General features: G+C 44.1%; 56 protein-coding genes, 1 pseudogene, 1 riboswitch and 1 other annotated feature (2 of these 59 cut by a window edge). Of the genes and pseudogenes, 16 read left to right on the top strand and 41 right to left on the bottom strand.

What is annotated here, in order from left to right:
• The 4 genes in view from NYE22_RS06085 to rmgP are tightly spaced (at most 11 nt apart) and all read right to left on the bottom strand, a layout consistent with a single transcriptional unit that may run on beyond the window.
• On the bottom strand, window positions 1–1,056 hold the 5' portion of the coding sequence (locus tag NYE22_RS06085) for a Gfo/Idh/MocA family oxidoreductase (RefSeq protein WP_161621741.1). The gene continues 231 nt to the left of window position 1, outside the view; the window shows 1,056 of its 1,287 coding nt (coding positions 1–1,056); it begins with the start codon at window positions 1,054–1,056; the stop codon falls past the left edge of the window.
• Between the two features lie 11 nt (window positions 1,057–1,067).
• A complete protein-coding gene (gene rmgS / locus NYE22_RS06080) occupies window positions 1,068–1,571 on the bottom strand; it encodes a rhamnogalaturonan transport/degradation protein RmgS (protein WP_161621742.1) in 504 nt (167 codons plus the stop codon).
• The gene (rmgQ, locus tag NYE22_RS06075) at window positions 1,568–2,689 is read right to left on the bottom strand and encodes an unsaturated rhamnogalacturonyl hydrolase (RefSeq protein ID WP_120028495.1); all 1,122 of its coding nucleotides are present in this window, start codon (window positions 2,687–2,689) and stop codon (window positions 1,568–1,570) included. Before rmgQ ends, rmgS begins: the two co-directional genes overlap by 4 nt.
• A gap of 7 nt (window positions 2,690–2,696) precedes the next feature.
• Window positions 2,697–3,662 carry a polygalacturonan/rhamnogalacturonan ABC transporter permease gene (rmgP, locus tag NYE22_RS06070; protein WP_014665041.1) on the bottom strand — a complete coding sequence of 322 codons (966 nt, stop codon included), beginning with the start codon at window positions 3,660–3,662 and terminating at the stop codon, window positions 2,697–2,699.
• 214 nt (window positions 3,663–3,876) lie between these two features.
• Between rmgP and NYE22_RS06065 the strand changes: the two genes are divergently transcribed.
• Window positions 3,877–6,195 carry a helix-turn-helix domain-containing protein gene (locus NYE22_RS06065; protein WP_342412384.1) on the top strand — a complete coding sequence of 773 codons (2,319 nt, stop codon included), beginning with the start codon at window positions 3,877–3,879 and terminating at the stop codon, window positions 6,193–6,195.
• A gap of 40 nt (window positions 6,196–6,235) precedes the next feature.
• On the opposite strand, the gene NYE22_RS06060 is transcribed toward NYE22_RS06065, so the two are convergent.
• From NYE22_RS06060 to NYE22_RS06015, 10 genes are all read right to left on the bottom strand, one after another.
• Window positions 6,236–7,732 carry an extracellular solute-binding protein gene (locus NYE22_RS06060; RefSeq protein WP_049141007.1) on the bottom strand — a complete coding sequence of 499 codons (1,497 nt, stop codon included), beginning with the start codon at window positions 7,730–7,732 and terminating at the stop codon, window positions 6,236–6,238.
• A 24-nt stretch (window positions 7,733–7,756) separates the two neighbouring features.
• The gene (locus tag NYE22_RS06055) at window positions 7,757–8,617 is read right to left on the bottom strand and encodes a carbohydrate ABC transporter permease (RefSeq protein ID WP_010886597.1); all 861 of its coding nucleotides are present in this window, start codon (window positions 8,615–8,617) and stop codon (window positions 7,757–7,759) included.
• Between the two features lie 205 nt (window positions 8,618–8,822).
• Window positions 8,823–9,584, bottom strand: coding sequence for an NAD(P)-dependent oxidoreductase (locus NYE22_RS06050; RefSeq protein ID WP_003245974.1), 762 nt, complete (start codon window positions 9,582–9,584; stop codon window positions 8,823–8,825).
• A gap of 76 nt (window positions 9,585–9,660) precedes the next feature.
• Window positions 9,661–10,848, bottom strand: coding sequence for a biotin biosynthesis cytochrome P450 (gene bioI / locus NYE22_RS06045; RefSeq protein WP_161986270.1), 1,188 nt, complete (start codon window positions 10,846–10,848; stop codon window positions 9,661–9,663).
• Window positions 10,849–10,916: 68 nt separating this feature from the next.
• A complete protein-coding gene (gene bioB, locus NYE22_RS06040; protein ID WP_086344214.1) occupies window positions 10,917–11,924 on the bottom strand; it encodes a biotin synthase BioB in 1,008 nt (335 codons plus the stop codon).
• A 2-nt stretch (window positions 11,925–11,926) separates the two neighbouring features.
• On the bottom strand, window positions 11,927–12,622 hold the full coding sequence (gene bioD, locus NYE22_RS06035) for a dethiobiotin synthase (RefSeq protein ID WP_024572242.1): 696 nt from the start codon (window positions 12,620–12,622) through the stop codon (window positions 11,927–11,929).
• On the bottom strand, window positions 12,619–13,788 hold the full coding sequence (gene bioF / locus NYE22_RS06030; RefSeq protein WP_161986271.1) for an 8-amino-7-oxononanoate synthase: 1,170 nt from the start codon (window positions 13,786–13,788) through the stop codon (window positions 12,619–12,621). The genes bioD and bioF overlap by 4 nt, the downstream gene beginning before the upstream one ends.
• Entirely contained in the window at window positions 13,778–15,124 is a 1,347-nt protein-coding gene (gene bioA, locus NYE22_RS06025) for an adenosylmethionine--8-amino-7-oxononanoate transaminase (RefSeq protein ID WP_137200942.1), read from the bottom strand. The genes bioF and bioA overlap by 11 nt, the downstream gene beginning before the upstream one ends.
• Window positions 15,114–15,890, bottom strand: a complete 777-nt coding sequence (gene bioW, locus NYE22_RS06020) for a 6-carboxyhexanoate--CoA ligase (protein ID WP_134981907.1) — start codon at window positions 15,888–15,890, stop codon at window positions 15,114–15,116. Before bioW ends, bioA begins: the two co-directional genes overlap by 11 nt.
• Before the next feature lie 209 nt (window positions 15,891–16,099).
• A complete protein-coding gene (locus tag NYE22_RS06015) occupies window positions 16,100–16,999 on the bottom strand; it encodes an alpha/beta hydrolase (RefSeq protein WP_161986272.1) in 900 nt (299 codons plus the stop codon).
• A gap of 217 nt (window positions 17,000–17,216) precedes the next feature.
• On the opposite strand from NYE22_RS06015, the gene NYE22_RS06010 reads away from it, so the two are divergent.
• The 5 genes from NYE22_RS06010 to melA are packed head-to-tail and all read left to right on the top strand — an operon-like array spanning window position 17,217 to window position 22,614.
• Window positions 17,217–18,251: a LacI family DNA-binding transcriptional regulator gene (locus NYE22_RS06010; RefSeq protein ID WP_342412383.1), complete on the top strand. Its 1,035-nt coding sequence runs from the start codon at window positions 17,217–17,219 to the stop codon at window positions 18,249–18,251.
• 33 nt (window positions 18,252–18,284) lie between these two features.
• Complete coding sequence (locus NYE22_RS06005) at window positions 18,285–19,565, top strand: ABC transporter substrate-binding protein (RefSeq protein WP_072173633.1); 1,281 nt, start codon at window positions 18,285–18,287, stop codon at window positions 19,563–19,565.
• Window positions 19,558–20,469 carry a sugar ABC transporter permease gene (locus tag NYE22_RS06000; protein ID WP_015251409.1) on the top strand — a complete coding sequence of 304 codons (912 nt, stop codon included), beginning with the start codon at window positions 19,558–19,560 and terminating at the stop codon, window positions 20,467–20,469. Before NYE22_RS06005 ends, NYE22_RS06000 begins: the two co-directional genes overlap by 8 nt.
• The gene (locus NYE22_RS05995) at window positions 20,466–21,296 is read left to right on the top strand and encodes a carbohydrate ABC transporter permease (protein ID WP_014480612.1); all 831 of its coding nucleotides are present in this window, start codon (window positions 20,466–20,468) and stop codon (window positions 21,294–21,296) included. Before NYE22_RS06000 ends, NYE22_RS05995 begins: the two co-directional genes overlap by 4 nt.
• A gap of 19 nt (window positions 21,297–21,315) precedes the next feature.
• A complete protein-coding gene (gene melA, locus NYE22_RS05990; protein ID WP_161986274.1) occupies window positions 21,316–22,614 on the top strand; it encodes an alpha-galactosidase MelA in 1,299 nt (432 codons plus the stop codon).
• A gap of 21 nt (window positions 22,615–22,635) precedes the next feature.
• On the opposite strand, the gene NYE22_RS05985 is transcribed toward melA, so the two are convergent.
• The 3 genes from NYE22_RS05985 to NYE22_RS05975 form a co-directional block, all read right to left on the bottom strand.
• Complete coding sequence (locus NYE22_RS05985) at window positions 22,636–22,947, bottom strand: rhodanese-like domain-containing protein (RefSeq protein ID WP_004398993.1); 312 nt, start codon at window positions 22,945–22,947, stop codon at window positions 22,636–22,638.
• 115 nt (window positions 22,948–23,062) lie between these two features.
• Window positions 23,063–25,477 carry a leucine--tRNA ligase gene (gene leuS / locus NYE22_RS05980; protein ID WP_342412382.1) on the bottom strand — a complete coding sequence of 805 codons (2,415 nt, stop codon included), beginning with the start codon at window positions 25,475–25,477 and terminating at the stop codon, window positions 23,063–23,065.
• A gap of 109 nt (window positions 25,478–25,586) precedes the next feature.
• Window positions 25,587–25,801 (bottom strand) — a binding site (T-box leader).
• 102 nt (window positions 25,802–25,903) lie between these two features.
• Complete coding sequence (locus NYE22_RS05975; RefSeq protein WP_003246114.1) at window positions 25,904–26,239, bottom strand: DUF4257 domain-containing protein; 336 nt, start codon at window positions 26,237–26,239, stop codon at window positions 25,904–25,906.
• Window positions 26,240–26,643: 404 nt separating this feature from the next.
• Between NYE22_RS05975 and NYE22_RS05970 the strand changes: the two genes are divergently transcribed.
• Window positions 26,644–27,429 (top strand): blue-light photoreceptor, encoded by a 786-nt coding sequence (locus NYE22_RS05970; RefSeq protein WP_014477717.1) that lies wholly within the window; start codon window positions 26,644–26,646, stop codon window positions 27,427–27,429.
• A 236-nt stretch (window positions 27,430–27,665) separates the two neighbouring features.
• Here NYE22_RS05970 and NYE22_RS05965 read toward each other — a convergent pair.
• Window positions 27,666–28,855 (bottom strand): annotated as a pseudogene (locus tag NYE22_RS05965) (MFS transporter).
• 188 nt (window positions 28,856–29,043) lie between these two features.
• Here NYE22_RS05965 and NYE22_RS05960 point away from each other — a divergent pair.
• Window positions 29,044–29,790 (top strand): LMBR1 domain-containing protein, encoded by a 747-nt coding sequence (locus tag NYE22_RS05960; RefSeq protein ID WP_259013371.1) that lies wholly within the window; start codon window positions 29,044–29,046, stop codon window positions 29,788–29,790.
• A 36-nt stretch (window positions 29,791–29,826) separates the two neighbouring features.
• Here NYE22_RS05960 and bceB read toward each other — a convergent pair whose 3' ends face one another.
• From bceB to NYE22_RS05900, 12 genes are all read right to left on the bottom strand, one after another.
• Window positions 29,827–31,767 (bottom strand): bacitracin ABC transporter permease BceB, encoded by a 1,941-nt coding sequence (gene bceB, locus NYE22_RS05955; RefSeq protein ID WP_106611039.1) that lies wholly within the window; start codon window positions 31,765–31,767, stop codon window positions 29,827–29,829.
• Window positions 31,757–32,518 (bottom strand): bacitracin ABC transporter ATP-binding protein BceA, encoded by a 762-nt coding sequence (gene bceA, locus NYE22_RS05950; RefSeq protein WP_014477722.1) that lies wholly within the window; start codon window positions 32,516–32,518, stop codon window positions 31,757–31,759. Before bceA ends, bceB begins: the two co-directional genes overlap by 11 nt.
• Window positions 32,519–32,619: 101 nt before the next feature.
• Window positions 32,620–33,624, bottom strand: a complete 1,005-nt coding sequence (gene bceS, locus NYE22_RS05945; protein WP_072175869.1) for a two-component sensor histidine kinase BceS — start codon at window positions 33,622–33,624, stop codon at window positions 32,620–32,622.
• The gene (gene bceR / locus NYE22_RS05940) at window positions 33,617–34,312 is read right to left on the bottom strand and encodes a two-component response regulator BceR (protein WP_031315258.1); all 696 of its coding nucleotides are present in this window, start codon (window positions 34,310–34,312) and stop codon (window positions 33,617–33,619) included. Before bceR ends, bceS begins: the two co-directional genes overlap by 8 nt.
• Before the next feature lie 96 nt (window positions 34,313–34,408).
• Window positions 34,409–35,719, bottom strand: coding sequence for an ABC transporter permease YtrF (gene ytrF, locus NYE22_RS05935; protein ID WP_021480351.1), 1,311 nt, complete (start codon window positions 35,717–35,719; stop codon window positions 34,409–34,411).
• Window positions 35,709–36,404, bottom strand: coding sequence for an ABC transporter ATP-binding protein YtrE (gene ytrE, locus NYE22_RS05930; protein ID WP_014477726.1), 696 nt, complete (start codon window positions 36,402–36,404; stop codon window positions 35,709–35,711). Before ytrE ends, ytrF begins: the two co-directional genes overlap by 11 nt.
• Before the next feature lie 14 nt (window positions 36,405–36,418).
• Complete coding sequence (locus NYE22_RS05925; protein ID WP_342412381.1) at window positions 36,419–37,396, bottom strand: ABC transporter permease; 978 nt, start codon at window positions 37,394–37,396, stop codon at window positions 36,419–36,421.
• Between the two features lie 29 nt (window positions 37,397–37,425).
• Window positions 37,426–38,412 carry an ABC transporter permease YtrC gene (ytrC, locus tag NYE22_RS05920; RefSeq protein ID WP_021480353.1) on the bottom strand — a complete coding sequence of 329 codons (987 nt, stop codon included), beginning with the start codon at window positions 38,410–38,412 and terminating at the stop codon, window positions 37,426–37,428.
• Window positions 38,406–39,284 (bottom strand): ABC transporter ATP-binding protein YtrB, encoded by an 879-nt coding sequence (gene ytrB / locus NYE22_RS05915; protein WP_003229123.1) that lies wholly within the window; start codon window positions 39,282–39,284, stop codon window positions 38,406–38,408. The genes ytrC and ytrB overlap by 7 nt, the downstream gene beginning before the upstream one ends.
• A complete protein-coding gene (gene ytrA, locus NYE22_RS05910) occupies window positions 39,277–39,669 on the bottom strand; it encodes a GntR family transcriptional regulator YtrA (RefSeq protein WP_003229121.1) in 393 nt (130 codons plus the stop codon). The genes ytrB and ytrA overlap by 8 nt, the downstream gene beginning before the upstream one ends.
• Window positions 39,670–39,702: 33 nt before the next feature.
• Entirely contained in the window at window positions 39,703–39,840 is a 138-nt protein-coding gene (locus NYE22_RS05905) for a hypothetical protein (protein WP_003229119.1), read from the bottom strand.
• A 154-nt stretch (window positions 39,841–39,994) separates the two neighbouring features.
• Window positions 39,995–40,267 (bottom strand): YtzC family protein, encoded by a 273-nt coding sequence (locus NYE22_RS05900; RefSeq protein ID WP_003229117.1) that lies wholly within the window; start codon window positions 40,265–40,267, stop codon window positions 39,995–39,997.
• Window positions 40,268–40,428: 161 nt separating this feature from the next.
• Between NYE22_RS05900 and NYE22_RS05895 the strand changes: the two genes are divergently transcribed.
• Window positions 40,429–41,397: a TIGR01212 family radical SAM protein gene (locus tag NYE22_RS05895; RefSeq protein ID WP_064670861.1), complete on the top strand. Its 969-nt coding sequence runs from the start codon at window positions 40,429–40,431 to the stop codon at window positions 41,395–41,397.
• Complete coding sequence (locus tag NYE22_RS05890; protein WP_064670860.1) at window positions 41,394–41,978, top strand: class I SAM-dependent methyltransferase; 585 nt, start codon at window positions 41,394–41,396, stop codon at window positions 41,976–41,978. Before NYE22_RS05895 ends, NYE22_RS05890 begins: the two co-directional genes overlap by 4 nt.
• On the opposite strand, the gene tbcS is transcribed toward NYE22_RS05890, so the two are convergent.
• Together tbcS and ytpA are read right to left on the bottom strand one after the other, a co-directional pair.
• Window positions 41,968–43,071: a tetraprenyl-beta-curcumene synthase gene (tbcS, locus tag NYE22_RS05885; RefSeq protein ID WP_004399076.1), complete on the bottom strand. Its 1,104-nt coding sequence runs from the start codon at window positions 43,069–43,071 to the stop codon at window positions 41,968–41,970. The genes NYE22_RS05890 and tbcS overlap by 11 nt on opposite strands.
• 20 nt (window positions 43,072–43,091) lie before the next feature.
• Window positions 43,092–43,871, bottom strand: coding sequence for a phospholipase YtpA (ytpA, locus tag NYE22_RS05880; protein WP_032726460.1), 780 nt, complete (start codon window positions 43,869–43,871; stop codon window positions 43,092–43,094).
• Between the two features lie 48 nt (window positions 43,872–43,919).
• On the opposite strand from ytpA, the gene NYE22_RS05875 reads away from it, so the two are divergent.
• Window positions 43,920–44,435 (top strand): gamma carbonic anhydrase family protein, encoded by a 516-nt coding sequence (locus NYE22_RS05875; protein WP_213419801.1) that lies wholly within the window; start codon window positions 43,920–43,922, stop codon window positions 44,433–44,435.
• A gap of 245 nt (window positions 44,436–44,680) precedes the next feature.
• On the opposite strand, the gene alaP is transcribed toward NYE22_RS05875, so the two are convergent.
• The 3 genes from alaP to metK all read right to left on the bottom strand — a co-directional run bounded on the left by alaP (window position 44,681) and on the right by metK (window position 49,458).
• Window positions 44,681–46,072, bottom strand: a complete 1,392-nt coding sequence (gene alaP / locus NYE22_RS05870; RefSeq protein WP_208476074.1) for an alanine permease AlaP — start codon at window positions 46,070–46,072, stop codon at window positions 44,681–44,683.
• A 135-nt stretch (window positions 46,073–46,207) separates the two neighbouring features.
• The gene (asnB, locus tag NYE22_RS05865) at window positions 46,208–48,106 is read right to left on the bottom strand and encodes an asparagine synthase (glutamine-hydrolyzing) (protein ID WP_004398625.1); all 1,899 of its coding nucleotides are present in this window, start codon (window positions 48,104–48,106) and stop codon (window positions 46,208–46,210) included.
• Between the two features lie 149 nt (window positions 48,107–48,255).
• Window positions 48,256–49,458, bottom strand: a complete 1,203-nt coding sequence (gene metK, locus NYE22_RS05860; RefSeq protein WP_003229102.1) for a methionine adenosyltransferase — start codon at window positions 49,456–49,458, stop codon at window positions 48,256–48,258.
• 167 nt (window positions 49,459–49,625) lie between these two features.
• A riboswitch (SAM riboswitch) is annotated at window positions 49,626–49,764 on the bottom strand.
• A gap of 196 nt (window positions 49,765–49,960) precedes the next feature.
• Here metK and pckA point away from each other — a divergent pair.
• Window positions 49,961–51,544 carry a phosphoenolpyruvate carboxykinase (ATP) gene (gene pckA / locus NYE22_RS05855; protein WP_014480627.1) on the top strand — a complete coding sequence of 528 codons (1,584 nt, stop codon included), beginning with the start codon at window positions 49,961–49,963 and terminating at the stop codon, window positions 51,542–51,544.
• 38 nt (window positions 51,545–51,582) lie between these two features.
• On the opposite strand, the gene NYE22_RS05850 is transcribed toward pckA, so the two are convergent.
• Window positions 51,583–51,825, bottom strand: coding sequence for a DUF2584 domain-containing protein (locus NYE22_RS05850; protein WP_004398611.1), 243 nt, complete (start codon window positions 51,823–51,825; stop codon window positions 51,583–51,585).
• Window positions 51,826–51,876: 51 nt separating this feature from the next.
• On the bottom strand, window positions 51,877–52,650 hold the full coding sequence (locus NYE22_RS05845) for a prolyl oligopeptidase family serine peptidase (protein WP_029318292.1): 774 nt from the start codon (window positions 52,648–52,650) through the stop codon (window positions 51,877–51,879).
• Window positions 52,651–52,801: 151 nt separating this feature from the next.
• On the opposite strand from NYE22_RS05845, the gene NYE22_RS05840 reads away from it, so the two are divergent.
• The 3 genes from NYE22_RS05840 to NYE22_RS05830 are packed head-to-tail and all read left to right on the top strand — an operon-like array spanning window position 52,802 to window position 55,388.
• Window positions 52,802–53,806 (top strand): ABC transporter substrate-binding protein, encoded by a 1,005-nt coding sequence (locus NYE22_RS05840; protein ID WP_021480357.1) that lies wholly within the window; start codon window positions 52,802–52,804, stop codon window positions 53,804–53,806.
• Window positions 53,807–53,818: 12 nt separating this feature from the next.
• A complete protein-coding gene (locus tag NYE22_RS05835; protein WP_003229092.1) occupies window positions 53,819–54,601 on the top strand; it encodes an ABC transporter ATP-binding protein in 783 nt (260 codons plus the stop codon).
• Window positions 54,576–55,388 carry an ABC transporter permease gene (locus tag NYE22_RS05830; protein ID WP_003229090.1) on the top strand — a complete coding sequence of 271 codons (813 nt, stop codon included), beginning with the start codon at window positions 54,576–54,578 and terminating at the stop codon, window positions 55,386–55,388. The genes NYE22_RS05835 and NYE22_RS05830 overlap by 26 nt, the downstream gene beginning before the upstream one ends.
• A gap of 26 nt (window positions 55,389–55,414) precedes the next feature.
• Here NYE22_RS05830 and ytkD read toward each other — a convergent pair whose 3' ends face one another.
• The 3 genes from ytkD to NYE22_RS05815 all read right to left on the bottom strand — a co-directional run bounded on the left by ytkD (window position 55,415) and on the right by NYE22_RS05815 (window position 57,107).
• On the bottom strand, window positions 55,415–55,891 hold the full coding sequence (gene ytkD / locus NYE22_RS05825) for an RNA deprotection pyrophosphohydrolase (protein WP_003229087.1): 477 nt from the start codon (window positions 55,889–55,891) through the stop codon (window positions 55,415–55,417).
• Window positions 55,892–56,099: 208 nt separating this feature from the next.
• The gene (locus NYE22_RS05820) at window positions 56,100–56,504 is read right to left on the bottom strand and encodes a holin family protein (RefSeq protein WP_015714569.1); all 405 of its coding nucleotides are present in this window, start codon (window positions 56,502–56,504) and stop codon (window positions 56,100–56,102) included.
• 165 nt (window positions 56,505–56,669) lie between these two features.
• Window positions 56,670–57,107: a Dps family protein gene (locus NYE22_RS05815; RefSeq protein ID WP_003229083.1), complete on the bottom strand. Its 438-nt coding sequence runs from the start codon at window positions 57,105–57,107 to the stop codon at window positions 56,670–56,672.
• Window positions 57,108–57,235: 128 nt separating this feature from the next.
• Here NYE22_RS05815 and ytzI point away from each other — a divergent pair, with 128 nt between their 5' ends.
• Window positions 57,236–57,376: a YtzI protein gene (ytzI, locus tag NYE22_RS05810; RefSeq protein ID WP_003229081.1), complete on the top strand. Its 141-nt coding sequence runs from the start codon at window positions 57,236–57,238 to the stop codon at window positions 57,374–57,376.
• On the opposite strand, the gene NYE22_RS05805 is transcribed toward ytzI, so the two are convergent.
• Window positions 57,370–57,671, bottom strand: the 3' portion of a protein-coding gene (locus NYE22_RS05805; RefSeq protein ID WP_014480629.1) for a FixH family protein. 136 nt of this gene lie beyond the right edge of the window; 302 of the gene's 438 nt are visible here — the last part of the coding sequence; its start codon lies off the right edge, out of view; its stop codon occupies window positions 57,370–57,372. The genes ytzI and NYE22_RS05805 overlap by 7 nt on opposite strands.

Genomic DNA, 57,671 nt, shown 5'->3' with positions numbered 1-57,671 from the left:
AAAAAGCGGATAGTATTCGATTGTCTGCTCAGGAAAAGCAAACGGAATTCTGGAAGGTTCGTGAAATTCATTTGATTCAATACGCCCTTTTGTGCCGTTGATCGTCAGCCGGTAGCCTTCATACGGGGCCGAAAAAACAATCGAGTAGCTTAACAGTGCGCCGCCATCATATTTGACTGCCGCCACGTACGTATCCTCGATGTCAATTTCCTCGTCAAAAATACACGCGTCAGGCCTGTATGCAGTATATAAGCTAGACTGGTCTCCTGCTTCGAGATGATCATCTTTTATAGAAGCTTTAGAGGAACGGGGATGCCACCTTGAATAGTAGTGGCATTTTTCTTTGACCCGGCACGTCCCGCAAAAACGCCCGTCTTCTTCCGGCAAGGGGTTCCACTCACTGTCCGGCCCATAGTAATTCAAGGCGCCATAAGCAAATACCTCTTCCGGATTTTGCCCGAGCCACCAATTGACGAGATCGAAGTGATGTGTTGATTTATGGACAGAAAGACCGCCGGAAAACTGTCTCGACCTGTTCCAGCGTTTAAAATAGCTGGCTCCATGATACGTATCAATATACCAATTTAAATCAACGGAGGTGACCCTGCCTATTTTTCCGTCCAGAATCATTTCTTTTATTTTCCGATGAAACGGGCTGTAGCGATAGTTAAACGCGACGATGACTTTTCCTTCGCTTTTGGCCTCCGCTTCAAGCACCCGATTCGCATCCTGCACTGTTGTCACCATTGGTTTTTCAGTAATTACATCTGTATCCCACTGAAGGCTTTTCACAATATATGTGACATGCGTATCGTCCCTGCCTGCCACAATGACGATATCAGGCTTTGACACGCGCATCATCTCGTCAAAAGCATCTTCGCTAAACTCGGGCACGTGGGCCAGCTCGGGAAATTTCTTTTTGCAAACGGCAAAACGTTTCGGATCGGCATCCAGCAATCCCGTAATCTCATAATGAGTTGAAAACCGCTCCAACAGCGGTTTGATAAACATACTGAATGCTCTGCTGCTCAATCCGCAAAAGACGATGTTCTTCAATATCCTCACCTCTATCGGGCTTCAGTTAGTTGAGAAATCAGCTGCAGCGCTTCCTCTGTTTTTTTAGCATACACAGGGATAAACGCCGCCATATCGCGATTCAATTGAAAAGAATAGCCGTTCAGCTGTTTTTTCCCTTTTTCGATCTGAACGGCATAGATCGTTTTTTCTCCTGTTTTTTTATTAACAGTTGTATAAGGAGATGTTTTTTCAGGAGGCAATCCGTTTAACGGCTGAAAATTTTCCGGATCATCGTAAGCTTGAAACATGTCTTCAGGCACGATAAAAACATCCCCCTCATGGGCGGTAATTTCAGTCAGCAGTTTTTCCTGAAAAGCTGGAAAGATATCGACCTTCCCGGCATTCTGCTCGGCGGCCTTTTTTATTTTTTCCTGTACGCCAGCCTGCATATCAGAAAAGAGAATGACATGCATTCTGTCCGGCCTGCTTGAGCATGATGCCAAAAAAAGCACTGAGACGATCACACACAAAGCCGTACGTATCTTTTTTGTCATTTCCCCGCTGACCTAAAAAGAGGCTCCAGCTCTGTCATAGCTAAAATAAACGCGCCGGCTCCGTGCAGGTCGTTTGTGCTTCTTTCGCGGCTGACATAATAGTCATAGAAACCGGCTGACGTTCCGACACATATGTCTTTGACGAGAAACGCTCCGTCTTCTGATGTTTCGGTTTTATGCTGAATCAAGCCTTGATACGCTTTTAGCAGTGTTGTTTCGTAAGCTCTGTCTAAATAGCCTTTATTGATTCCCTTCGCAAATGCGTACATGTACAGGCAGGATCCTGAGCTTTCCAGCCAGTTATCAGACCTGTCTCCCTTATCAACGATCTGATACCATAACCCGGTCTCCTTGTCTTGATAGCGGCAGATGCTTTCCATCATGTCCTGCAGCGTGTTTTTCCACACATGACGGTTTGGATGCTTCTTCGGCAGCTCTTCAATCATGTCAGCAAGAGACATGACGTACCAGCCGATGGAACGTGCCCAAAATTCCGGTGAACAGCCTGTCTCTTCATTGGCCCAAGGCATTTTTTTCGCTTCATCCCAGGCGTGATAAAAGAGTCCGGTTTTTGCATCCTTCGTATGCTTTCTCATTAATGACTCCTGCAGCACGACCTGATCAAACAGTTCCGGCTCCTGCTTCAGATTGGCATATTTCAGTGCGAACGGCCCCCCCATGTATAAGCCGTCAAGCCACATTTGGTATGGATAACCGTCTTTGTGCCAAAAACCGCCCTCAGACGTCCGGTTCAGTGTTCCATATAAGCCGCGCAGCCTTTTTGCCGCTTTGACATACCGTTCATCCTTCGTCTGCTCGTATAATGGAAAAAGAATGAGACCCGCTTGAATGGCGTCCAGTTCATCTCTTCTAAATAATAGATTGCCATAATCATCGATTAAGAGATCTGCATAGGCCTTCGCATACTCAAAATACCGCTTTTCCCCGGTTGCTTCCCACAGCCGCAATACACCGCATAAGAAAACACCCTGGTGGTAGTGCCAGCGGTTTGCAGGAGGCAGCTCCTCGACTGCGTACGTATTCATAATGGTTTTTGCCAATGCCTCCGCGTACGTAAGAGGCGATTTTACAGCGATTGATTGATCCATTGAACCCATCCCTTTCTTAATAAATTCCTTCCTCGCCAAATTTCTTCGCCAAACGATTCGCAAGCATGACCAAAATCAGCCCGACCGCCGCTTTAAATACGCCGACTGCTGTACTGTAGCTGAATTGGCCCTGTTTCAGCCCTGCAGTATAAACGTACGTATCAAAAATTTCCGCCACTTCCCTGTTTGTCGCATTTAACAGCAAATACACATGCTCGAAGCCAAGCTCCAGCGTGTCTCCGATTTTCAAAATCAGCAAAACGACGATAACGCTTTTAATGGCGGGCAGCGTAATATGCCACATTTGCCGCAGCCGTCCCGCTCCGTCCATTTTCGCCGCTTCATACAGCTGGGGGTCAACCGCTGTAATGGCCGCCAGATAAATGATCGTCGACCAGCCCGCTTCCCTCCAGATAACCTGCAGAATATACAAGGGCCGGAACCATTCTTCGTTCAGCAGAAAATTGATTTTTTCACCACCAAAAAACACAATCAGTTCATTAATCAAGCCTCCGTCTACCGTTAAAAGCACAAACGAAAGCGATACAACAATGACCCAAGACATAAAATGCGGGATATAAATCAGCGTCTGAACAAATTTTTTAAAGAGAGCAATCCGCACTTCGTTCAATAGAAGCGCCAGCAGTATCGGCACCGGGAAAAATATGGCCAGGTTCAAAGCAAATAACACGAGCGTGTTTTTTAACAAGAGAAAAAATGTAGGCTCAGTAAACAGCCTGATAAAATGCTTCAGCCCCACCCACTCACTGCCCAAAATGCCGAGGAACGGCTGATAATCCTGAAACGCAATCACAATTCCCCACATCGGGACATACTTAAAAAGCAAAAAATAAATACACCCTGGCAAAATCATCAAGTACAAATATTTTTGCTGAATCAGCTTACTTAGTAAGCGCTTTCTTTTTTCTTTTTTAAAAATGACTGCATCAACAGCCGGCGCTTGCGCTTCTGCTGTTTTCATTTTTTCCTAGCCTCCTTTCACGGGTTCTTGCATTCACTGTAGCGCAGAGGCAAAAGTCCGTCTACAATCATATGATCACATCCTGTTTTATCCCTTTATAATCAAGGGTTCAGCAGGTCCACCTGAAAAAAAGACACCGATATTAGAAAATGATTATTGACAATATCTATCAATATTTGGATTAATTGTATTAAGGTGAAGTGGATGTTATGAAATGGGGGGTTTTATGAAAAGAAGCCAATACAAGTTTTACTACAAACTGATCACGTTTTTCTGCCTGCTCAGCACCATTCCGGTTATTTTGGTCGGATTGTTTTCGTACGAGCACTCTCAGAAAACGGCTATTTCCAACGTTTCGGAGGAAAAATTCGACACACTCCAGCAGACCCAGCAAAGCATCGAGCATATATTGAAAACCGTCGATCACTCTTTAACCCACTATGTGAGTTCGCCGCCTCTCCTTCGCACATTGTCCGAGCCTTTGCACTCAGACCAATTTCAAATCTATAACCAAGTGAACCAAGAGCTCAATTATCTGCAAAGCTTTGATACCGATCTGTCCAACATGACGTTAGTCAGTTATACGAAAAAATGGTACATGAACAATTCCGGTTTGTACCGTTTGAATACAGACACTCTTCATGAAGCAGCCTCAGCGTACACGAAACACAAAGCGAGCCGCTCCTATTGGACGCTTGAGGAAAACAATCATTTGATTTCAACCAAAGAAAGCACAGCAGAAAACTGCCGCTACAATATCAATTTAATTAAGCAGCTTCCTTTGAACAGCACAAATACAAAAGGATTGGCCGCCGCAAGCATTCCGAGCTGTTCGCTTGTCAAAAATATGCCTGGCTATTCAAACGCCAACAACCTGTTTATCATCGATGAAAAAGGCCGCATTATCCTTCATAACAACATGTCTGATGTCGGTGAATCTCTTCATAACGACGGCTTTGTCCAAAAAGTGCTGGCGCAAACCGCCAATAGCGGACAGTTTGAAACAGTGATTGACCGGATTCATTATAAAGTCACCTATCAAAAATCTGACTATAATACATGGACTTATTTTTCTCTCGTTTCCCTGCCCGAGCTAAAAAAAGAAGCCAAGTCAATTGGCTGGATCACTTTTGCAGTATGCCTTATTTTGTTAACGCTTTCATTATTGTTCTCTTGGCTGGGCTCCCGCCATTTTTACAAGCCGATCAGGATGCTTTACGAATCATTCGCAAGACATGGAGCCATACAAGAGAAACAGCAGCCTCCTCAAAATGAATTTGAGTTAATTGAACAGAGCTTTAAGCAGCTGAAGGACAGAAATGACGACCTTGAGGAAACGATGAAGCAGCAGGCCACTCATCTGCAGCAATATTTTATGGTCAGGCTTATGCTTGGAAAACTGACGGATGAGGAGGTTGATAACCGTTTTGAAAGCCTCGGCTTAAAGCAAAATTGGCGGCACCTTGCCCTGCTTGTGCTCCAAATTGACACACTGAATCATACGCCTTATGAGAAAAAAGATATGGATCTGCTTTTGTTTGCCGTCAACAGCCTGATTGAGCGCAGCATCCCGACTGACAAACATCTTGCCCCCGCCGTAGTTGACAAACAGCAGGCGACGATTTTGATCAACCAAAGCGGGACAAAAGAAGAATTCATAGCTGAGCTGAATGAGACTGCAAGGATGATTCAGGAAAAAGCGGAAGCTGAGCTGCAGCTGTCTGTCAGCATCGGCATCAGCCAGCCGTTTGATGTGCTGACAAAAGCGAAAACAGCCTATGCGGAAGGCTCAGAAGCGTTGAAATACCGGCTTAAAGCGGAAAACAAGTCGATCATTTTTTACGAAGACCTTGACCAGAAAAAAACCTTCAAAACTCATTTTCCAAAGCAGCTTCAGCATGAGCTGTTCGATGCTGTCAAAGCAGGAGACAAGGAGAAAGCGGATAAATGCCTGCACGCGATTTTGCAAGCCATCTTCACCCAGAACACCAACCCGTATCAATTTCAAATCGCCATCGCCCGTTTTTTGAACCATGTGATTGAGCTGATGCATGTGCTTGGGATCGAATTGTTTGAGCTTGAAGAAAACAAAATGCTGTATGACCAAATTTTTGAGCTGAAAACGTTCGAGGATACCGAAAACTGGCTAAAGAATGAGTTTATTGATCCGATGACAGACAAAGTGAACGCCCGCGCGGATGCCCAGTACAAAAATATTTCCGACAACATCATTCATATCATCCATCATGAGTTTGAATCCGAATTGACACTGGACGAAATCGCGCGCAGGCTGCATTACAACCCAAATTATTTAAGCAGCATTTTCAAAAAAGAAATGGGTATTTCATTCAGCGAGTATGTCTCAAGCTACCGACACCATATGGCGAAAAGCTGGCTTGCCGAAACAGACATGGCGGTCAAGGACATTGCCGAAAAGCTGAAATATAAAAACTCGCAAAATTTTATCAGGTCTTTTAAAAAGCTGGAGGGGATTACACCGGGAAACTACCGCCAGCAAAAAAGAAGCATGTAAAAAACCCAAAACCGCTTGCGCGTTTTGGGTTTTTCCAACATTATTTTGTTTGTTTAAATGCTTCTTCGTATTCCTGAATAATTTGTTTTCCTCCGCTTGACTCCCATTTTTCCACTTCTTTATCGAACTGGCTTTCTGTGATGTCTCCAATCATATATTTATAAGTCGCATCATCAATGATTTTCTTCAGTTCATCACCCCGTTCCGACTCCGATGCGGAATACAGGCTTTCAGCCGGGTTTGAGACGATAATCTTTTCATTGTCCTCGGTCAGCTCCTCGTACGCCGTCCGAAGCGGATCTCCAGTGTTTTTTAAGTAGGCTTTATCAATGGCAATTAAGGCGGACAGCGGCTGAATATCAGTCTGCCAGTCTTTTACCTGGCTTTCTTTGCGTGTGAACGTTTTGTCCTCACCTTTGTTGTAATGAACGCCGTCAATGCCATAAGTCATCAGGCTATAGACATCTTCTTCGGCAATTCGGTCAAAAAAAGCCAAGATCCGTTTAAGCTCAGCTTCCGTTTTCACACTCGTTTTCGGGAAAGCAAACACGCCGTTATGGCCTCCTGATGCCCATACCCGCTCTTTCCCATCTGGGCCTTTTATGCGGTTGACGATCTCGAGCTTCATCGATTTATCAGAGGCATGGTCGCGCAGATTGACCGCATCTACCATATTGCCAATATAAATTCCGGCTTTTCCTTGCGAAAACAGCTCCTGCTGCTGGGTTTTGCTTGTGACGGGAAAATCCTTATTCATATACCCGTTATCACGCAGCTTTTTCATATAGTTCATCGTGTCTTTGTATTCCTGTGTCATGAAATCAGGCGTGAATTTGCCGCCTGATTCCTTCCAATCTGTAGGCATGCCTTCATACGAGCCAATCGTTTTAAACGCGCCGTAAATCAAGTCATTACGGTCTGCCAGCCCGATCGTATTATCTTCCCCATCCTTGTCCGGGTCGTCCTCCGTAAATGCTTTGGCCACTTCATAAAGCTCATCCAACGTTTTCGGGGTTTTCAAATTTAAATTGTCCAGCCAGTCCTTCCGAATGACGATCCCCTGTCTGGAAAGCGGGCGCTCTCTGTATATCCCGTAGAGCTTGCCGTCAATTGTCACATTTTTATTAATGAGTTTGTTCATTTTGTTTAAGTTGGGATAATCCTTGATATAATCACCGATTTCCCAGAACATTCCTGACCGGAAGGCATTCATGACTGACGAATTTTTAATATCCTGGATCGTCACGATTTGCGGAAGATTGCCCGCTGCAAGCGCCGCATTCAGCCTGTCTTCTTTCACCGCGTCTGGAACCCAGGTGATGTCGAGTTCTGTATTTGTCAGCTTTTCAATTTCTTTAATCGCCCTGTCTTTCGGCGGCTGCTGGTGATACAAAATCGCCATCCAAGACAGCTTTACCTTTGAATCCGAGTCAGCTTTGCCTTCAGCCGAAGACTGATCAGCCCCTTTACAGCCCGCCAGCACTCCGCCGAGTGCCAGTACAAGCACAATCAAAAGCACCCTCCATTTGTTTCCCATCGTACCCCTCCGTTTCATATTTCTTTATCCTTTGACAGATCCCAGCAAAGCTCCTTTTGCAAAATGCTTTTGTATAAACGGATAGACAAGCAGAACCGGGATGGTCGCCACCACTATGACCGCCATTTTAATGGTTTGCTCAGGCGGCGGGCTGCCCGACCCCATTTCAGACATATCCCCCTGCATACCGCTTGATACAATGACGATTTGGCGCAGAAGCACCTGAATCGGCCATTTTGCTGAATCATTTAAGTACAAGATCGCTGTCATATACGTGTTCCAATACGTGACCGCATAAAATAGTGAAATCGTTGCGATCGCAGGAAGAGACAGCGGCAGCACAATTTTAAAGAATATGCCCAGATCATTGCACCCGTCAATTTTCGCGGACTCTTCCAGGCTTGACGGGATATTTTGAAAGAAGTTTTTCAGAATGATCAGGTTAAAGGCATTAATGGCTGTCGGCAAAATAAGCGCCCAGTAAGAATCGAGCAAACCAAGCGATTTGACCACAAGGAAAGTCGGAATCATGCCGCCGCTAAACAGCATCGTAAATACGACGAGAAACATGAGCGGCTGCCGGCCGATTAAATCACGGCGGGATAACCCGTAAGCCATCAGTGAAGAAAGAAACATGCTGACCGCAGTGCCTATCACTGTCACAAACACAGAAACAAGCAAACTCTTATAAATAATATCTGTTGAAAAAATGTAGCGATAAGCATCTAGCGAAAAAGTGGTCGGTATTAAAATAAATTTTTTCGACACGACTTCTTCTACTGTGGCAAAGGATGCTGCGATGACATGAATGAACGGAAGTACGCATATTAAAGCGAACATCAGCAAGAAACCATAAATCAACATATCAAACAGACGGTTTTTCAGTGAATGTGCGATAGCTCCCACCTCTCTTTGTAAGCGTTATCATATTTTGAAAACCGAGCTCAGCATGTGACGATATCGTGTCTAAAATGTAGCAAATCTGTGATTGCCATGTCTATAATCATTTGAACAGAGTCCCTGGCCGGGCGGGGGCTTCCGCGAATTGAGACCGATAACAAAAGAAAAAGAGCATAATCTTAGAAAATGATTATGCTCCGTTCTCCTCCTCGTTCAGAAGTTCGGCCGTATTGATTTGTGGCGAAAACCCAAGTTCATTCACGGCAGATTCAATGGACCATGGCCGGCCCGGATTATCAGAGACGGCGTAATAAGTGCCGTACCGGATATTGGTCTCAATAGCGGCTTTAAAAATCGACAGCAGATCGGGGTGAGAAAGCAGTGTCTTTTTCGTCCGTTCTTTTTCATGCAGCGTATCCATTTCATCTGTCACGACTGTTCCGATTCGAAGGTTGATTACTGATAGCTTATTTTCCAAATAAAACAAATGGCCAATCTGTTCAGAGGTCAGCTTTAATACACCGTACAAGTTTTTTGACAGCGGATAATCGCTTGTTGTGATTTCCCGTCCTAAGAGCGAGCGCCCGTCTTTTTCGTATACATCTGTGACATGATTGCTGCTGGCGAACACGAGCTTTTGAATGCCGAGCTCCGCTGCCGCACGGCACAGATAATAGCTTGCCCTATAGAAAACATCCGTCATTTTTTCAAACTCAGCGATGTCCATAATATCGTATTTGATTTTAACAGCGAGTAAATTCAAGATGGCATCGGTATCTTTTGGAATCTTCTTCAACAGCTCCTCATAATTTGCCGCGTCAGCCTGAATGGAAGAGGCTTTGCCATCGAAATGATCTTTATCAAGCACTGTCACTTCATAGTCTGAAATAAGCCCTTCAGCAAGCAGTCTCCCAATCACACCATTTCCGCCGGCGATCAGCACTTTTTTCACGATGTTCACTCCCCTTTTTTATAGATTGCCCATTTTCGGCGGGGCTGACACTTTTTTGGCACTCATATTCTTAGGCTTATTCAAAAGTCACCGGCAGCTCCTCAAGCGCCCGAAATCCAAAAAGCGGCCGATACCGCCATTCAAAATCCGCGAGCTTAAGGCTGGGCATCCGCTGCAGAAGAGTGTTAATCGCAATTTGCGCTTCTAATCGTGCCAGCGAGGACCCTAAACAAACATGATGGCCATGACCGAATGAAAGATGCTGATTAGGACTTCTCGTAATATCGAAGACATCCGGGTTCGTGAAAATGCTTGGGTCTCGATTAGCCGCTCCTAACAAAAGATAGACTTGCTCTCCTTGACGGATCGTCACCCCGCTGATGTCAATATCCTCTGACGGAACTCTGGCTGTCATTTGCGTGGGGCTTTCATAGCGTAAACATTCCTCGACTGCGGTACCAATAAGATCTGGATTTTCTCTTAGTTTCAAAAGCTGTTCTGGATGCTCAAGCAGACAAAGGACTGAATTGCTGATGAGATTGACCGTTGTCTCATGTCCGGCGATCGCCAGCAATATGCACGTAGATGCCGCTTCCTCTTCCGTCAGCTTATCCTTTTCTTTCCCCTTCAAGAGCATGCTGATCATATCCTGTTGAGGGTGGCGTTTTCGCTTTTGAATCAGCTCTCTGAAATATGCCATAGCCTGCACAGCCATATGATTGCCCTCTGTTAATGCCTTTCTTGACCGGGTAAAATCAATCGTTTGAATGAGACTCGCAGCCCACTCCTTTAATTGCTCCCTATCTTCCTCCGGTACACCTATAATGTTAGCTATGACAAAGCTTGCTAAAGGAAAAGCAAAGTCCGAAATGACCTCCATCTTTTTTTCACCTTGCACTTGATCAAGCAAATGATGGACAGTTTCAATGATATACGGCTGATAACTCTCTGTCGCTCTCGGCGTAAACACTCCACTGGCAAGCGTCCGCAATCGTCTATGATCAGGCTGGTTCTGAAACAGCATCATTTGATTTTGCACATGTGAAAGGTCCTGATATTTGGTTGAGCTCTCAGGCAGCGGGGTGCGGACTTTGAATCTCGCATCTTTCAAAATAGCAGCCGTTTCTTCATATCCTGTGACATACCAGCCCGGGTATTTTAAGAAACTCCCTTTATAGATAGGATGAACAGCTCGCAATGTGTCGTAAAAAGAATATGGGTTTTTCAAAAACTCAGAAGATGCAGTTGACGATGCAATTGTCACGTGATTTTCTCCTTTCTGTTCAAAAATAAAAGCAATCGACATCATACCGATTGCTTTTATTGATTCTTTCAGCTTTTCGCACTTAAACTGGCCTTCATTTCTTCGACTGATTCAACTTCAAAGCCTAAATCACTCAGCATTTTATGATCCTCCGTCTCCTCTTGCCCGGCAGTTGTTAAGTAATCTCCGACAAAAATGGAGTTTGCGGCGTAAAGCCCTAATGGCTGCAACGAGCGGAGATTGACCTCTCTTCCCCCGGAAATGCGAATTTCTTTTGATGGATTGATAAAACGGAACAGCGCCAGCACTTTTAAACAATACAGCGGGTTTAATTCGTTGACGCCTTCTAACGGCGTGCCATCAATTGCATGCAAAAAATTCACAGGAATGGAATCCGCGTCAAGAGCCTTCAAGCTTTTGGCGATGTCAATGACATCCTGTTTCGTCTCCTTCATCCCGATAATGGCGCCTGAACACGGAGACAGCCCCGATTCTTTTGCGATTTCAACCGTACTGACTCTGTCATCGTATGTATGTGAGGTCGTGATGTTTGAATGGTTTCTCTGTGACGTATTCAAATTATGATTATAGCGGTCTACTCCGGCATCTTTGAGCCGCTTCGCCTGCTCTGGCTTCAACAGTCCAAGACATGCACAAATCTTCAGTCCATACGTCTCTTTAATTTCCTGAACCGCATCTACGACCTGATCCACTTCTCTGTTAGACGGCCCTCTGCCGCTTGCCACGATACAATATGTGCCGATATTCAGATCGTGCGCCCGCTTCGCGCCTTCAAGCAGCGTTTCCTTATTCACCATCCGGTAAGACTCAATCGGCGCTTTCGAAATCGCAGACTGTGAACAATAGCCGCAGTTTTCCGGGCAGAGCCCGGATTTCGCATTCATAATCATATTGAGCTTTACTTTTTTTCCATAAAAGTGTTTTCTGATGTGAAAAGCTCCATGCATTAATAGCAAAATATCTTCATCAGGACAATTTAATATTGAAAGCGCCTCTTCGTCAGTCACTTCTGCTCCAGCCAGCACCCGGTCTGCGAGTTCCATCCATTGATTCATTCTCATACCCCCACTTGATTCATCAGTAATGATAGATTGATATGGTCTTTTACCATATGTAGAACCGTTTCTTTCGTAACGTTGGCAAGCTTTGGCGTAACCCCTAAAATCGGAACACCGCATAAGCGCTCAATCATCTCAGGATTGGTTTTTTCATCTTCATCAGGAGAGTCACTGATTCCATTGATGATAATTCCGGCAATTGGAAGCCCCATGCTTTCTGCATATTTGACAGTTAAAAAGGTATGATTAATGGTTCCAAGGTGAGGACGTGCCACAATAATCATGGGAAGCTGCAACGCTTTTATGACATGACTGACCAAATAGTCCTCTCCCAATGGCACAGAAATACCGCCTGCACCTTCTACGATGAAGCATTCATGTTTTTCTCTAATCCGCCCCCAATGGCTTAAAACCTCTTCCATGGTGACAGTCTTTCCTTCAAGTTTCCCTGCAACGTATGGTGCAAGCGGCGCTTTGAAGGCAAAAGGCGTAATGTCTTCATGAGAAAGACTGGTCTGCGACATGTCTTTCAGCAGACTTGTATCACTATCTGGATGATGACGCGATATCCCGCTTAAAAATGGTTTATACACACCGACATCTCTATTATGTTCTTTCAATAAGGCAGCAAGACCGCTGGATATAACCGTTTTCCCCACTTCTGTATCAGTTCCCGTCACAAAAAAACCCCTCAAATGATATGCAGCTCCTTTCCGATTGAATGAAATGTTTTCAGCAAATCATCAATATCACCCATACTGTGGTCAGACGTGATTGTAATTCGAATACGGCTTTCACCCGGCGCAACGGTCGGCGGCCGAATGGCAGGAGCATAAATTCCCTTGCCCTGCAGTTTTTCAGCAAATAGGACCGTTTTATGGGCATCGCCAATGACTACAGGAATAATCGGTGTGTGATCTCCTTTCACCACATACCCCATATTCATCAGACTGGTTCTGATCGTACTGATATAAGAAAATAAAAGCTGCCGTTTTTCCCTGCTGGCTTCAATGATGTTGAAAGCCTCATGAGCAGCCGCACAGCTGGCTGGCGGAATAGCGGTTTGAAAGATAAATGTTCTGGCATGGTTCAGCAAAAAGTCGATGAAGACCGCTGATCCTGCCGCAAAACCTCCTTCCGCGCCAACAGCTTTGCTTAAGGTGCCGATCACAATGTCGGGACAAACACCAAAGTATTCACTCGTTCCTCCTCCCGAATCGCCCAAAACTCCTGTTGCGTGGGCATCATCAACGACCACGAAGGCATGATAGCGTTTCGCAAGTGAGATGATCTGATCAAGAGGGGCGATTGTGCCATCCATGCTGAATACCCCGTCTGTTACGATAAAACGGCGCTGATAACGCTGTGTTTCATTCAGCTTGTTTTCAAGATCATTCATATCAATATGCCGATAAACAACTGTATCAGCCTTAGAAAGTCGGCAGCCGTCGATAATACTTGCATGATTGAGCTCGTCACTTAAAATGACATCTTCCTTTTCTGGCAAGGATGAAAGGACACCGACATTGGCCAAGTAACCGCTCGAAAACAGCAGGGCCGCTTCTGTCCGTTTAAAGCTGGCAATCTTCTTTTCTAACTTTTCATGCCAGACCGAATTGCCTGTCGTTAAACGTGAACCGCTGCTTCCTGTCCCAAATTGCTGCAATGCTGTTTGGGCTGCATCGATCAAACGTCTATCGCTTGCGAGCCCTAAATAATTGTTTGAGGACCAGACCGTTTGATTTTTTCCATCAATGTTCCTCTCTGGAACCGGCGCTCCATCCATTGACCGCAGGTTACGGTGTACGCCGGCTTCCTTTACTATGTCTAACCGCTCGTTTAACCAGGAATCAATCTTCAAGGCTCGTAACCTCGTGGATCGCTTGTTTCATAATGGCAACCATTTCCGTGAGCTCCTCAGCTGTGCTGGCAAGAGGAGGAAGAAATGCAATCACGTCCCCAAGCGGCCTTGTCAGCATTCCTAACTCTCTCATTTTTAAGGAAACTTTGTATCCAATCCGCCGATCAGCCGGGTAAGGTTCTTTGGTTTCCGTTGACCGGACAAGCTCTGCACCGCACATAAAGCCAAGCTGCCGAATATCCCCAACATGAGGAAGAGCGTGCAGATCTTGAAGAAGAAAATGGAGCTTTTTACTTTTTTCCGCTACTTGTTCCACAATGTTTTCAGATTCAAATAATGCCAGATTTTCAAGCGCAACCGCACAGCCAAGCTGATTGCCTGTATAGGAATGGCCATGGAAAAAGGTTTTTAGGTTTTCATAATCATCATAGAATGCCTTATAGATGTCTTCAGTGGCAAACGTAACGGCAATTGGCAAATAGCCTCCTGTAATGCCTTTACCGGCAGCCATCAGATCAGGCTGGACATTCTCGTGCTCGCACGCAAACATTTTTCCTGTACGGCCAAAGCCTGTAGCGACTTCATCAACGATCATTAAGACATCGTATGTTGTACATAGCTCGCGCACGCCTGCCAAATATCCTTCCGGCATCACGATCATACCGGACGCGCCTTGTACTATTGATTCAATGGAAAGCGCGGCAATTTCCTCGTGATGTTCCTTAAGCAGCTGTTCAAGCTCTCGGAGGCACTGATCACGGCACTCATCAGGATCACCGCTTTCAGAGCGATACACATAAGGAATCGGAGCCTTGTAACTCTCGAACATCAACGGGCCGTATACGTGGTGAAAAAGCTCAATTGAACCGACACTGACGGCGCCAATCGTATCACCGTGATACCCGTTTTTCATTGCGATGAATTTTTGTTTCTCGGGCTTCCCGATGTTCTTCCAATACTGAAACGCCATTTTTAGGGCTATTTCCATCGCTTCTGCGCCGCTGTCTGAATAAAAGACCCGCGTGAGCTTTTTTGGGCTGATATCGATTAATGTCTCGGCAAGCTGGGTTGCTGGAACATTGGTCATGCCCAATAACGTGGAGTGCGCAATTTTTCCGAGCTGTTTTTTTATGGCGTTATCTAGTTCTTTTTTGCGGTGTCCGTGGACATTAAGCCAAACTGATGAAAAACCGTCATAGTATTCCTTGCCATTTATGTCTTTGACTTTGATTCCAGTCCCGCTTTCGATGATTAAGGGGTTTTCATCATAATCTTTCATTTGGGTAAATGGCAGCCAGAGGTGCTTTTTACTTTTTTCTATCAAATCATGAGTCATAATCTTCCTCCCACTCTATTAAAATGGGCTGCTTCTCCAGATCATGTATGTACGTGTTTACATCATTGGATCCATCAATAAAAAAGACTCGGCAGCCTTCTTCAGTCCCGTATTCTTTCATTGCTGTAATACGCTGATAGCCCATTTTCTTACCCGCAACATAGCCTGTTATGTAATCCGGATCGTCCGACCAGCATAATTCTGCAATGGCTGCCGGGTGCCGGCTTACCTTTGAAGCGAGCGCAAGGGCCTCTTTTATTCTTGAATGAGCCGGCACGTGACTGTGAAGCGCCCATTTTTCAAAATTAGCGTCCGGCCAGTCCATTCTGGAGACCCGCACCCCTTTTTCTTTTGTTTGATCCATTCGCTTGCCTGTATGAATATCAAACAACACCGCACCCCTGACATCTGACCATTCTGGGATTTGTTCATACGCTTTTTCAATCACGTCTCGTGAAACGCCTTCTTTTTCCAATAACAATCGGGCAAGCTTTTGTCCTTCTTCCGGGCAGCTCACTTCATTCGTATACACAGGCAATGGCTGAATGGTTTTTATCGATTCATGTACCTCTTCAAATTGAATTTGCATAAAATCAGGTTTTCCTCTTGAATGGGATAACCCTTTTTCTAATAAAGCATTGACTGTATGCTTCATCTCATGGAATGGAATAAGCCGTTCTCCGCCGGATATATGCTTTCCGCCGTCTTCATGAGATCCATTCATAGAAGCCCTCATTCTGACACTATAAAAAGTTTCTTCTTGCATCATTCCTCGCCCTTTCACTGATAACTGAAGAACGTGTAGTGCTTCTCGCTTTAATTGTTAACTAATTATATTTAAAGGTTAACAATTAGAATATATTATTCTCTCCTGTTTCTGTCAATAGAAGAAAGCATCGATTTATGGCAGTTGGTTAAAAGGAAACAAAAAGACCGTTTTCACATAAAACGGTCTTTTTCGAATTCTTTTTACAGTCACAGCCACTTTTGCAAAAACCGGACAGCTTCATGCCTCATAACTGCTGTTTCGAAATGTCCCGAAGCAGAACGGACCACTCGGTAGCAATCAGAAGCTCCCTGTCCAGCATAGACAGCTGTCAATTCTTTTTCGATTTTGTCCACGCCCTCGGCCGGCGTTAACCGGTCGTGTACACCAACAAGACTAAGGTGCGGGCGCGGCGCGATCAGGCTTTGGATCTCCGATGCGGAAAAATGCTTTGCAAGCGATGGGACGTAATAATAAAAGCCGTGCCTGTCAAGATTCTGTGTTTTGATCAGCACGTGATGATCCACCTGGCTGCACAAATCCACACACACCTTAATCCGGTCATCGAGCGCCGCTGTCCACCACGCCATCAAACCTCCCATAGACATGCCGATGGTTCCGATCCTGTCAGGCTGAACATCAGAGCGTGACTGCATATAGTCCAACGCACTTAAACTGTCATAAATCATCATCCCCCACATCACTTTTCCGGTGAGAAGCATTTCTTTAAATATCTCGCTTTCCGCTTTTCCCCGCCGATCTCCAAATCCCCAATGATCAATCGCAAGAACGCCGTATCCGAGTGAAGTAAGCTCATCAGAAAAAGAAGGCGTTTTCAAATAATCCGCTCCCTCAATCAGCTCACTTTTTCCCCTATCATACTGGCCCCCATGCGAATGCTGAAACAATACGGCTGGGCACGGTCCTTCTGTTTTCTTCGGCTTCACAAAATAAGCGGGCACCTTTTCATGTCCATTTAAATCGAGCAGGAGCGTTTCAACAATATTTTCTTCTCTTTCTTCAATACGTAATGTCTCAACACTGATTGGCCTCCGATCAGGCAAATCACCAAGCAAACGAAACAGTTGCTTTCTTCTTTCGACTCTCATCCCATCACCCTTCCTTTTTCGCTTACTTCACATTTACGAGACAGATCTGGGTTCCCCTTTATTTTTCCAACATAAATCACATCATTTACTAAATATTTAGTAAATATAACGAAATATTCCGAAAACAATTATTGTAACCGCTTACTTTTATATGATAGTATCAATTTATCAAAAACAGATGAGTTAATATTTTACTAAATAGATGAGAGGGATACCCATGGTTCGTATTAAAGATATCGCCTTGAAAGCTAAAGTTTCCAGCGCAACTGTGTCCAGAATTTTAAATGAAGATGAGTCGCTTTCTGTTGCGGGCGAAACGAGACAAAGAGTCATCAACATCGCTGAAGAGCTTGGTTATCAAAGCGTTGCCAAACGCCGAAAATCCCGCGGGCAAAAACAGCGGGCTCAGCCGCTGATCGGTGTGCTGAGCTGTCTGTCCCCTGATCAGGAAAGGCAGGACCCTTATTTTTCTTCCATTCGGAAAGGGATTGAAAAGGAATGCTTTGAACAGGAAATTTTCATTACAAATTCGATTCATCTCGGCTCCTTTCAGGAACATATCTTTCGGGAATTGGATGGTGTCATTGTCATCGGCCGTGTTCATGATGAAGCGGTTAAGCATATCAGCGGGAGGCTGGAGCATGCCGTATTTATCAATCATTCACCAGATCCGCAAGCATACGATTCGATTGGAATTGATTTTGAATCGGCTTCACGCCAGGCGATTGATCACCTTCTCGACTTAGGCTACAAACGGTTAGGCTACATTGGCGGACAAGAAAAAGAGCATACGCTGAAGGACGGCCAAAGCATTCGCAGAACGATTGAAGATAAACGCCTGACCGCTTTTTTGGAGTCAGCCGCCCCCCAGCCTGAGCATGTGCTGATCGGAGAATACAGCATGCGTGAGGGCTATCGCCTGATGAAGAAAGCAATCGATCAAGGCCATCTGCCGGAATCATTCTTTATTGCCAGCGATTCTATGGCGATCGGCGCATTAAAAGCGCTTCAGGAAGCCGGACTGCAAGTGCCGCGGGATACCGCAATCGTCAGCTTTAACGGCATTGAGGAAGCTGAATTTGCCAGCACGCCTTTAACGACGGTGAAGGTATACACAGAGGAAATGGGCCGGACAGGCGTAAAACTGCTGCTTGACCGTCTCAATGGCCGAACGCTTCCTCACCATGTCACCCTGCCTACAACATTAATCGTAAGACAAAGCTGCGGATGTACAGCAAAGGAGGTGACATAAGCAAAGATTCATCACGATGATAAGGAGGAAAAGATGAAACACACTTTTGTTTTATTTCTCTCTCTTATTCTGCTTGTTCTGCCCGGGTGTTCAGCTGAGAAAAGCTCAGCAGATACCGCAAAAAAGACGTTAACCATTTATTCTACAATGTCAACCGACAGTGAAAGAGATACGTTCAGAAAACTAGCGGCAGCATTCGAAAAGGAACACAGTGACATTCATGTCAGCCTTCATTTCCCAGGCAATGACTATGAAAATATGATGCGTGTCAGAATGGCGGCCAATGATTTGCCAGATCTATTCGATACACATGGCTGGGGGAAAATCAGGTACGGTGAATATACAGCGGATCTCCGGGATATGGAATGGACTCAAGATCTTGATCCCAATTTAAACAGCATCCTCAAAAATAAAAGCGGAAAGGTGTATGCCTATCCGATCAATCAGGCAAAAGACGGTCTGGCGTATAACCGCAATATTTTAGACCGTTACGGCATTGCTCCGCCGGAAACCATGGATGACTTTATCAAAGCACTGAGAACGATTAAAGAAAAGAGCAAGGGAAGCATTGTTCCCTTCTGGTTTGCCGGCTATGACAAAAGCTCATTCGCTCAATATTACGACCAATTCGCTACACCTCTTCTCATCACAGACCTTGCCCATAATGAAAAAAAACAGCTCATCAATGGCACTTTTCAATGGAGTAAATTCACTTATTTATCAGAAATCCTCAAACAAATGCAGAAAGAAAAATTGATTAACATCGACGCCGTCACGGCAAAAAAATCACAGCTCATTGAATTAATGGCCCAAAACAAAATCGCCTTTACAATGCAAGGCGGCACCCTCGGCCAAGACGTTGCCCAGATCAATCCGAACGTCAAGATCGGCATTATCCCGACACCCGCCATACATCCCGGTGATAACCCGATATGGATCGGCGGTGAACGCTACACGCTTGCAGCATGGAAAGATTCGCCTCAATTAAAAGAGGCAAAAGAATTTATCGCATTTATGGCCCGCCCGGCCAATGCCAAACAAATGGCTGAAGCCACATCGCTTCCTTCAGGGCTGACCAATGTGAAAGCTGATATTTTCTACGCAAACGATTATGAGCATTATCAAGATGTCAAAGTCGAGCCTTACTTCGACCGGTTATACTTGCCAAACGGAATGTGGGATGTCCTGGGCACGGTTGGGCAGGAGCTGGCGGCTGACATTTTGGGGCCTCAAGACATTTCGCAGAAGCTGGGAAGAGAATATAAACGACTCCGGGAGCAATCGGAAACACAGGGAGCTGAAAACAATGAGTGAGATCGCAAGGGACGTTCATGTGAAACAGGTTAAGCCAAAAAAACAGTCCTCACTTTGGTGGATGTACATTCCTGCTTTGCTCTCCGTTCTGGTCTTTATGATTTATCCGTTTGTGAAAGGCACATTGATTACCTTTACAAACTGGAACGGCTTTTCACAAGTTTACCAATGGGTTGGATTCGCGCAATATGAAAGGCTGTTTTCTGATCCTGATACTTGGCATATCTTAAAAAACACTCTGCTTTACGGGCTTGGCAGCACCTTTTTTCAAAATGTGGTCGGGCTTCTGTACGCTCTGCTCTTAAATCAAAGCATTAAAACGAAAGCGGTAACAAGAACAATTGTGTATTTGCCGGTGATGATCAGCCCGCTCATTATGGGCTACATTTGGTACTTTTTCTTCTCCTATGACGGAGGCGCGCTCAACGATTTGCTCGGGGTCTTCGGCATCAGCCCTATTAATGCGCTCGCCAGTCCCTCGCTCAATCCATGGATCATTGTCATGATTAACACCTATCAATATGTCGGGATCGCTATGGTTGTCTACTTAGCCGGTCTGCAAAGCATTCCGAAAGACTACTATGAAGCGGCGCAAATGGATGGCGCGAAACAAGGCCAGCAGTTTTTTACCATCACGCTGCCGCTGTTAATGCCCTCCATTACCATTAATATGGTCATCAACATTATCGGAGGCTTAAAGCTGTTTGACGTCATCATTGCACTCACCGCTGGCGGCCCCGGAAATGCGTCACAATCCATGTCCACATTTATGTATGATTTGTATTTCAAACGGCAGGATGCCGGCTATGCCGCAACGCAAGGCATATTTATGGCATTTGTCATTTTGATCATCAGCTTTTGCGCGCTTGCGTACTTTAAAAGAAAGGAGACGGAAATGTCATGAGAGCCGCCCGTACAAAAAGCATGCGGATCATTACGCTTCTTGCAGCCATTGTGGCCTGTGCGCATTTTATTCCTTTTTATATCCTGCTGACCACTTCATTGAAAGCAAAAGGAGACTACAGTTCGAAATGGATATTTCCAGCCGACATCTCCTTTCATAATTTTTCAGAGGCGTGGGAGCGCGCTTCGCTAGGAAACTCTTTTATAAACACCATGATCATCACAGGTTTTTCTGCCTTGTTATTAATTATATTCGGCTCACTTGCCGCCTACCCGCTTGCCCGGCGGGAAACGAAACTGAATAAAGCCGTTTTTGCCTTGCTGATTTCCATTATGATCATCCCTCCGTTAACGTCCATGGTTCCTTTGTACCGAATGGTCGTGGACGCCGGAATGGTCAATACACACGCAATCGCCATTTTCATCAATACAGCGGCTTACATGCCTTTAACCGTATTCTTATATTCAGGCTTTATCCGATCGACCATTCCAAAAGAGCTTGAAGAAGCCGCAAGAATTGACGGCGCAGGCATGCTGAAAATCTTTTTTACGATTGTGTTTCCTCTGCTGAAGCCGATCACTGCGACCATCTGTATTATTTCTTGTGTCTTTATTTGGAACGACTATCAATTTGCCATTTTCTTTTTACAAGATCAAAAGGTTCAGACATTAACAGTAGCCATGGCAGGTTTTTTCGGAGAAAACGCAAACAACCTTCATTTAGTTGCCGCAGCGGCACTTATGGCAATGCTGCCGATGGTTGTTCTGTTTTTGGCGCTGCAAAAATACTTTATTGCCGGCCTGTCTTCCGGAGCGGTAAAGGGTTAACATTAAAGGAGGAAGCAATATGAAAAAGATTACATTTATCGGTGCAGGGAGCACGATTTTCGCCAAAAATGTTTTGGGAGACTGCCTGTTAACAGAGGCACTGAATGGATTTGAGTTCGCTCTTTACGACATTGATCCCAAACGCCTGCAGGAATCCCAGCTCATGCTCGAAAATCTAAGAGACCGTTATAACCCAAGTGTGGCCATCAACAGCTATGATGACAGAAAACTCGCCTTGCAAAACGCAGGCTATGTCATCAATGCGATTCAGGTTGGAGGATACAAACCGAGCACAGTCATCGATTTCGAGATTCCTAAACGGCATGGGCTGCGCCAGACGATCGCCGATACAGTCGGCATCGGCGGGATATTCAGATCTCTCAGAACAATCCCGGTCTTATTTGATATCGCAAAAGATATGGAGGAAATGTGCCCTGACGCATGGTTCTTAAACTATACAAATCCAATGGCCACCCTTACAGGCGCCATGCTCCGCTATACCAATATCAAAACAATCGGGCTCTGCCACAGTGTTCAAGTGTGCACGAAGGATTTATTTAAAGCTCTCGGAATGGAGCATGACGGAATTGAGGAACGCATCGCAGGAATCAATCATATGGCTTGGCTTTTGGAAGTCAAAAAAGACGGCACAGATTTATATCCAGAAATCAAAAGGAGAGCGAAAGAAAAACAAAAAACAAAGCATCATGATATGGTGCGGTTTGAATTAATGGATAAGTTCGGCTATTATGTCACGGAATCGTCCGAACATAACGCAGAGTATCACCCATACTTTATTAAACGGAATTACCCTGAATTGATCAGCGAGCTGCAAATCCCGCTCGACGAATATCCGAGAAGGTGCGTCAAGCAAATTGAAAATTGGGAGAAAATGCGGGATGACATCGTCAACAATAAAAACCTTACGCACGAACGCTCAAAGGAATATGGTTCAAGAATTATAGAAGCAATGGAAACAAACGAACCATTCACCTTCGGAGGAAACGTCTTGAATACAGGGCTGATCACCAACCTTCCTTCAAAAGCGGTTGTGGAAGTGACATGCGTCGCCGACAGAAAAAAAATTACACCGTGCTTCGCCGGAGAACTGCCTGAGCAGCTTGCCGCCTTAAACCGGACGAATATTAATACACAGCTGATGACAATCGAAGCGGCTGTCACACGGAAAAAAGAAGCGGTTTACCAAGCTGCAATGCTTGATCCGCATACAAGCGCGGAGCTTTCCATGAAGGACATCATCTCCATGTGCGACGATTTATTTGCAGCACACGGCGATTGGCTTCCGGAATACAAATAAAAACTAGGGGACCGCTCTCCCCTAGTTTTTTGGTTTTGTTTCGCCTTCCCAGGCCATCATGCCGCCTTCAACATTGACTGTTTTAAAGCCTTGCTCATCCAGGTACTTGCAGACGTTCATGCTGCGCATTCCTGAGCGGCAGATAAATACGTACTCTTTGTCTTTATCAAGGGTTTCCATTTTTTCAGGAATATCCCCCATGCGAATATGAACGGCTTGCGGGATCATGCCTTCCGCTACCTCTTCATCTTCTCTGACATCAATTAAATATAATTCTTCGTCCGCCTCAATTTTTTCTTTCAAAGCGGCTGTGCTGATTTCTTTTATTTCCAAAGAAAACACTCCTATTCACAGTGATCATGTTCAGTATATCAAAGTCAGCTGAACGATTGCTATTCTGAGACTGATGAAAAAAATCCCCTTTTGGCAAAGGGGATTTTTTCTAGGCTTAGTTTGCCACAATATTGACAAGCTTGCCGGGCACCGCGATGATTTTCCGAATCGTTTTGCCTTTAAGCTGCTCTTTGACCTTTTCATCTGCTTGAGCAAGCTGTTCCAGCTGTTCTTTCGTTGCATCGGCAGGAACCTGTAATTTCGCTTTTACTTTTCCGTTCAGCTGAACAACGATTTCAACTTCATCATCCACAAGTTTTGTTTCATCATATACAGGCCAAGCTTCGTAGGCAATTGTGCCGGAATGGCCAAGCTTCTCCCAAAGCTCTTCCGCTAAGTGTGGCGCGATAGGAGAAAGAAGCTTCACGAAGCCTTCCATATATTCTTTCGGCAGTTCTGTTGCTTTATAAGCTTCATTAATAAAGACCATCAGCTGGGAAATACCTGTGTTGAAACGAAGGCCTTCATAATGGTCTGTGACTTTCATAACCGTTTCATGATAGACGCGCTCCAATGTTTCACCAGCGCCTTCAACGATTTTGCCATTAAGCTCACCGTTTTCTTCAACAAATAGGCGCCATACACGGTCAAGGAAACGACGCGCACCGTCTAATCCTGATTCAGACCAGGCGATTGAAGCATCAAGAGGTCCCATGAACATTTCGTACAATCTCAGCGTATCAGCGCCGTGAGAGGACACGATTTCGTCAGGGTTGACAACGTTCCCTTTAGATTTACTCATTTTTTCGTTATTTTCGCCGAGAATCATTCCTTGGTTGTACAGCTTTTGGAACGGTTCTTTCGTCGGCACTACGCCGATATCATAAAGGAACTTATGCCAGAAGCGCGCATACAGAAGGTGAAGCACGGCATGCTCCGCACCGCCGATATACATATCGACCGGAAGCCATTTTTCCAATTTTTCTGGTGATGCCAGCTGATCCGGATTGTGCGGATCAATATAGCGCAAGAAATACCAGCAGCTTCCCGCCCATTGCGGCATTGTATTCGTTTCTCTTCTTCCTTTTTTCCCTGTCTCAGGGTCTGTGACTTCCACCCACTCTTTAATGTTCGCAAGCGGTGATTCGCCCGTTCCGCTCGGTTTGATTTCATCCGTTTTCGGCAAAATCAGCGGCAGCTCCTCTTCCGGGACAGCTGTTGACGTTCCGTCTTCCCAATGAATGACCGGAATCGGCTCGCCCCAATAACGCTGGCGGCTGAAGAGCCAGTCACGAAGACGGTACGTCACTTTCTTCTCACCGTTTTTCGTTTCTTCCAGCCAAGCGATCACTTTCTCAATCGCTTCCTGTTTGTGAAGGCCGTTCAGGAAATCAGAGTTCACGTGCTCGCCGTCGCCAGTATAAGCTGCTTCCTCAACGTTCCCGCCTTTTACGACTTCCTTCACCGGAAGGCCAAATGTTTTGGCGAATTCAAAATCACGCTCGTCGTGGCCTGGAACTGCCATGACAGCACCTGTTCCGTATGATGCAAGAACATAATCCGCAATCCAAATCGGCAGTTTTTCTCCGTTTACAGGATTGATCGCATACGCTCCTGTGAATACGCCTGTCTTTGTTTTCGCAAGATCTGTGCGTTCAAGGTCACTCTTTGATTGAATTTCTTTGATATAAGCTTCAACAGCTTCTTTTTGCTCAGCCGTTGTGATGTTTTCCACCAATGCGTGTTCCGGGGCAAGGACAGTGTATGTAGCGCCAAACAGCGTATCTGGTCTTGTTGTAAACACCGTAAAGGAATCATCATGTCCATCTATAGCAAAATGAACGTGAGCGCCTTCCGAACGGCCGATCCAGTTGCGCTGCATATCTTTAATGCTTTCCGGCCAATCAAGCTCTTCCAAATCCTCAAGGAGCCTGTCCGCATAAGCGGTGATTTTCAGCATCCACTGCTTCATTGGGCGTCTCTCTACCGGATGGCCGCCGCGTTCGCTCTTGCCGTCAATGACTTCTTCGTTGGCAAGAACAGTACCGAGCGCAGGGCACCAGTTTACAGGCACTTCGTCAACGTAAGCAAGGCCTTTTTCGTATAGCTTTAAGAAAATCCATTGCGTCCATTTATAGTATTCAGGGTCAGTCGTATTGATTTCGCGATCCCAGTCATATGAGAAGCCAAGCGCTTGAATTTGGCGGCGGAAGTTATCAATATTCTGCTTCGTAAACACAGCAGGGTCGTTCCCTGTGTCAAGGGCGTATTGTTCAGCTGGCAGGCCGAATGCGTCCCAGCCCATTGGATGAAGGACATCATAGCCCTGCATGCGCTTCATGCGGGACAGAATATCCGTAGCTGTGTATCCTTCAGGATGGCCGACGTGCAACCCAGCTCCAGACGGATAAGGAAACATGTCCAGCGCGTAAAATTTTTGTTTTTCATTATTATCAAGAGTGGCAAATGTTTTGTTTTCAAGCCAATATGTTTGCCATTTCTTTTCTATCTCTTTGTGCTGAAAACTCAAAGTAAAAACCTCCTTCTGATTGAATACGGCGTGTATGGTTCAAGTATTGACGGGAAGGAGAGGATTATATTCAGAATATTCCCAAACTAAAAAAAACTCCCTCATCCCAAAAAGGGACGAGAGACTTTCGTTTTCCCGCGGTACCACCCTCGTTAGCGCGGCATACGCCGCACTCACTTGATACTTTTAACGCAGTTATGCGTCAGCGGCTTTTCACCGCTGCAACTCTGAGGTGAGTTCGGAAACAAACTTGATTGACTTTCACCAGCCGTCAACTCTCTGCAACAATATCTGTTTCTTACTGCTCCTCTTCATTGTTCTTATCGCAACCGTAATCTAACTGTATTTTATAGAATTCTGTTCATAAGTGCAAGCAGGTTTGTATACAATGGGAATGTACCCTGAACGGGCGAAGATTGAGGACAATTATTCGGGTGGAGTTTTGGTTTGACGTTTGGACTCGGCCGGTTCGCCGCCGCTGTTCAGTTCTCTCACAAAGTCAAAACTTCTGAGAACAGCTTCACCGCCGTAGCCTGAGATAATGGATAAGATGACAAGTTGAATTCCTGAATCGGGGTCAGCGGATAATACAAGTAAAATGGAAGCTGTCATTCCGATAAACCAATCTTCCAAAAATCCAAGGTAGATAAACCGCTTCGTCATTCTGGGCTTCTCCAGCCTGCCTCTCTTTTTCACATGACCGAGAATCCCCATGATTCCTCCAATTACACAAGCAATAAGTACCTGATGCAGCATCTTCATCATCACCTTCCTAAAGCCCTTATTTCGTAAAGCGACTTCAGGCCATCCAGCCCCCTTAAACGATTCCGATGATTTTCGATATCTACATACCGGCAAATCTGTAAAAAGCTTGTTTCTTCCATTATATGTGAACACATGATCGGTAAGCTTGATGCATTGGATTCATTTTTCACCCAGTGACATTTACCTAGTCACCTATTTAGCATGTAGAAAACCTTTCCGTTCATATGTTCATATTCTGTTCTTATTTTTAGTGTATACGAGGACAAGCCCTAATGACAAACAACAAACTGCACTTGCTTGAATCAGAACATGTGTTGTGCTACGGTTACTGTAGAATTCATTTTAAAAAAGGGGAATATCAGGCTTTCGCATAGCAAGCTGACGGCCTAAGGGGGATTTATATGGCTAGTTTTCAATCATTTGGGATACCAGGACAGCTGGAAGTCATCAAAAAAGCGCTTGATCACGTGCGAGTCGGTGTGGTAATTACGGATCCCGCACTTGAAGATAATCCTATTGTCTACGTAAATCAAGGCTTTGTTCAAATGACCGGCTACGAAACCGAGGAAATTTTAGGAAAGAACTGCCGCTTCTTACAGGGAAAACACACAGATCCTGCAGAAGTGGACAACATCAGAACCGCTTTACAAAATAAAGAACCGGTCACCGTTCAGATTCAAAACTACAAAAAAGACGGAACGATGTTCTGGAATGAATTAAATATTGATCCAATGGAAATAGAGGATAAAACGTATTTTGTCGGAATTCAGAAAGACATCACCAAGCAAAAAGAGTATGAAAAGCTTCTCGAGGATTCCCTCACGGAAATTACTGCACTTTCAACTCCTATTGTCCCGATTCGCAATGGCATTTCAGCTCTTCCGCTAGTCGGAAACCTGACAGAGGAGCGATTTAATTCCATTGTTTGCACATTGACGAATATCTTATCAACATCCAAAGATGATTATTTGATCATTGATTTATCCGGATTGGCCCAAGTGAACGAACAAACGGCCGACCAAATTTTCAAGCTGAGCCATTTGCTGAAATTGACTGGAACTGAGTTAATCATTACTGGCATTAAGCCTGAATTGGCCATGAAAATGAATAAATTGGATGCCAATTTTTCGTCGCTGAAAACATTTTCAAATGTAAAGGATGCCGTTAAAGTGCTTCCGATTATGTAAAAAGATCCCGCTCATCCGGCGGGATCTTTCAGATTGTTGACAAAATCCTAAAATGGTTTTCATTTTAGGATTTTGTCATCTTTTCAGCGTGATTGAAAACCCTTGAAGTCTAGGAAGGACGAGCATAGGAGCGGAGCGAATGTTCTAATTCGTGAGCACCGAAGCGCAGGCCTGACAACGAATGCGAGGGTTTGTCGACACGCTGAAAGATCCCGCTCATTCGGCGGGATCTTTTATTATGAAGAAATTGATGCCTGCTTATTTGTTTCTTTAGCTGATTTTATCCGTTTGTCATATAGAAGCGTTGTGGCAATACTGATCAGCAGCAATACCAACAGAGATAAAACAAGGGCCTTAATGCCGTAATGATCGACAAGCCTCCGAACAGGGGACCAATCATTCTGCCGCCTGTCGCCGCACTGTTGACAAAGCCTTGATAAAAGCCTTCTTTCCCTTTAGGGGCAAGCTGATTGGCAATTGTCGGCACAGCAGGCCAAACAAGCATTTCTCCGATCGTCAGGATCACCATCGCAGCGAGAAACATCGGAAATTGCTTTGCAGTCAGCAGCATGCTGAAAGACACAATAAAAATGATAAAGCCGATGACCATTTGCGCTTTTAGCGACTCGGCCCATTTTTTCACCACAAAACTGACGAGCGGCTGGCCGAGCACAATGAGAATTCCGTTAACCGTCCAGAGCACGCTGTATAAGGAAAGAGATATTCCAATGCTTTGTGTGTACGAAGCAATTGTGGTGGACCATTGAGAATAAGCCAGCCATCCGAGTACATAGCCTCCGCTTAAAATGATCAATGCGGCAAATTTTGCTTTGCTGTTCACAGCATCATAATCAAGCACGGATGTTTGGGATGCATCGCCCGTCTGAATATTTCGAAATCCGAAATATACAACAAAGAAAAAGATCAGATACAATACGGCATTTGCCAAAAATACATATGAAAACGAGAAAGATGCCACGACACCGCCAAGTGCTGAACCGACGGCCACACCCGCGTTTTGCGCGACATATATCGCATTAAATGCCTTCCTTCCCCCTTCAGGCCATACCGATCCCGCCATTGCGTAGCTGGCCGGAAAAACTACACCGGAGCCAAAGCCCACAATCGTCAGCAGCACAATATAGGCTGGCCAATCATGAAAAAAGACAAGACCCATCAGGCTTGCTAACGTAATGGCTATCCCAAGCATAATCGATTTAAAACCGCCGATTTTATCAAACAAAAAACCTCCGCATAAATTACCAGCCACACTGGCGCCGGAGTTCAGCATCAGGACAAGTCCTGCTACCGTTAACGACTTTCCTAAATGATTATGGATATAAATCGTATTTAACGGCCATAAAAAAGAAGCACCCGTCACATTGATAAACATTCCAATGACTAAAATTTTAAGAGCACGCGGCATACTCATCCCCCTTTCTTACTTAAAAAAGCTCATGAAAAAAACGAAACCTAAGACGGCTCCGTACGAATCCAGTTATCATAGCACATTCATTCTATCTGTCTCTCTCACATTTTTCAACTGATGAACGTGAAAAAATCTAACAAATATTGTTTGAAAAATGTAAAATAAATAGAAAAAGGGGTCATATTATGGAAATGGTATTAGCATTCTTAGGTTTTCTGGCATGTCTCATTGCACTGGGCTATGGATTATATCACCTTGTCAGATATGTACTGAAAAAGGAAAAACGTTTCTCAAAGAGACTTTTTTGGCCGCTTTTCATTGGAGGCCTTGTGCTGCTCTTTACCGGAGCAGCATTGGCAGAACCTGACACTGCCGCAGCAAATGCCGAGAAAAAATATTCAGCGCTAAACGCCGAATATAAAAACCTCACAAAAGAACACGAAGAACTTGAGAAAGAATATAAATCTGTCAGCTCTGAAGCAAAGAAATTAAAAGACAACAAAGAAGATCAAGACAAGCTTGAGAAGCTTAAAAACGAAAATAGCGATCTAAAAAAGACTCAGAAATCATTAAAAGCTGAGATTAAAGAGCTTCAAGAAAATCAAAAACAGCTCAAAGAAGATGCAAAAACGGCAAAGGCTGAAAATGAAACACTCCGACAAGATAAAACAAAGCTTGAAAATCAATTAAAAGAGACGGAAAGCCAAACCGCCAGTTCTCATGAAGACACTGGAAGTTCTTCAAACAATACGAGTAAAAGTGATGAAACCAAAACAGCTGACAAAGCAGAAGGCTGTAATATCAAAGGAAGCAAAAACGGCATCTACCACACGCCAGGCAGTACATACTATGACCAGACAACCGATCCGGCTGAAATGTTTTGCTCAGTTGAAGAAGCTGAAGCCGCCGGTTATAGGGCGCCAAAACGATAAACAAAAAGCTCCAGAATGTCTGGAGCTTTTTCTGTTTCACAACGACGATTTAATGACCTTCTTATAATAAAGAACTGACAGAAAACCAAAAATGGAATAGAGCGCAGTATATAATACCATCACCATAATCATAGGCGTCCACACCTCTGATCCAAATAAGAACCAACCGGATTGGACGGCAAAGTAACTGTGGAAGAGGCCGACAACGAGCGGAATGCCGAAGTTGTACATTTGTTTGATGCGTATTCCCTTTATCAGGTCGCCCTGCGTAAAACCGAGTTTTCTTAAAATCGTATAGCTCGGTTTTTCATCTTCACTTTCACCCATTTGTTTAAAGTAAAGGATACAACCTGATGTAATCAGGAACGTTAACCCTAAGAAGCCGACGATGAACATCACCATACCAAACAGTGATTTTTGCGCAGCGCTTGTATCCAGTCTTGATAAATGCTCGTTTTTCTTGTTCACCTGTTGAAAAAGCTCATTTGCTTTTTCCATTTGATCGTCATGTTTCACATTGACGCCGATAAAGGTAGATTGCGCCAGCTGAATGCGGGGGTCCTTATCCTTGTTCAGCTGTTGAAACAGGCTGTCATCCACAATGACAGCGGGCATGCCCCCGCTTGTAAACGTGTAGGATACAAGAAACTCTTCTCTTAATCCTTTATATTTTAATGGCTGCGTCTCATGTTTGCTTTTTATTTTAATAACACCAGAGTCCTTGAAAACCATTATTTTTTGCAGCAAGTCGGTGTATCCTGAGAAAACGGCTTCTCCAGCCGCCACATCGACTCCTTTTACATCTTTGTCGCTAACAACAGCAAGCTGCATATTGCTGGGATCGCCCTGCATCTCTTTCGGAGTTCCATCCATGATATTTGCAATGTCAACATTTGCTTGCAGGACAGGTGTTGCCTTTTTTACAAACGAGATGTTGCTTTCCCTCAATCTGTTTTCAAATAACTTGGCATCTTTCTCATTCATGAATGAAAAATCAGCCGCTACATTTTGTTCAGCGGTCTTTTCTGACGAGTAATACGAGATATATGCAAGAGATAACAGCCCGATCGCAAGTGCTGAAACGGTTGTAATAATCGTCAGCAGCAGCGCATTCGATTTCATTCTGAACATGATCGATGACAGTGACAGGACCTCAGAAATATTTAAATAGCCGCCCTTGCTTTTTCGAATGATATTCGAGATAAACGTAACTGATCCTTTATAAAACAAAAACGTCCCGATAATGACGCTCCCCAGAATGAAGCTCATCGCAACAAACAGTTCATTAATGGTCTTAAATTTTCCGCCAAACAGCTCAGAAGACACATAGTATCCTGTCAAAATCAACACGATGCCTAAAGCGCCGATTATCATTTGGAAAAATGATATTTTCTTTACTTTGTCTTCAGTGGAGGACGTTACTTTAAACAAAGATAAAATACTCTGTTTTTTGATAAACGTATAATTCATGATCATGATCAAAAGGTAAATGCCGCAGAACACAATGACCGTTTGGACCAAGGCCTGCTCAGAAAAATGCAGTTTCGCATCCGCTTTGACATCGACAATTTTGAACAGAATCATCAAGACAAGCTTCGATATCGAAAACCCGGCCGCTACCCCGATCGCTAATGAACCGAAATACAGCATGACATTTTCTGCACTTAAGATGCGAAAAATTTTATGCTTCGTCATTCCAATCAATTGAAACAGCCCGATTTCTTTACTCCGTCTCTTAATAAAAATCGTATTGGCATATAAAATGAAGATCGCCACAACAGCCACAAGCAAAATCGAAGCGGTTTTAATAGCCGCGGCTCCCTTGATCGAAGCCTTCACTTCGTTAATTGCTGGGTCATACTGCAGCGTGACAAAGGCGAAATAAAGCGCCACGCTAAAGATGAGCGCAAACACATACAGATAGTAATTACGAAGATTCTTTTTCAAATTTCGCAGGATGAGCTGATTAATGTTCATGCTGCACCCCGCCTAACACGCCTTGCGTTTTCATAATATCCTGGAAAAACGTCTGCCTGTCCTGGCCCCCTTTATTCAGCTGTGTATACATTTGCCCGTCCTTAATAAAAATGACTCTGCCGCAGTAGCTGGCAGCGACGGGATCATGGGTAACCATAATAATCGTGGCGTTTCGTTTTTGATTGAGCTGGCTCAGCTTATTTAATAGATCAGAGGCCGATTTCGAATCAAGCGCGCCGGTCGGTTCATCAGCGAAAATAATGCTCGGGTCATGAATAAACGCTCTTCCGGCGGATGTTCTCTGCTTCTGGCCGCCGGAAATTTCATTCGGGTACTTATCCCGCAATTCATATATTCCCAGTTCCTTTGCAACTTCCTCAAACTTGCGATTGGCTTCCTTTTTTGACAGTTTCGTGATTGATAATGGCAGAAGGATATTTTCTTTCACTGTCAATGTGTCTAACAAATTGTAATCCTGAAAGATAAAGCCTAAATGCTGTTTTCTGAATTCAGCCAGCTGCTTTTCCTTCATAGCCGTCATGTCATTTCCATTAATATGAATGGTTCCGTGACTGACCTGATCGATTGAGGACAGTACATTAAGCAAAGTGGTTTTTCCTGACCCGGAAGCACCCATAATACTGACGAATTCGCCCTTTTCAATGTGAAGATCAATGCCCTTCAGCACTTCCTGTTTATTCAGCTTGTTTCCATAACTTTTTCGAATTTTATTCGCTTCTAAAATCATCATTTACGCAGTCTCCTTTATATTGGATAATCTCATTATAAAAAGGAATGCCGGGCTTTTCCTTCGATACGGCGAACAAAAAAGAAAAGCATGTGACATTTTCGTCACACGCTTATGACCCGTTCAAATTGATTCCGTTTCGGAAAGGTTAATGTAAAAACTGTCCCCGCACCGAACTCCGACTCAACATCAACATGAATCAATAACGGCGCCGCTGCTTTTTTCACCAAGTACAGCCCCATGCCAGTGGACGCTTGATTATGGTGATCTGTTGTGGATGTGAACCCTTTATCAAAAATACGCGGTACATCTTTTGGATCAATGCCCCTGCCACAGTCTTTCACTTGGAGCTTCGTCTGTTCCCCTTTTTGAAAGCTTTTGATCTCAATTTCAGAGGCTTCGCTGTATTTCACCGCATTTGTCAGCAGCTGCCTGATGATAAACGCCAGCCATTTTGCATCACTCAGCACTTCTTCAGCCTCAAGCTGTATGTCAAAACCGACCCCTTTTTGGATACACCACGATTGTAAATCTTTGATTTCCTTGAAAATCAAAGGCTGAAGCTGAATAAATTCTACAGACAGATCGTTTTCAATAAATGAAATGCGTTTTTGATGAAGCTGCTGATCAAGAAGCAGGTGAATACGCAGCCATTCATATGACAGCTGGGATTTCAAAGCTTTTTCTTCCATTCTGTCAATGATTAAATGCATTGCTGTTAATGGGGTTTTGACCTCATGAATCCATGCCATCAGTTCATCTTTTTCATTTTCCAATGCTAAGCGATGCTGTGTTGCAGTCTGCTTCAAGTGTTTCGTTTGCCCGGTAATACTTCTGTCAACGATTGCTTCAAATGGCGTTTCCGGTTCATTTATAGCTGTCACATCGAGATTGTTCTCCCATGTTTTCAAGCTTTTATAAAACGCTGTTTCTTTCCGATAGCGGAACCAAAGGAATATGATAAAAAACAAGATGCACAAATACACCATATAAAGTACATTCCCAAATGATATGGAAGGATCGACAAAAGCAATGAACAGCATCAAAGCCTGCTGAAACAAAAACGCGGCAATCCAGCTCCGCCTTTCGATAAGGAATGCTTTAATCATAGAACTTGTCCTCTTCCTTCGCGATGTAGCCCTGGCCCACCTTTGTCTCGATATATGCGCCAAGCTGCAGGACGTCCAGTTTTTTTCGCAGGCGATTGACATTGACGGTCAGCGTATTATCACTAACAAAACGCTCATCGTTCCACAAGCTTCTGATCAGCTCTTCACGGCTGACGATCTTGTTTTTTTGCTCTATTAATTGTTTTAGAATGAACATTTCATTTTTGGTCAGTTCAACAGATCCTTTGTCATTGCTGACGAGGTTCTGCTCCGCGTCTACAGCAGCGCCGCACCACGTTTTAATCGTACTCGGCTCCGTATTATAATGGTGCACACGCCGGAACATCGCTTGGATTTTCGCGATCAGCACATCAAAATGAAATGGCTTTTGAATAAAGTCATCTGCCCCGAGCTGCATGGACATCACCATATCAGCAGGATGATCCCGGGAGGATAAAAAGAGAATCGGAACATTTGACCGGGAGCGGATCAGCCGGCACCAATGAAAGCCGTCAAATTTAGGCAGCTGTACATCAATAATGACACAATCAGGATTAACCGCCGAAAATTCCTGCAGCACCTGACTGAAATCCTGAATGCCGTATACATCATAGGACCATCCCGTTAAACGATCCTTGATTTCATGAAACAGCGATTCATCATCTTCAATCAGCAAAAGTTTAAACAATCGACTCACCGCACTTTTTCCTTTTTTATCAAGTGTATAGCAAAACGCCAGCATGCGCTATAGAAAAAGCCGGCTGTCTTAGCCGGCTCGTTCGCATTATAGTTCTCTTCTCAACGCTGTCAGCACGTTGGTTTTTGTTGCTTTTCTCGCCGGGTTCATTCCGGAAATGACTGCGACCCCTCCGCAAATCACAACGGCAATGATCACAAGACTCGCCGGGATGTAGGAGAATGTGTAATTCAAGTCGCCCGCATCGCTACCGCTTGTGGCCGCAAGAATCATCGGAACGGCCAGGTTGACAAGGTAGCTCACGCCGTAAGAAATGATAATCCCAATCACACAGCCTAAAATTCCGATATACGCGCTTTCCATCAAGAACATTCGGCGAATGATTGACGGGCTCGCCCCAATCGCTTTCATAATGCCGATCTCTTGCGTTCTCTCTGTCACCGCCATCGTCATCGTGTTAAAAATGCCGATCGCTGAAATGATAACTGCGATACATCCGACAAAGATCAGTCCTATTTTGAAGACCATGAAGAAGGTATTGGCTCCCTCAAGTTCGGTAGTCACTGATGTGACATAGTACCCGTCATCTGTTAGATCATTTGTCAGCTGTTCCACATTCTCAAACTTATCAGCAAAAACACCAATGTTCGTTTCAACATTTCCGCCTTTGAAATCTAAGAATTCCGAAAAATCTTTTTTGAATTGATCACTGATAAAAATGTTTGAGTCCTCCATCCAGTCTTGAGATGGTTTTTTTGTAATACCGACAATTTTAAAGTCATATGCTTTTGTTTTTGTAACATCCCCTGTTTTAGGATCTGTCTTCGATACACTTAGTTCTATTGTTTTGTTCAGAATATCTTTCGTATAGCCCTTTGGTTCTTTTATATCTTCTGGATTTCCTTTTGCTTCTTCGATTTTTTTGTTATATTCTTCCGATTCTTTTTTCGTCAATAATCTCTTTGCGAAGTCGTATCCTACTACGATTTCATTTTCTGACTTTGCGACTCTTCCCTTTTCCAATTCCATATTGGCCTTTAATTCATCATTCATATTAGTAAAAATGAGATTTGAGCTTTCATTTGTACGATTGCCTAAAGTAGCTTTGTTTGGTTCATACACTTGCGTTCTTTCTACAACTGACCTTACGTGATCATACTTCTCTAAATCAGCTTTTTTAATCGGCTTGTCTCCTTCCTTGCCCATTACACTGACTTTCGTTACAATCTGCTGGCTCATTGTCATATCTGTAATTGTCTTTTGAATCCCAAATCCAACGGACGACAGCACAACCAAAAACGCACACGCCATCGTTGTTGCAAGAATCGTCATAAAGACGCGAAGTCTGTTTTTCTTCATATTTCTTCTGATAAAATGAACCTGATCCTTAAACCTCAACGGTAATTCCTCCTTTTAGCACACCATCATGAAGCTGAAATTTTGAATGTCCGATAGAAGCGACTTCATCATCGTGAGTAATGATCACAAATGTAATGCCACGCTCACGATTCAGCTGCTGGATCAATTCCAGCACTTCATGTTCCGTTTCTGAATCAAGGCTTCCCGTCGGCTCATCCGCTAAGATAATCGAAGGATTTAAAATCAACGCTCGAGCAATACTGACACGCTGCTGCTGGCCGCCTGACAGTTCATTCGGATAATGAGCGGCGTGGTTTTCCAGACCGACACGTTTCAGCATGTCCTGCACCTTTTGCTTCCGCTCAGATGGCTTGATTCCTTTTAACGCCAGCGGCATTTCTACATTTTCATACGTCGTTAAGCCCGGGATGAGCTGAAAGCTTTGGAAAATAAACCCGAAATGATCAAGCCGAAATTGCGCCCATTCCTTTTCATTAAACCCCGTAACATCAGTGCCATTAATGACAATCCGCCCTTTTGTCGGCGATATGTAGCCGGAAATCAAATTCAAAAGCGTTGATTTCCCTGAGCCGCTTCGCCCGACAATACAGGCGATCTCACCTTTCGCCACACGTAATGAAACATCCTTCAATACTGGAACTTCATTCTCACGGCCCTTTTTTCCGATCGTGAAAGAATGGTCGATATGCTGAACATCTATCATATGTTCTCTCTCCCTTACAAAAGTTTTGTTTTTTTATAAATCGCAAAATAACTAATCAAGAAACCGATTACCGCGCCGGCAGCCATGCCAATGAGATAGCCTGCAAAGCTTTCGCTGACCGTAAAACCAAAATAGCCAAAGCCTAAAATACCAATGATGATGACGACCAATTGCACCGGACGATCCAATGTTTTCCACAAAAAGAAATATCCGTTTCGTTCATTTGACAGTTTGATGAAGCTGATGTAACCGATGATATAAAATATACCGCTCCAGGCTGCCGGAAAGAAAAGATATTGTGCTGAATCCATCACCCATTCGGGATTAACAAACATAATTGGGATAATATACTGAAGCCAATCAGGTATATCAGTATTTAAAAACGCGACATTATGTCCAAATATAATCTCTAAATTTTCGGCCGGTAAAGCAATCAATAGAAAAGGCAAGATAGTGACAGTAAATGAAACCAGCAGCTGCGAAAAAATATTTCCTGTTAAAGCACCTGCGGCCATGACTAGCGAATACGCCATTAAGCTGATAAGCATCATACCTATACTAAGATGATGAAAATGAATCACTTTTTCTGGCTTTAAAAGCAAAATCAGGAAAATAGACAAAACATAACCTATGAGTTGCGGCACCACAATCACCATTCCGCCGGTAAAGAACTTCGTATTATATATCTGTCCGCGTGTATAAGGAAGACTAAATGTAAAATCAAACAAGCCCTTGCTTCGTTCAATTCCAAGCTGGCTGACCGCTAAAACGACACCCCAAATCCAGAACACTGAGATAAATGTACCGTTTAAATAGTTAATCGAAAATACGCAGTTTCCGACCCACTCGTTCTGATGATCAACGCAGCCTTGATATGAGATGTACGAATTTAAAACGGTAAAAGGATTGCTAAGCATAAGTACGAAAAAAACCGTGGTTAGCAGAGCTTTATTTTGCTTCCACTCTTTATAAAATAGCCCGGAATCTGGCACACCACTTCCCTCCAAACCGAAAGTATTCCTTAATGTTTCATTTTCTTATTAATAGCGAAGTAGCTCACAAAGAATCCAACAACTGCCCCAATGATCATACCCAAAATATAACCAATAATGGAATGTCCGGTATAGTATCCAAACAAACCAAATCCAAGAATACCAAAAGCCATAACCAGAATTTGCACCGGACGGTCTAATCTGCTCCATAAGAAAAAGTGTCCGTTTCGTTCACTTGGAAGCTTTTTGAAGCTTATCAAACCAACCAAGTAAAACAGAATGCTCATGGCAGCTGGAATCATTAAAATATATTTACTATGGATAAGCCAGTCACTATCAACATAACCAATGGGCACAAGATATAATAAATTGCTTGTCAGAGAGAAATACGCCTCAGGGGAAGGGAACATTTCCCATATACTCACGCCAAAAACAACTTCAAAGTTTCCAAGCGGTAATGCGACAATTAAATATGGCAATGCCGCAGCAGCAAATGCCGTTAATAACTGGGCAAAAACACTCCCCGTTAATGCACCAGCAGCCATCAACAAACAATAAGCCATAAAACTAATCACAATTACTCCAACGCTGCTGTGCTCAAAAAAGTAGACGTGTTCAGGTTTATAGACAAGAATCAGCAGCCACGCAAATAAAAAGCCAATTAATTGCGACACCACAATCACAAAACCGCCTAACCAAAATTTCGTCTGAAAAATTTGGCTTCTGTTATATGGGAGGCTTAATATAAAATCCATCGTGCCTTTCGAACGTTCCATTCCGAGGAAGCAGACCGCCAAAATGACCCCCGGCACCCAGTTGATATCTATTAGATTGCTCCTATGATAATTCACAATAAATTCACAATATTGCGGGTCTTGATGAGCCAGACACCCTTGATAAGACAAATACGTATTTATGATAGAAAGCGGATTTGCCAATACTAAAAACGCGATACTTAACAAAATCACCACTTGATTCTGCTTCCACTCTCGATAGATGAGACCTCGGTCTACCATCTCCGCTTCCCTCCAAACTTCGCAATGAACACTTCTTCCAGGTTGACAGGAAGCTCATTCCATACTTTTGGCTTCAGCTCTCTCAAAAAGCTCTTTTTCTCCTCATCGCTTTTCGGAATCAGCACTGTGTAAAACACGCCGGCCTGATCGAGCATCGGAATGTTTTGCTCTCTGATGGCCAAATTGACATCTGTATCGAAGGCCATTTGAATTTTAATGTATTCTTCTTTTAACTCATCAAGATCCATGACGTTGGTCAGTCTGTTATCTTCGAGAAAACCAATTCGGTTGCACATCCGTTCAATGTCCTCAAGGCGATGGGACGTAATCAGGATGCTCGTATCACGCTCAGCCACTTCATCGACCATCAGCTGCAGCACATCATGTCTAGTTACCGCATCAATACCGTCCGTCGGCTCATCCAAGAGAATCAGCGCCGGTCTCGCCGCAAACGACAGAACGAGCGACAGCTGTTTTTTCAAGCCTGTCGACAGTTCGCGATATTTTTTCGTTTCCGGAATTTCGTATCTGTTCATCAGCTCATTCGCGTACGTGACATCAAATTTCGGATATATTCTTCTCAAAATATCGACTAACTGCTTGTATGTATACTTATCGTAAAACGGATTTTGAACAGGCATGTAGATGATATTTTGTTTAACCTTCGGGTGCTTTTTGATTTCTACGCCGTCAAATAAAATCGTTCCGCTGTCAGCGAAAATGATTTGCTGGATTAAGCGAAGCATCGTCGTTTTGCCCGATCCATTGCGTCCAAGCAATCCAAAGATTTCTCCTTTTTCGATTGTTAATGAAACATCTTTTAATACTTGATTGCCGTCAATCGCTTTTGACAGCTGCCGCAGTTCAATCATTTTTTTTGCCTCCCTTCACATCAGCGCTGATTTCCTTTATCCATTCGTGCAGTTTTTCCAGCTCAACCCCTGCATAGTGTGCATCGATGATGAGCTGTTTGAGTTGCTCTTTAATCATCGTCATCTTCCCTTCAACCAGTGTCGTTTTTGCATTCTCCGATATATAGGTCCCTCTGCCCCGCAGCGTTTCAATAATCCCCTCTCGCTCAAGTTCTTTATACGCTTTGCTGACAGTGTTCGGATTCGCAATAATGATCGTTGCCAATTCTCTGACAGAAGGAAGCTTATCACCAGGCTTCATGATCCCTTTCAAACAAAGCTCTTTCATTTGCTGAATAATTTGTTCGTAAATGGGTGTTGAGCTTCTTGGATCGATTTGAATCATTTACTTCCCTACTTTCTATACGATCTGAACCTTTTATAGATAAAAATGATCAATTATACTTTTTTGCCATTCAAAACCGATCATCACAAGAACAAGAAAAAAAGAACAAGCGATCACAGATGCCGCAATCAGCATTGGCACGTTACGTTTGTTTCGTTTTTTATGTTTCATAACTGCCTCCCTTAATGTCAATATATAAATGATTTTATATTAGTGTCTATAGTGTATTACTTCAATTAGTACACTTAATACAATAAATACTTTGACTCACAAAGTCAATCCTTTTTTTACAAAAAAACGGACCCTTTTAAAAGGGTCCGTTTTCCTACACATCAAGAGGGTGCTGCAGGATCATATTATTTTGCAAAGATTGAAGCTGAAGTCTCATTCTGTACAGCTGTTCTCTCTGCTGATCATTTGACGACAGCCATAGTTTATTCAAGGCATTTACCGCATCTTCTAGCTGCATTTGTGCATCACTATATTCTTGATCGTTATAATGCTCTTGTTTAGAAGCGATTTTCAGCTGTTCTTCAGCATAATCATAGGCCTGCATACATTGCTGGAGATGTTCATCTACTGATTGTCTTGTTGCCACAGTAACCCCTCCTCTTGGTAATGGAATTCATCCATCATTCATATTGTAGCCTCATCTGACTTTATTCAATAAAGTAATTTATGGTCGATATTCATTTGTTCTCTTGTGAAATGCGTGCTACAATTTTAGGATGCAATCGTACGCAAGGAGGCACATGAATTGTGATGCAGAACAATCCTTTTCCTTATTCAAATACGGAAAAACGCTATCATACATTGAATTATCATCTCAGAGAACATTTCGGCCATAAGGTGTTTAAAGTAGCGCTTGACGGCGGTTTTGACTGTCCAAATCGGGATGGCACCGTAGCCCACGGAGGCTGTACGTTTTGCAGCGCAGCAGGCTCCGGCGATTTTGCCGGAAACCGGGCCGATGATTTAATTACGCAATTCCACGACATCAAAAACCGCATGCACGAAAAATGGAAGGACGGCAAATACATCGCTTATTTTCAGGCTTTCACCAACACGCATGCGCCGGTTGAGGTGCTTCGCGAAAAATTCGAATCAGTGCTAGCGCTTGATGATGTGGTTGGCATTTCGATCGCCACTCGCCCTGACTGTCTGCCTGATGATGTCGTTGATTACCTGGCAGAGCTGAATGAACGCACCTATTTGTGGGTGGAGCTTGGGCTTCAAACAGTTCATGAACGGACTGCACTTCTGATCAACCGCGCACATGATTTTAACTGCTATGTGGAAGGCGTCAATAAATTAAGAAAACACGGCATACGTGTCTGCTCGCATATTATCAACGGGCTGCCTTTGGAAGACCGGGACATGATGATGGATACGGCAAAGGCCGTCGCAGATTTGGACGTCCAGGGCATTAAAATCCATCTGCTTCACCTACTGAAAGGCACGCCAATGGTCAAGCAATATGAAAAGGGGAAGCTGGAATTTCTTTCTCAAGATGATTATGTGCAGCTCGTCTGCGATCAGCTTGAGATCATTCCGCCTGAAATGATCGTCCACCGCATTACAGGTGACGGACCGATTGAGTTGATGATCGGGCCAATGTGGAGCGTCAACAAATGGGAAGTGCTTGGCGCCATTAATAAAGAGCTAGAAAATCGAGGCAGCTATCAAGGAAAGTTCTTTCAACGGCTTGAGGAGGAATCAGCGCTATGATTTTGAAGAAAATTCTTCCTTACAGCAAAGAACTGCTGAAAATGGCCGCGGGAGAGGGAGATATTGTCGTAGATGCGACAATGGGCAACGGACATGATACACAGTTTTTAGCGGAGCTTGTCGGTGAAAACGGCCATGTATACGCATTCGACATCCAAGAATCAGCCGTGGCCAATACAAAGGAACGGCTCGGTGACATGTATCAAGCGCGAACAACGTTATTTCAAAAAAGCCATGATAAAATCACTGAATCCCTCCCGCCTGAAACACATGGCAAAGTGGCGGCCGCGGTATTTAACCTCGGCTATTTGCCAGGCGGGGACAAATCAATTACGACAAACGGCAGTTCTACGATCAAAGCAATTGAACAGCTTCTCAGCATCATGAAAGACGAAGGTCTGATTGTTCTCGTCGTCTATCATGGCCACCCGGAAGGCAAAGCTGAAAAAAACGACGTGCTCGAGTTTTGCCGGGACTTGGACCAGCAAACAGCCCGTGTATTATCATACGGATTTATCAATCAGCAAAATGACCCGCCATTTATTATCGCCATCGAAAAAAAAGCTCAGATCAGCAAATGATTTGAGCTTTTTTCTTTGAGTTTTTCATCCAGGACATTTTTTGAAATTTCCGGTAGGCTCTGCCGTTGATATAAAAGAAAAGGGAGGTTTTTCCGCTGGCTTTGATCAGCTTCTTTGCGAGCCGGCCCATTTCCTTTTGGCCCGCCACTTTATCATCTGACAAATAAACGCCAAGCAAGCCGCGATTGATTAAACGATGGAAGTTTTCATGCGGAATGCCTTGTAAATGCTCGTCGGCTTTATGGATAAAGTGTTCAAGCCGGTCCATCATCTCTTCATGAGACTGATAATACGAGCAGAAATTCAAGTCTCCTTCCAGCAAGTCCTCCTCTTGATCAATCAAATAATCAAGCAGGATATGAAGGCCCTGTATGTAAGGAAAATAACTGTCGCGGATTTTTTTAGCGGTGCTTTCTGTGAAATCAGGCTGGAACGAATACGCAACCAGACAGAAAATGCCTAACGTTGAGCCTGCACAGGCTGAAAATTCATACCATTCCATCTCAGGGAGCTCTGATTCATATTGAGTAAACCACTTTTCAAGCCGCGGAACACGCTCATGCTCAATAACGTGCTTATGCACCTGCAAATCGCAATAATAGCCGCACAGTTCAAGCAGATAAGGTTTAATCATGTCATAGTGCTCAATGGAGCCGAGAACACGCTGGCACGTTTTAACCAGTTCATGCAAATATCCGCTGTCATCCTGTTCTTCCCTGAATTGATAATAGTTTTGCAGTTCCGCCCCAACTGTCAGTGCATCCTGCATTGAGGCATGGAGCATCCGAAAATCCTGCGGGTCCAGCGAGGTGCTGCGGTCACACAGATTGTCCAAATAATCACTAATCGTTTGATACGCGATGATAAACTCGACACATTTCTGTTTTTGGCTGCCTGACAATAAGGCCAGTATGCCGCCGCCTTCACAGTGAAACGTTTTGTCCCGAATACTTGCGGTTGCCTGTGCTTTCAATTCACTGTTATGAATCGATTCTGATTTTTGCTTCCATATGTCCAGCTCTTGATGAACGAGCGGAAAAATATCTCGATATACCTTTGCCATCAATCCAAAAGGATGTTCCGGTACTGTCAACACATGCACCCCCTACTAGTTCAAATATATTGATCAGTAAACGCTCTTGCTGCTTTAAAGACATCTTCTCTCTCGGGTTCATTGAAGATCTCATGGTAAAGCCCTTCCCACTCTCTGTATGCTTTATTATGAGAAGCAACACCATTAAACCACTTGATGACCATCGTTTTGTCAACAAGCTTGTCATCACCGGCTTGCATCACAAGAAGCGGAACTTTCAAAAATGCCTCTGTCGGCACCATTGCCGATTCAATTGTCTTTAAAAGCTCTCTGTACCATCTGACAGAAACTTTCCTGACGTATAACGAATCATTTTGGTCAGCCTCGATGACGTCCTCATTGCGCGTCGCCATATCAATTGATAATCCCGAATCAACCTTAAGTGACGGAGCGATGACATTCAGGCCTTTTGATGCAAGATCAAGCGCTTTATTCACTTTAATTTGCAGTCCGAGACACGGTGATGATAAAATAATTCCCGTAATCCTGGGATTTCTTTGCTGTTTAATCCATTCAATCGCGACCAGACCGCCCATGCTGTGACCTAGAAGAAAAACCGGCAGATCAAAGGTTCGCGCTTTATCTATCCAAGCATCTACTTCATCAATGTATTCTTGAAACGAGCGAATATGCCCTCTCGCTCTTGTCGTTGTTCCCTGTCCAGGCAAATCGCCCATGACAACGTGATAACCCGAGGACCGCCACATTTCAATCAGCCATTTATATCGTCCGTGATATTCACTTGCCCCGTGAATGATTACAATCACGGCAACAGGTCTGTCTGCTTTCCAGGTCCACATGATCTTCACCTCATACGAAATTTAAATAGAGAAAGAAGGATGAATCTTATGATCTACCCTTATAAGGAACACAAGCCAGATATCCACCCAACAGCCTTTATAGCTGATAATGCAACAATTACCGGTGATGTCGTGATCGGAGAACAGTCCAGCATTTGGTTTTCTGTTGTCATAAGGGGAGATGTTGCGCCGACCAGAATCGGAAACAGAGTCAATATCCAAGATTTAAGCTGCCTCCATCAAAGCCCGAACAAGACGCTGCTCATTGAAGATGACGCCACGATAGGCCATCAGGTTACACTTCATAGCGCTATTATCCGCAAGAACGCCTTAATCGGCATGGGCTCAATCATTTTAGACGGAGCCGAAATTGGCGAAGGCGCTTTTATTGGTGCCGGTAGTCTTGTCCCGCCTGGAAAAACCATTCCGCCTGGCCATCTCGCCTTTGGCCGCCCTGCAAAAGTCATCCGCCCTTTGACGGAAGAAGACCGAAAAGATATGCAAAGAATACGGTCAGAATATGTAGAAAAGGGCCAATATTATAAATTTCTTCAACAAACATAAGACCTGCTTCGTCTTACTTTACCATTTTTCAAATTATATTTGAAAGCAATAACCATCGTTAACCCGGACGTCATCACAGTTCGGGTTTCAATTTTTCCATAAAACGTTCACATATAGCATGAAACGTATGACTTTTATCTTATCACAAAACTATAAACAGCCTCTGCAAACACACATACCTATTCTTTCCTGTTCTCTATTTTCTATGAGCACACACAAAAAGAGCCCACTGGGAGCTCTTTTTGTCAGCTGATATTTCGTTCGCTGGCAGCTGCTGCATTTTTTTTGTGAAACCCTTTTCCATAGTACACAGCCAGCAAGATGAGAAACCATATCGGCCCGATAATCACGGCTACTCTTGTATCAGGGCTGTAAGCCATAAGAATGACGACGAATGCTAGAAACGCCAATGACACATAAGACGTAAACGGAAAGAAAGGCATTTTGTACTTTAATTGTTTCTTTTCTTCCGGCTTCAAACTTTTCCTGTATTTTATTTGAGAAAGCAAAATGATTGCCCACGTCCAAATCGCTCCGAACGTCGCAATACTTGTAACCCAAGTAAATACCTTCGCAGGGACAACATAGTTTAAGAGCACTCCGACTAATAAAGCCCCCGCTGAAGCCAGAACAGCTTTACCCGGGATGCCGCCTTTCGTCAGCTGACCGTATGCTCGTGGCGCCTCTTTCTGTTCCGCCAAGTTAAACAGCATCCGTCCTGTGCTGAAAATACCGCTGTTGCATGAAGACAGCGCGGCAGTCAACACGACAAAGTTAATGATACCTGCCGCCGATGGAATGCCCACTTTTTGAAATGTGAGAACAAATGGACTTCCTTGAGAGCCAATTTCCTGCCACGGATAAATAGACATAATGACAAATAAAGCGCCTACATAAAAAATCAAAATCCTCCAAAATACTGTATCGATTGCTTTGGCTAACGATTTTTGCGGGTTTTTTACTTCGCCAGCCGTCACCCCGATCATTTCAATCCCTAAATAGGCGAACATGACCATTTGAAGAGACAATAGAACCCCTTTTAAACCATGAGGGAAAAATCCTCCGTTGTTCCATAAATTGCTGATTCCGGTTGCAATGCCCCCATTGCCGACTCCTGCAATAATCATCAATAAACCGACAGCAATCATGGATAAGATCGCAACAATTTTAATCAATGCGAACCAAAATTCCAACTCACCGTAAGCTTTGACAGCCAGGAAATTAACACCCGTCATAATGACCAGCGCCGATAATGCCCAAATCCAGTTTGGCACGTCAGGAAACCAGAACCCCATATAGATGCCGACAGCAGTGATTTCGGCCATACAGGTGACAACCCATAAAAACCAGTAGTTCCACCCTGTTAAATAGCCTGCAAGCGGTCCCAAATAATCACGCGCATACCTGCTGAAGGAGCCTGCGACCGGTTTTTGAATGGCCATTTCCCCAAGCGCTCTCATAATAAAAAACATGACCAGGCCGCTTGCGGCATACGCTACCAAAATACCAGGCCCTGCTAATTGAATAGCTGATGCGGAGCCGAGGAACAACCCTACTCCTATAGCAGCTCCTAAAGACATTAAAGAAATATGCCTTTCTTCGAGTCCGCGGTGCAGCTCTTGTTTTTGTTTTTGCATGCTTCTTCTCCCCTAGAAAAAAATATCATTATATCATTTTTCTGAATATTCCGTACGGATTGGGTAAATCAATGATGATGGAGAAATAAAAGGATAACAACAAGGCTTTCGACTACTCGAAAGCCTTGTTGTCTGTTACACAAAGATGACTTCTTTAGGCTGATGGCTCAGCTCTTCAGGCATATACCGTTTTTCAATATTGATGCTGTGCCAGATCATAAAGATCAGTACAGTCCAGATTTTACGGCTGTTATCAGCCTTGTCCGCACAATGGTCTTCAAGAAGCTGAAGGACATAATCCTTATGGATATAAGCATCCGTTTGGCTTTCCTGAATAATATTCCGCACCCATTCGTTCATTTCGTTTTTCAGCCAATGACGGATCGGTACAGGGAAACCGAGCTTTTTGCGGTTTAATACATGCTCAGGCACAATTCCTTCAGCGGCTTTGCGAAGAAGATACTTCGTCGTGCCGTTCTTCGTTTTCAGCTCATCAGGAATTTTTGAAGCGACGTCGAATACGACTTTATCCAAGAACGGCACACGCAGTTCCAAAGAATTCGCCATCGTCATTTTATCCGCCTTTAACAAAATGTCGCCGCGCATCCAAGTGTGGATATCGACATACTGCATTTTATTGATATCGCTGTACGAGCTGCTTTCCGTAAAGTAAGTCTTCGTCACATCGCGATATGAAAGGTTCGGATTATAATGCTTCAACAGCTGCTTTTTGACAGACTCTTCAAAGATTTTCGCGTTACCGATATAACGATCTTGAAGCGGAGTACAGCCGCGCTCAAGCAGGCTCTTTCCTCTCATACCTTCAGGCATAACGGCAGCAACGTGCAGAAGCATCTTTTTCAAGCCGGACGGAATCCGTTCAAACGGTTTAAGCGAAAGCGGTTCGCGGTAAATGTTATATCCGCCGAAGAGCTCATCCGCTCCTTCACCTGATAAAGCAACCGTAACATGTTTTTTCGCTTCTTTTGCAACAAAGTACAACGGAATCGCTGCCGGGTCAGCTAGCGGGTCATCAAAATGCCATACGATCTTCGGAAGCTCATTCATGTATTCCTCAGGCGAAATGACTTTGCTGATATTTTCAATGCCCAGCGCCGCTGCCGTTTCTTTCGCTACATCAACCTCACTGAAGCCCTGCTGTTCAAAGCCGACAGAGAATGTTTTTAAGCTTGGATGAAATTCCTTCGCAACAGACACAATAAAGGAAGAATCAATCCCGCCAGACAGGAACGAACCGACAGGAACGTCACTTCTCATATGAACGTTTACAGAGTCATAGATCGCGTCTCGGACTTCTTTCACAAGCTTGTCTTCTTCAGTCTGAACCGGCTTGAAGTTCGCTTTGAAATACGTTTTGAATGTGATATCGCCGTCCGGGCGGATTGTGAATTGTGAACCCGGCTCTACTTTTTTCACATGGGCATCAAGCGTGCTTGGTTCAGGAACAAATTGGAAAGACATGTACTGCTGCAATGCCTCTTTATCTATTTCAATATCATTCTGAGCAACCATTAAACTTTTTCTCTCTGAGGCAAAATAAACCTGATCATTGATCGTTGTGTAGTACAACGGTTTAATGCCGAATGGATCTCTTGCCCCATAAAGCACATGATCGTTTTTATTCCAAATCAGAAAGGCAAACATACCGCGCAGTTTGGACGCCGCTTCTTCTTTATAGTGACGGTAAGTCGCAAGAAGAACCTCTGTGTCCGAATCCGTGTTGAATGTGTACCCCTTTGCTTCAAGCTCTTCTCTCAGTTCAATATAGTTATAGATTTCTCCGTTAAAGATAATCCAATATGTTTCATCTTCATATGATAAAGGCTGTCCGCCATTTTCTACATCAATAATGCTGAGCCGTCTGAATCCGAAGCCGACGTGCTCATCATGGAAATATCCATCACTGTCAGGACCGCGGTGAACGATCATTTGGTTCATTTGTTTGATTAGTTCTTCTTGATCAGCGGTTTGAGCTAACGGATGCTTGTTAAAAACCCCGACAAATCCACACATAGTATTGCCTCCATAATTAAAATTGTCATCATTGAACCCCTATTTATAGACGCTGTGAATAGTATTTGGTTTCACAGTTATGTAAAAAAATAAACATGAATACAACGATAAAAAAGGGAAAGCCGCTTAACCAGTAAGCGGCTATAAAATTATTCTCCTAACGCTTCTTTACGCAGCTGCTCCGCTTTGTCTGTGCGCTCCCATGGAAGGTCAACATCGTGACGTCCAAAGTGGCCGTACGCAGCAGTTTGTTTGTAGATCGGACGGCGCAAATCAAGCATTTTGATAATGCCGGCAGGTCGTAAATCAAAGTTATTGCGAACAACTTCAATCAGTTTTTCCTCAGAAGCTTTTCCGGAACCGAATGTGTTGATTGAGATTGACACAGGCTGTGCAACACCGATCGCGTAAGCAAGCTGTACTTCGCAAGAATCAGCAAGCTCAGCCGCAACGATGTTTTTCGCAACGTATCTTGCCGCATAAGCTGCAGAACGGTCTACCTTCGTCGCATCCTTACCTGAGAACGCGCCTCCGCCGTGGCGTGCATAGCCGCCGTACGTATCAACGATGATTTTGCGTCCTGTAAGTCCCGCATCCCCTTGAGGGCCTCCGATTACGAAACGTCCTGTAGGGTTGATGAAATATTTTGTTTCTTCATCAATCAGCTCTTCAGGAACAACCGGATTGATGACATGTTCTTTAATGTTGCGCTGAATTTGCTCAAGTGTAATTTCAGGATGATGCTGAGTTGAAATAACAATCGCGTCAATGCGGACTGGTTTGTTATTTTCATCGTACTCAACCGTTACCTGTGTTTTGCCGTCAGGGCGAAGGTACGGAAGAATATCTTCTTTACGGACTTCACTTAGGCGGCGGGCTAATTTATGGGCAAGTGAAATTGGAAGAGGCATAAGCTCTTTCGTTTCGTTGCACGCATAACCGAACATTAATCCTTGGTCACCCGCACCAATCGCTTCAATTTCTTCGTCGCTCATTGTGCCTTCACGGGCTTCAAGCGCTTGATCTACGCCCATCGCGATATCAGCAGACTGCTCATCAATTGATGTTAAAACCGCACAAGTTTCCGCATCAAATCCGTATTTTGCACGTGTGTATCCGATTTCTTTAATGGTTTGGCGAACCGTTTTCGGAATGTCAACATACGTAGAAGTTGTGATCTCTCCGCTTACAAGAACCAAACCTGTTGTCACAGATGTTTCACAAGCAACACGCGCGTTAGGGTCTTTCTTTAAAATTTCATCTAAAATGCTGTCAGAAATCTGGTCACAGATTTTATCCGGATGCCCCTCCGTAACAGATTCTGATGTAAATAAACGACGATTTTTACTCATGATTTGCTTCCTCCTGCACAAGGCCTCCCGAAAGACCTTGTATATATGATACGGAACTCGCTCCCTCTTATACAATGTACAGTTATATTAGAGAATGTTAATTGGCATATTTATGAAATAAAAAAACCTTTTCCATCGAGGAAAGGGTTTGGTCTTTGTGCCTTTCACTCTTATCGCTCAAGGAATCATACAACCTTGCAACAGGTTAGCACCTTGGTTGTCTCACTCAGTTGAACATAATAAATAACAGAGAAACCGGTTGCTGGGCTTCATAGGGCCTGTCCCTCCGCCAGCTCGGGATAAGAGTATCCGCTCAATGAAATATCTTATCGTAAAAGGGTTTGCAATGTCAATATGATTCAGAAGAAATAGGCACCTATATTGAGGGAAAACAATGGAAATGCACACACAAAAAATAATAAATAGTATAGACTATTTGAAAATATATGTTATACTAATTCACAATTAGCAAAACACAAAAAACGATAAAGGAAGGTTTCATATGAACTCAGTTGATTTGACCGCTGATTTACAAGCCTTATTAACATGTCCAAATGTGCGTCATAATTTATCTGCAGCACAGCTAACAGAAAAAGTCCTCTCCCGAAACGAAGGCATTTTAACATCCACAGGTGCTGTTCGTGCGACTACAGGCGCTTACACAGGACGCTCACCTAAAGATAAATTCATCGTGGAGGAAGAAAGCACGAAAAATAAGATCGATTGGGGCCCGGTGAATCAGCCGATTTCAGAAGAAGCGTTTGAGCGGCTGTACACGAAAGTTGTCAGCTATTTAAAGGAGCGAGATGAGCTGTTTGTTTTCGAAGGATTTGCCGGAGCAGACGAGAAATACAGGCTGCCGATCACTGTCGTAAATGAGTTCGCATGGCACAATTTATTTGCTCGGCAGCTGTTTATCCGTCCGGAAGGAAATGATAAGAAAACAGTTGAGCAGCCGTTCACCATTCTTTCTGCTCCGCATTTCAAAGCGGATCCAAAAACAGACGGCACTCATTCCGAAACGTTTATTATTGTCTCTTTCGAAAAGCGGACAATTTTAATCGGCGGAACTGAGTATGCCGGTGAAATGAAGAAGTCCATTTTCTCCATTATGAATTTCCTGCTGCCTGAAAGAGATATTTTATCTATGCACTGCTCCGCCAATGTCGGTGAAAAAGGCGATGTCGCCCTTTTCTTCGGACTGTCAGGAACAGGCAAGACCACCCTGTCGGCAGATGCTGACCGCAAGCTGATCGGTGACGATGAACATGGCTGGTCTGATACAGGCGTCTTTAATATTGAAGGCGGGTGCTACGCTAAGTGCATTCATTTAAGCGAGGAAAAGGAACCGCAAATCTTTAACGCGATCCGTTTCGGGTCTGTTCTCGAAAATGTCGTTGTTGACGAAGATACACGCGAAGCCAATTATGATGATTCCTTCTATACTGAAAACACGCGGGCAGCTTACCCGATTCATATGATTGACAACATCGTGACTCCAAGCATGGCCGGCCATCCGTCAGCAATTGTATTTTTGACGGCTGATGCATTCGGAGTCCTGCCGCCGATCAGCAAACTAACGAAGGAGCAGGCCATGTACCATTTCTTGAGCGGTTACACGAGTAAGCTTGCCGGAACCGAACGTGGTGTAACGTCTCCTGAAACGACGTTCTCTACATGCTTCGGCTCACCTTTCCTGCCGCTTCCTGCTCACGTCTATGCTGAGATGCTCGGCAAAAAGATCGATGAACACGGCGCAGACGTTTTCTTAGTCAATACCGGCTGGACCGGGGGCGGCTACGGCACAGGTGAACGAATGAAGCTTTCTTACACTAGAGCAATGGTCAAAGCAGCGATTGAAGGTAAATTAGAGGATGCTGAAATGATAACTGACGATATTTTCGGCCTGCACATTCCGGCACATGTTCCTGGCGTTCCTGATCATATCCTTCAGCCTGAAAATACGTGGACCAACAAGGAAGAATACAAAGAAAAAGCAGTCTACCTTGCAAATGAATTCAAAGAGAACTTTAAAAAGTTCGCACATACCGATGCCATCGCCCAGGCAGGCGGCCCTCTCGTATAAAAAACAAAAGCCAAGAGCAATTATGCTCTTGGCTTGTTTTAATTGACGGAATGCAAAGAAGTCAGCTTGTATGTAATGATGGTCCGGCCTTCTTCCCATTGAAGCTTCTGCACTTCAGCTGTGCCTGACTTTTCGCCAAACTTTGTTTTGCGTACATCCATTGGAATCTCCATCGGATATACTCGGTATCCGTCCTTCTCTAACGTGAATATATTTTCATCTATGCGAACTTCTTTTCCTTTTGTCACAATCAGTGTATTAAATTCAACAGGCATTCCCAAAGTGAAATCCCCTTTCGTTCTCTTTTTTCTTTATCATAACATATTTCACTGTCAGCGGTTTTTCATCCATTGTGTGAGCTGCCGCACGATACGCCGGTTTTCTTTTGGCGGGAAATAATGTGTGAATGTACTGTAGTACCACGTCTCCACCGGCTTATGCAGTTGTTTTAGCTTCTCTTCAAATAAATAGGAATGCTGAATCGAAACATTTTGGTCTTTTTCTCCATGGATTAACAGCACGGGTGCCTGAATTTTATTTACTTGGTCAAACGGTGTCCTCCATTGATATTCCTCAGGCACCTTTTTCGGTGTTCCGCCGATGACTCTTTTCATCATTCGCCGCAAATCCTGCCGCTCCTCGTATGTAAGAATCATATCACTGACGCCTCCCCAGGAAACAAATGAAGCTGCCTGCCCGCCCATTTCGATCGCAGTGAGCATTCCCATAATTCCGCCGCGGGAAAAACCGAAGATGTGGATTCTATCCTTCTTGACATTTGGGTGCTGCTGAAGCAGGCGAAAAGCAGAAAATGCATCCTCCCTGTCTTCTCCTGCAAAATCCTCATTGCCTTCTCCTCCTTGATTTCCTCTGTAAAAAGGAGCAAACACCACAAACCCTTGGGATGCAAACTGGATAATCCGGCCCGGCCGAACCATGCCCACGCTTTTAATCCCGCCGCGCAAATATAAAAATCCGTCATATTGTCCGGGTTCCGCTGGCTCAGCCAGAAGCCCCTTAACCCGTAATCCATTTGACAGATAGCAGATCGTATACAAACGCACATGCTGGCTTGGCGACGGAAATCTTCTTTTCTCTACAATCAAAACAGCCGCCTCCTTTTTTTCTATATGCTTTCCTTACTCCAAAATTACATCCGGAGAACCTGGTTAGGCATTCACACATTTTTATACCCATCATACGATATGTAAAGCAAAAAAGGATATTAACTTGATGCGAAATAAGGAGGTTGTCTATGTGAACAGATGGTTAAGGCTGAGCTTCGCCTGTGTCGGCAGTATCTTTCTGATGTTCGCCCTGGCGGCTTGCAAGCAGGAAGAAACGCTCACAAAAGTCAAGGTAGCTGAAGTGACCCATTCAATTTTTTACGCACCTTTATATGTTGCTGAGTCTAAAGGGTTTTTTAAAGAAGAAGGGCTTGATGTCGATGTGAATACGACCTGGGGCGGAGACAAAACGATGACATCGCTTCTTTCCAACGGCTCCGACATCGCGCTTGTCGGGTCAGAAACATCTATTTATGTCGAAGCGCAAGGGGCTAAAGATCCCGTCATTAATTTCGCCCAGCTGACTCAGACAGACGGAACGTTTCTTGTCGCGAGAGAAGATGTTGAACACTTCGACTGGGATCAGTTGAAAGGAAAAACGTTTCTCGGTCAGCGAAAAGGCGGCATGCCGCAAATGGTCGGCGAGTATGTACTGAACAAACATAAGATTGACCCGCATAAGGATATAGACCTCATCCAGAACATAGACTTCGCCAATATTGCCAATGCGTTTGCTTCTGGAACCGGTGAGTATGTACAGCTCTTTGAACCGCAGGCTTCTCTCTTTGAGAAAAAAGGCATCGGCCATATCGTGGCTTCATTCGGAGAAGAATCAGGAGAGGTTCCTTATACGACTTTTATGGCGAAACAAAGCTATTTGAAGAAAAATGAAGACACAGCCGTCAAGTTTACAAAGGCCATTTATAAGGCGCAGCAGTGGGTTGAAAACCATTCTGCGAAGGACATCACAGATGCCATTAAAGATGAATTTGATGATACCGACCCAGACGTCATCGAAACATCCATTGAACGCTATAAAAAACAGCATTCATATTCACCAGACCCTCTGCTTAACGAAAAAGAATGGGAGCTTCTCCAAACCATTATGGATCAATCGGGAGAACTGCCGAAGCACATTCCATACAATCAGCTTGTAAATAAAGAAATTGCTGAAAAAGTCACCTCGGAGAAATAGGAGGCGCCATCTATGTCTTTCTTACATGTCGACCATGTAACCCATACTTATTTTTCTATTAAAGAAAAAACAACGGCTGTGCGGGATATTCATTTCGATGCCGAAAAAGGTGATTTCATCTCATTTCTCGGCCCAAGCGGCTGCGGAAAAACAACACTGCTTTCCATTATTGCCGGTTTGATTGAGCCATCAGAAGGCAGAGTTCTGATTGAAGGCCGTGAGCCGAATCAAAAAGAACATAATATTGGCTATATGCTTCAGCAGGATTACTTATTTCCCTGGAAATCTATCGAGGAAAATGTGCTTCTCGGTTTAAAAATCGCCGACACGCTGACAGAAGAAAGCAAAGCCGCTGCACTCGGTCTATTGCCGGAGTTCGGCCTCATAGATGTGGAGAAAAAATATCCGAAAGAGCTGTCAGGCGGGATGCGCCAGCGGGCTGCGCTTGCAAGAACACTTGCGCCTAACCCTAGTCTGCTTTTGCTGGATGAGCCATTTTCCGCGCTTGATTTTCAGACAAAGCTGTCTTTGGAAAACCTGGTATTCCGCACATTAAAGGAATATCAAAAAACAGCAGTGCTTGTCACTCATGATATAGGGGAAGCGATAGCGATGAGCGATACGATCTTTTTATTTTCAAATCAGCCGGGCACCATCCATCAGATTTTTACCATTCCTAAGGAATTGGCCGCGATGTTGCCTTTTGACGCCCGTCAGGAACCTTCCTTCCAGACACTGTTTCAAACGATATGGAAGGAGCTGAATTCTCTTGAGAAACAGCAAAGAAACCATTGATCTGCTTCACGAGCAGTATCAATTCAAACAGAAAAAGGAAAAGTGGAAGGTCCATTCCTTTCAGCTTGCCATATTTATTCTCTTTTTCTCGGGCTGGGAAATCTCCAGCAGGCAGGGCTGGATCGATCCGCTGATCTTCAGCTCTCCATCAGCTGTGTGGCGATTATTGCTGGAGAAACTTGGTGACGGTTCTTTACTGTCACACATCGGCGTCACTTTATTTGAAACGGTGCTTGGCTTTTTGCTCGGGACGTTTATGGGCACGTGCCTCGCCGCTTTGTTATGGTGGTCTAACCGACTTGCCAGAATTTTAGATCCGTATCTTGTGATTTTGAACGCAATGCCGAAAGTGGCCCTGGGCCCGATCCTGATTGTCGCGCTCGGTCCCAGTTTTATCAGCATCATTGCGATGGGAGCCATCATCAGCGTCATTATCACAACCATCGTTGTCTACACCGCCTTCCAAGAGGTCGACGAAAACTATACGAAAGTCATGAAAACATTCGGCGCAAAAAAGTGGGTTATTTTTAAAGAAGTCATACTGCCTGCATCCTCCCCCGCGATTATTTCAACACTAAAAGTGAACGTCGGTTTATCATGGGTTGGCGTTATTGTAGGGGAATTCCTCGTTTCGAAGGTCGGATTAGGATATATGATTATTTACGGATTCCAAGTCTTCAATTTTACACTCGTCTTCTTAAGCCTGCTGATCATCGCCATCTTCGCCACTCTGATGTATCAGGGCGTCGAGCTGCTGGAAAAGAAATGGACGAAGGGGAGGACATAAAAAACCCGGCACATGTGCCGGGTTTTTTATTCAATCCATCCAGATTCTTTCAGTTTTTTCAAGCTGATCGGAAGAACGGAATCCTTCATAATAAAGCTGAATTTTTTATTGCGGGAAAGGTTCTCCGGCAGCTCGTGAAACAAAACCGGGCCTTTCGTTTCAAAGTAATCAGCCTGCTTTTCAAGCTTTTCTATATCTGCAAAATATATATTTTTCACAATCACTTTTTCTTTTCCGAGAACTTTATACTGTCCGAGATACTTGAGGCTTTTGACTCTCGCGCCCGTCTCTTCCTTTACTTCCCGGAGCGCAGCCTCTTCTGCGCACTCCATCGGCTCTACTTTCCCGCCTGGAAACTCATAGCCTCTGTCCTCATGTTCTGTTAAAAGCCATTTGCCGCCAAAACGGCAAATCACCCAGACATGCTTCGGGCTGTCCGAGAAAGGCTGATCGTCAAAGGAAAGCTGAACAGTATTCTGATAATAATCTTTAAACTCGTACATGTTTATCCCTCAAATCCGTTCCTAGCTATCTTCCATACATCATACCACAGTTACGTTTCTTCGGAAGCCTTTTATCAAAAAATAAGGGAAACCCAGCACGCCGTCAGGTTCTGCATGCAGACTAGCTCGTACAGTTTTTTGCGATAGCTTTTGCCGAAAAGTGCGACCGACGCTCTGGGCTTTATTATGACCCTCGAACAGGGAAAAGTTACGGTTTGCGCTTAAATTTATTTTTTAACGTTTCTAAAAGATCGACAAGCATCTGGGGAACCGGTATGCCAAGAGAGCTGGCTGTCACAACAATTTGCACAGATTCATAAAGAATATAAAACATAATAGCCAAGTCACGAATTGATCCCTGTGTATTCAGCAGCTGATCAAAAAAGTGGCATACAGAGATCAGAGCCAGCGTGACTAATTTTTTGACAAGCCGGGCAAATATCTTTTTAAATGACAGTTTGTGAATAATGGTTTCCTTCAAAGTCGTACTGATAAATTCAATTGCCATAAGAGAGAGCAAAATCAGAAATGAATACTGAAAACCTCCAAAGAAAAAACCCGCTGCTGAAACGCTGACTGCTATTAACGAAAAGATGCCAAAGTCTCTATCCATTTATCCCAACATCCTTTCACAGAAACGGCCTTACGATATTCTATGGTAAACAAGCCGAACGGATTGGATTTTTCAGAAAAATGGACTGGTTGTCGCCTATTTTTAAGATACAAAAAGAAAAGCCGGACGTCTTTTTTAAGACATCCGGCCGTTCTATTTTTGAACTTAACCTAGGTAAGCTTTTAGCATCCAGTTATGTTTTTCAATATTTTGATGGATCGCAAGAAGCATGTCCCCTGTTGTTTCGTCACCGACTTCATCAGCTAAATCCATGCCGTTTTTCAGCTCTTCCGCGATGACTGTGAAATCATCATATACGCTTTGAACCATTTGTTCAGCTGTTTCATTTCCAGCAGCTTCTTTGACAGAAGCCGTTTCTAAGGATTCCTTCATTGTTGCAATCGGTTTTCCGTTCAGCGCCAAAAGACGTTCTGCTAAGTCATCAATATAAGTTGCCGTTTCATTGTACAGCTCCTCAAACTTTTCATGAAGAGTGAAGAAATCTTTTCCTTTCACATACCAGTGATAATTATGTAGTTTCACATACATGACCGTCCAGTTGGCTACTTGTTTGTTCACTGCTTGAATCAATTGTTCTGACATGGTATCTCCTCCTTGTTATATGACTATGTATACCCTTAATATCGTACGCTAAAACCTCTTTTTTACCCTTATCTGTCACGATTTCTTCTATTATGCTACAATTGTTAAAAAACGGGAGGTGGAATGTCATGACGCTTCTCATTACGATAAGTATTTTGATTGTGCTGGCTGTTTTGCTTGTAACCATTTGGACGACTGTAAAAGCCTATAATGTAAAGCATACCATTGATCCACCACAAGAAAATCACTCTGATTCACACAATCAATGATGATGTGAATGCTCCTCTTCTGACTGATTGCTGGCAGCATCGGCGTCTCCGACTTGGACTTTTAAGGTCGGCATGCTATGCTGTTTTTTTGCTGTGACATGGGATTGGACAGTGTATACACCATCTTCCTTAAACGTCGTTTCCAATCGGTATACGCCTTTTTCTTGTTTCGCCTTAAACATTTGGCTTGCGTCTTTTTCCCCTTCTTTCCATACTTCAAACTCTACTTCATCGGCATCCGTCACAGCTTCATCACCATATGATACGGCTGCTTCATAAGCAGCGCTTTCTCCGG

Origin of the sequence: Bacillus sp. FSL K6-1560 (assembly GCF_038592935.1) — a bacterium.
Taxonomy (GTDB): domain Bacteria; phylum Bacillota; class Bacilli; order Bacillales; family Bacillaceae; genus Bacillus; species Bacillus subtilis.
This window is presented reverse-complemented; position numbering and strand designations above follow the sequence as displayed.

Bases quoted from the DNA above. Each gene is read 5' to 3' on its own strand.
- ytzI (WP_003229081.1), top strand. From the start codon at position 57,236: ATGACGCTTCTCATTACGATAAGTATTTTGATTGTGCTGGCTGTTTTG.
- NYE22_RS05820 (WP_015714569.1), bottom strand. From the start codon at position 56,504: ATGGATAGAGACTTTGGCATCTTTTCGTTAATAGCAGTCAGCGTTTCA.
- bceB (WP_106611039.1), bottom strand. From the start codon at position 31,767: ATGAACATTAATCAGCTCATCCTGCGAAATTTGAAAAAGAATCTTCGT.
- ytrA (WP_003229121.1), bottom strand. From the start codon at position 39,669: ATGATTCAAATCGATCCAAGAAGCTCAACACCCATTTACGAACAAATT.
- NYE22_RS06065 (WP_342412384.1), top strand. From the start codon at position 3,877: ATGGGGGGTTTTATGAAAAGAAGCCAATACAAGTTTTACTACAAACTG.
- alaP (WP_208476074.1), bottom strand. From the start codon at position 46,072: ATGCAAAAACAAAAACAAGAGCTGCACCGCGGACTCGAAGAAAGGCAT.
- bceS (WP_072175869.1), bottom strand. From the start codon at position 33,624: ATGATTAAAGCATTCCTTATCGAAAGGCGGAGCTGGATTGCCGCGTTT.
- NYE22_RS05905 (WP_003229119.1), bottom strand. From the start codon at position 39,840: ATGAAACATAAAAAACGAAACAAACGTAACGTGCCAATGCTGATTGCG.
- NYE22_RS06010 (WP_342412383.1), top strand. From the start codon at position 17,217: ATGGTTCGTATTAAAGATATCGCCTTGAAAGCTAAAGTTTCCAGCGCA.
- melA (WP_161986274.1), top strand. From the start codon at position 21,316: ATGAAAAAGATTACATTTATCGGTGCAGGGAGCACGATTTTCGCCAAA.
- rmgS (WP_161621742.1), bottom strand. From the start codon at position 1,571: ATGACAAAAAAGATACGTACGGCTTTGTGTGTGATCGTCTCAGTGCTT.
- metK (WP_003229102.1), bottom strand. From the start codon at position 49,458: ATGAGTAAAAATCGTCGTTTATTTACATCAGAATCTGTTACGGAGGGG.
- ytkD (WP_003229087.1), bottom strand. From the start codon at position 55,891: ATGTACGAGTTTAAAGATTATTATCAGAATACTGTTCAGCTTTCCTTT.
- ytrB (WP_003229123.1), bottom strand. From the start codon at position 39,284: ATGATTGAACTGCGGCAGCTGTCAAAAGCGATTGACGGCAATCAAGTA.
- ytrE (WP_014477726.1), bottom strand. From the start codon at position 36,404: ATGATAGATGTTCAGCATATCGACCATTCTTTCACGATCGGAAAAAAG.
- bioA (WP_137200942.1), bottom strand. From the start codon at position 15,124: ATGACTCATGATTTGATAGAAAAAAGTAAAAAGCACCTCTGGCTGCCA.
- NYE22_RS05875 (WP_213419801.1), top strand. From the start codon at position 43,920: ATGATCTACCCTTATAAGGAACACAAGCCAGATATCCACCCAACAGCC.
- rmgP (WP_014665041.1), bottom strand. From the start codon at position 3,662: ATGAAAACAGCAGAAGCGCAAGCGCCGGCTGTTGATGCAGTCATTTTT.
- NYE22_RS05960 (WP_259013371.1), top strand. From the start codon at position 29,044: ATGGAAATGGTATTAGCATTCTTAGGTTTTCTGGCATGTCTCATTGCA.
- bioW (WP_134981907.1), bottom strand. From the start codon at position 15,890: ATGCAAGAAGAAACTTTTTATAGTGTCAGAATGAGGGCTTCTATGAAT.
- pckA (WP_014480627.1), top strand. From the start codon at position 49,961: ATGAACTCAGTTGATTTGACCGCTGATTTACAAGCCTTATTAACATGT.
- NYE22_RS05815 (WP_003229083.1), bottom strand. From the start codon at position 57,107: ATGTCAGAACAATTGATTCAAGCAGTGAACAAACAAGTAGCCAACTGG.
- NYE22_RS06015 (WP_161986272.1), bottom strand. From the start codon at position 16,999: ATGAGAGTCGAAAGAAGAAAGCAACTGTTTCGTTTGCTTGGTGATTTG.
- bioB (WP_086344214.1), bottom strand. From the start codon at position 11,924: ATGAATCAATGGATGGAACTCGCAGACCGGGTGCTGGCTGGAGCAGAA.
- bceA (WP_014477722.1), bottom strand. From the start codon at position 32,518: ATGATGATTTTAGAAGCGAATAAAATTCGAAAAAGTTATGGAAACAAG.
- rmgQ (WP_120028495.1), bottom strand. From the start codon at position 2,689: ATGGGTTCAATGGATCAATCAATCGCTGTAAAATCGCCTCTTACGTAC.
- NYE22_RS05995 (WP_014480612.1), top strand. From the start codon at position 20,466: ATGAGAGCCGCCCGTACAAAAAGCATGCGGATCATTACGCTTCTTGCA.
- NYE22_RS05835 (WP_003229092.1), top strand. From the start codon at position 53,819: ATGTCTTTCTTACATGTCGACCATGTAACCCATACTTATTTTTCTATT.
- ytpA (WP_032726460.1), bottom strand. From the start codon at position 43,871: ATGTGGACCTGGAAAGCAGACAGACCTGTTGCCGTGATTGTAATCATT.
- NYE22_RS05975 (WP_003246114.1), bottom strand. From the start codon at position 26,239: ATGAAGATGCTGCATCAGGTACTTATTGCTTGTGTAATTGGAGGAATC.
- asnB (WP_004398625.1), bottom strand. From the start codon at position 48,106: ATGTGTGGATTTGTCGGGGTTTTTAACAAGCATCCGTTAGCTCAAACC.
- NYE22_RS06000 (WP_015251409.1), top strand. From the start codon at position 19,558: ATGAGTGAGATCGCAAGGGACGTTCATGTGAAACAGGTTAAGCCAAAA.
- ytrC (WP_021480353.1), bottom strand. From the start codon at position 38,412: ATGGTAGACCGAGGTCTCATCTATCGAGAGTGGAAGCAGAATCAAGTG.
- NYE22_RS06005 (WP_072173633.1), top strand. From the start codon at position 18,285: ATGAAACACACTTTTGTTTTATTTCTCTCTCTTATTCTGCTTGTTCTG.
- NYE22_RS05890 (WP_064670860.1), top strand. From the start codon at position 41,394: ATGATTTTGAAGAAAATTCTTCCTTACAGCAAAGAACTGCTGAAAATG.
- NYE22_RS05970 (WP_014477717.1), top strand. From the start codon at position 26,644: ATGGCTAGTTTTCAATCATTTGGGATACCAGGACAGCTGGAAGTCATC.
- NYE22_RS06060 (WP_049141007.1), bottom strand. From the start codon at position 7,732: ATGGGAAACAAATGGAGGGTGCTTTTGATTGTGCTTGTACTGGCACTC.